This is a genomic window from Flavisolibacter ginsengiterrae DSM 18136, assembly GCF_059568575.1.
Genome location: NZ_JCANTR010000003.1, coordinates 288,357 through 346,027 on the forward strand (window position 1 = coordinate 288,357; position 57,671 = coordinate 346,027).

Sequence of the window (57,671 nt, forward strand, 5' to 3'; positions counted from 1 at the left end):
TGCGGACTTCTGGTCAGAATTAGTGCAGGACAGTATGAATGCGGATATTAAAAAAAAGGTTAAATACTTCATTTTATAATTTTTGCGTGGCAAAGTTAAATGGAAAATATGATCAGGGTTTCTCTTCCTTCAAATTATCCTGGGGTGTGCTGACCTTTGTTTTTTTAAACTCTGTTTTGTGAAGGTTTCCCTGTTGCACCAGTTCTTTATGAATATTGTCAAGAATGCCGTTTACAAACTGGCCGCTTTGCTGGGTGCTGTATTCTTTGGCAATGTCAATATATTCATTGATGGTAACCTTGGGGGGAATGGTTTCAAAATAAAGCAGTTCTGCCACTCCCATACGCATAATGATCATATCGAGGGCTGCAATTCTTTCAGCATCCCAGTTCTTTAATTTAGGAACGATCAGGGCTTCCAGGTGATCTTTTTTTTCAATGACGGTAGTGATAAGCGTTTTGGCAAAATTCCATTTATCAGCGCTTACCACTTCATTGAAATTAATAGCTGTTGGCTTTAATAATAATCCCTGCACCAGTTGAATGACCATATCGGCATCATCATCCCAGTTCATAAAATGTTCTTCCAGGTGACTGATGAATACTTCGTTGGGGATCAGCAGGTCGTTAAAAATGTATTCAAGGATCTCTCTTTCCTCTTTGGCATTGCGCTCGTTGGCACTGATATACTTTTTGTATTCAGGCGATTCAGCCAGTTCGAGGTATATTTTTTTAACCAGTTCCTTATCGATGCGGTGCTCGAATTTGGCCTTTCCCAGCTGTTGCTGGTAGCTGGCATCTTCCCTGATCTTCCAGAGTAATTCGTTGCCGGCAATCTTGGTATTCACATTCAGATCGGCGGTGGAAGGCAAATGCTTCCCGGAGCGTACATAAGAATCTTTCTCGGCGTATCCCGCAACTTCAGATAAAAAATATGTGAGGTATAAAAAAAGCTCCTTGGACTGGTCAAAATGACGTTGAAGTAACTGTACCGGCTCACCAGGCTTCAATCCCTGCTCAAGGGTATTTAAAGTGTATATGGTTTGCATCACTTTGACCCTTATATTCCTTCTGCTAATCATCGTTTAAGAACTATTTGAGCCGGCGAAGATAGGAACGATAGCGTAAATGAAGACAAGGATAAGCTTACCATAATCGTTAAAACATGGATTGGAGCCAAAAGAACCAGTCAATTATTCTTTTTCTTTCCTGCGTCCTGTAGTGGTGTCTTTTTTCAAAGCGGCATATTGGGATCCATTGCTGGGTGTAGCCACATGACCGGTTGGTGTTGCTCTCTGGCCATCCTTCCATGGATAGATCTTCCTGTTGCTCAGTTTAGCAGAATCTGAAGACCTGATAACCTGTTTAGAATGACTGAACCTTGATTTTTTTACCTGTATTTTCTTTTTATCCTGGGCAAAAGACGCTGCCGTAGCTATTATCAGGCTAACCAGGACCAGGCATATTTTCTTCATAACGATAGATTTTATGAAGTAGCTGCATCAAATGGATTGCCAATCTTGCATCGTTTTACCTGATCAGGGTTGCAGTTCCCCTCATAGTCCTTGTTTCCTTAGTATCCCTATCGGTATATTTCAGGAACCAGACATATACTCCCGAACCCTGTAGAGAGCCATTGATCTTACCATCCCAACCGGTTTTCCAGTTACTGGTCTTAAAAACAAGCTGTCCCCAACGATTGTATACACTGAATTCCAGCTTTTCCGTCTTTATAGCGTTTAAAACCTTCAACTGGTCATTTTTGCCGTCATTATTGGGTGTGAATGCATTGGGCACGGCCAGGTAACAACTGCTATATATAATAATAGGTTTTGAAGTTTTATTCTCGCACCCAAAGATATCCGTTACCGAATAATTCACGGTATAGGTAGTCGTATTATAGGGTTGTGTATAGCTGTGTTGCGGTGATTCAACTGAAGATTGACCACCATCTCCAAATGACCATTGGTGTTGAACGATATATCCCTGGGCATTGCTGGTGAACTGTACCGCCTCATTGGGACAATTATCTTCATAGGCAGTGAAATCAGCTTTTAAAAAATTATCCAGGAGCACAGACTGGTAACTGGAATCAGAGCAAAAGCCATTACTGACCGCAAGGCTAATATCCTTCTGATCAAATTTGGTGTACAGCGCAACAGGATTTTGCAATGTACTGGTTTTGTTATCATCCAATGTCCAGTGCCATTGATTGATTCCATTGTCACCCGGTTGGAAAAACTCAAGGGTATCTACCGTGCAGCCATATCCTTTTCTATAGGTGAAGTCTGCATTAACCGTATCCAATACATTAAAGCTTAAGCTTTGATTCGGGGGTGTGGCAATACCACATTCATCAATGATCGTACTACCATCATCACCTTGCTTTAAGGTGACAGTAAATTTTCCCTGCTGGAATAAAGGAGCTGTCAAATTAAGTACGATCTCTTTTGTTGTGCCGGCGTTACAATTGACAACAGCACCAGCTATTCCGGCAGCATAAGGACCAGATATGGAAAAATCACTCCCGTTGGCTGCAATGCTGGAGCACAGTATGGGTTTTTTAAAAACGAGTTTTACAGACTGTGGTTGACAATGAACCGGTGCCAGGCTATCCATGGGTGTGGGAAGCAGGGGAAGGACTGTAAAGTCAGCTTTGTCAGTTACAGGTACGGCATTGTCACAATAATCAAGCAAGGTATTCCCGTCACTGCCAGACTTTACACTAACAGTATAATTACCAGGAGAAAGAGAGGATGACAATTGTAATTCTATAGAATCCGTATCAAAACCTATATCGCAACCAAAGCCGGTGGCTTTGGTAATGACCGCTGTTCCAGGGCTGATCATAAAATCTGATCCTGTTGGTTCAAGGCTTGAACATTTTATTTTCTTCTTTAGTTTGACCCTGACAATAGTTGCCCCGCAATTGACATCTGCAGTTTGCACACGTGGGGTAGTGGTATCTGTAATGACAGCATTGCCACCCTTAAAGGAAAGGGAATAGCCAATTTGTGAATCGGTAAAATGACTTACTAATAATAAGTAGGTATGGCCAGCAGTGATCTCGGGCATTGCTGCAAAGGAGTTTTTATTTTCCGTCGGAATTGAAGCGCATTGAATAAAGCTTACACCGGAAGCAGAGGCCCCGGTATTGCCGAATGTTCCGGCCCAATTGCCGGTAATGACCAGGTTATTGTCAGTGAAGACATCGTCGGGGTTTCTTCCTGTAATATCATATAGTTGCCAGTCGTAATCATCCCCCTGGTTGGTTGGAGATATCAGGAAGCCCAATTTGCCGGATTGAAAGCAGGTGAACTTATACCAATAGGGGTTCTTGTCCTGGTAATCAGCACCGCCGGGTTCATTGCATCCGGGCACAATCAGGTTATGCGATGAACAAATCGGAACCGTTGTTTGCTGGAAAACACTTGTGCCACAAACAGGAAAGGCTGTGGAGGGTGTCTGACCCGGAGTGGTACAGTGTTGTGCTATACCAGCTCCCCAGATCATCAGAAATACAAGAATGGGCAAAAGTCGTTTCATAAACAGTTTCCTGGCTGGCTTAGATAGTTGAGCTTACAAATATCTAAAATGCTGCATAGTAAGCTAATAATTAATTGCTAAAGCTAGCAGCAGCCAGGAAAACTATTATTTAATCGGCTTTTTCTTCGCCTTTTTCTCCCCGTTTCACAATATCACCGGAAGTAAAAAGGATCTCTTTTAATGTAGTGCGCCATTTTTCTTTTTTGCGTAGCAAAAATTCCAGGTCCATTCCAAAATGTTTGAATTCTTCCTGTTGGGCATTTTCCATTATGGCTTTGGCAGCCGCGTCTTTTTCTACTGAAATGCGTTGTTCATACCAGTTAATGGCTTCAGCCTCTTCGGTCAGGGAAACCATCATCCTGGCAAATGTTCTTGTTTCTGCAGATAATTCTTCCGGTGGTTCGTGGTATTGATCGAAACCCATACTATTGATTTTTGAACAATGATGCAAAAGCTGAGCCATGACGTTTATTCCTGAATGTGAAAAAATGGCAAGTTCAAAAATGCAAACAGGTAATTAATCAGCTGCAATGAGTGCAGAACCTGAAATTTTTTCCGTTTCTGACCTACTGGCACACAATTCGCCTACCTTTGCCCGCCTGACAACCGTTAGGAATTCTGAATAATTTTCATTAAACCAAAAATTCATAGAAATGGCTAACAAAGTAAATGTTACCCCTTTACACGACAGAGTAATAGTGAAGCCGGCTGCAGCAGAAGAAAAAACTGCCGGTGGTATCATTATTCCAGACACAGCGAAAGAAAAACCACAACGTGGTACTGTGATCGCAGCTGGTCCCGGAAAGAAAGACGAACCTGTAACAGTAAAAGAAGGCGACACTGTTCTGTATGGTAAATATGCCGGAACTGAGATCTCTATCGAAGGACAGGACTACCTGATAATGAGAGAAAGTGACATACTGGCAATAGTTTAATCAAGCAAAGTATTGATCTGCTGATGTGCTAATGGTTGGCAGAGATGGTATTTCATTAGCGATTTTTAGAATTATCAAATTATCAAATTAAATATTATGGCTAAACAACTGTTTTTCGAAACTGATGCCCGCAATAAAATGAAAAAAGGCGTTGACACTTTGGCCAACGCAGTAAAGGTTACCCTCGGTCCAAAAGGCCGTAACGTGGTTATTGAAAAGAAGTTCGGATCTCCTTCCGTAACTAAAGATGGTGTTACTGTAGCCAAAGAAATTGAGCTGGAAGATGCAATTGAGAACATGGGTGCGCAAATGGTGAAAGAAGTAGCTTCCAAAACTGCTGACATTGCAGGTGATGGTACTACAACTGCAACTGTACTGGCCCAGGCTATCATTACTGAAGGTTTGAAGAACGTAGCTGCCGGTGCCAACCCAATGGACCTGAAGCGTGGTATTGAGAAAGCTGTAAAAGCTGTTATCGAGAACCTGCGTTCACAATCACAAACTGTTGGTAATGACAACCAGAAAATAGAGCAGGTTGCTACTATTTCTGCCAACAATGACAGCGAGATCGGTAAACTGATTGCCCAGGCAATGGAAAAAGTGTCTAAAGATGGTGTTATCACTATTGAAGAAGCTAAAGGCATTGAAACTACTGTTGATGTAGTAGAAGGTATGCAGTTTGATCGCGGCTACATCTCTCCTTACTTTGTTACCAACAGTGAGAAGATGCAGGCTGAACTGGAAAATCCTTACATCCTGATCTATGATAAAAAGATCAGCAGCATGAAAGATATTCTTCACATCCTCGAGAAAGTGGCTCAGCAAGGTGCTCCTTTACTGATCATCTCTGAAGACTTGGAAGGTGAAGCATTAGCTACCCTGGTAGTAAACAAATTACGTGGTACATTGAAAGTAGCTGCTGTTAAAGCTCCGGGCTTTGGCGACAGGAGAAAAGAAATGCTGCAGGACATCGCTATCCTTACAAAAGGTATCGTGATCTCTGAAGAGCAGGGTTATAAATTAGAGAATGCTGATCTTACCTATTTAGGAAAAGCTGAAAGGGTAGTGATCGACAAAGACAACACTACAGTTGTTGGTGGTAAAGGTGAAAAAGAAAACATTACCGGCCGTATCAACCAGATCAAATCACAGATCGAGAATACAACATCTGATTACGATCGTGAAAAACTGCAGGAGCGTTTGGCTAAATTAAGCGGTGGTGTTGCCGTATTGAATGTTGGCGCTGCTACTGAAGTTGAAATGAAAGAAAAGAAAGACCGTGTTGACGATGCGCTGCATGCAACAAGAGCTGCAGTAGAAGAAGGTATCGTTCCAGGTGGTGGTGTTGCCTATGTTCGTGCTATCGAAGCATTAACCAATATCGATACATTAAATTCTGATGAAGCTACCGGTGTTCAGATCGTTCGCCGTTCATTGGAAGAGCCCCTGCGCCAGATCGTTGAGAACTGCGGTATTGAAGGAAGCGTAGTGGTGAACAAAGTGAAAGAAGGAAAGGGTGACTATGGCTTTAACGCACGTACTGAAGTATACGAGAACCTGATCGCTGCTGGTGTTATCGACCCAACTAAGGTTAGCCGTATCGCTTTGGAAAATGCTGCATCTATCGCGGGTATGTTATTAACTACTGAGTGTGTAGTTGCTGACAAGCCAGAACCTAAGTCTGCTGCCGGTGCACCTGCAGGTATGCCAGGCATGGGTGGAATGGATTATTAATCCCACTGAATCCTGTTTCGGCAGGTTCAAAAAAAATAGAAAAGGCCCCACTGAAAATTGTGGGGCTTTTTTATTGCCCACATTGCTGTGGAGAAATGTTTCAATTAAGTAGCTTTGCGCGGTACCAGTTCATTGGTTAATTATAGCATATGAAACCTGTCTTTTGTTTTTTACTGAGCTCTTTCTTCTTCTTGCAGCGGGGCAATGCCCAGGACAACCAGGTGAACCTGGCGGGCGGAAAGGGCGTGTTGTATATGGGTTTTGGTACCAACCTTTCTTTCTATTCTAAAAGTGATCTCCATTTTGTATCACCCAATTTCGACTTTACCTTATTTAAGGTCAGGGGTAAGGATGACGGCGGGTTGAAATTTGATGGTGGGGGAGCCGCACAATATAGTTACCAGGTAGGGTATTATTTTACAAAAAAGAATTTTGGAATAGAATTCAACTTCGATCACATCAAATACTTTGTCCGCCAAAACCAGGTAGCACATTTGAAAGGTGTGATCAATGGCCAGGCATATGATACTGATACTACGTTGACCCCAAATTTTATACAGTTTGAACATAGCGATGGTGCCAATTATGCTTTATTCAATTTCGTCAAGTGGAAAAAGCTGGCTACAGGTAAGAATCCATCCAATGTGCTGGCCCTAGTGCTTAAAGCAGGAGCAGGCCCGGTGATCCCCAAAACCAATTCGACCATTGCCGCGGGGAATGAAGTAGGGAAGCACAGGGATGATACCTACAAGGTTTCCGGTTTCGTAGTAGCACTGGAGGGCGGCGTACGTTACACATTCGCAAAACATTTTTATATCATGCCCAGTGTGAAGGGCGCCTATGCAGATTATACCCATTTCGTTATTAAAGATGGCTACGGTAACCAGCATTGGTTTGCAGCTCATGTAAACCTCCTGGTTGGAGCACAGGTAAACCTTTAATTTTTATATTTTTTTTAGGGCAGCTCAAATATTTTTAAGCAAAAAGTTGTATCTTGAAGCTACCCACTACTTACTGCTTTCCTGAATGATATTCACTTTTGGCCCTGTTATTGCGACCTAATCCATCCCTCTGGACGTCTAACCATAATATTCACTCAAAAACCAGTGTTTATGTTTACGAAAATGTTCAATTGGATACGAAGCCGGTTCTCAGGTTCAAAAAAAGTAAAAAAAGCATTTGATAAGGATAACCCTTTTTTGATTCTATAATGCGCTTCACCAAGCCCGGTATTAGCAGATCTTTCCTGAGTTGAGTGCTTCCTTGCAGGAAGTACATACGATTGTATTGCCCTATATTTTATTTGTAGATAGTAAACCCGGATAGGTATTAACTTCCTGTTGCCTGATAGCATATGTTACTACTATAAGGGTATACCCGAATGTAAAGAATGCTCAATCCCCGGGCAAGGGTTATACATTTGCCTCATTGCTGCAATTTGCAGGTAAAAATATTATTGATACAAAATTCCCTGTTTCAATTACTGTTTTATATTTTCGCGTTAGTTTCTCACTGTTTATTTGACATCCGCTTTCCTACCTTTACCTGTTAGTCTTTCCGGAGAAGAACCATGGTATCCTGGCCGGTAAGTATGTTCACCAAGTGAATATTCAGGTTGAAGCCAACAGCTAGCGTAAAAAGTTTTTAAAACCTCATCATTGATGGGGTTTTTTCTTTACAAAAACAGCCGCATACTAATCATGAATTTGTACCACCATTTCAACAAAGCTTAAGAAGAAATACTTAGAGATTGAAAAATGCAACTGGTGATTTAAACCTTCAAGCTTTAAATACATCTGAACATGCTGAACATTGCAATGGCTGAACCAATAGAAAATTGAATGATGGCAAAGCTTTTGCAAATAGAAGAACAAAAAATTATAGACACTATGAAAATGAGAATCCTGGCCTTACTTGGCGCCACTGCTATTGCAACCACTTCACTACATGCACAAACCAATGCCCGCATCCAGGCAGGTATCAACCTTGCCAATATAACCGTTAATGAAAATGGACGTGTTGATGATGCCAATATGCTAAGCAGTTTTCAATTAGGTATTATTGGAGACGTTCACCTGGGGAGTATATTGTATTTACAACCTGGTGTATTGTTCACCGGCAAAGGATCGAAGGTGCAAAAAGGAACTGAAGGTTCCAATGGTTATTACAAGCAAACATTTAATCCTTATTATATCGAAGTGCCTGCCAATATTTTATTGAAGGCTCCTTTGGGTGCAACGGGAAGTTTCTTTGTCGGGGCCGGACCTTACCTGGGCATCGGTGTTGGCGGTAAAACCAAAACTGAAGGACAAACCTTACTGGGTGTAACTTATTCAAGCGACAATAAGATCAAATTTTCCAATGATGATCCTACTACCCTAAATGAGGAAGAAGGAGCAGGGTTTGGCATTGTGAAGCGATTTGATTATGGAATGAATGGCACTGTAGGCCTGGAAGGAAAGTCCATTGTGTTGGGTGTGAACTATGGTTACGGGCTTGCCAAGTTGCAATCAGGCAGCAACAATTCGAAGGACAATAATAACAAGAACAGGGTAGTAAGTATTACACTCGGGTTTAAATTATAAAACATCAAAACAACAGTAAAAGCCAGTTCCAGCGAACTGGCTTTTTTAATGCTGCTACCTGGTAAATTATGGAATTGTAAAGCCTTTAATTTCCCACTGGATTATCTTCGCCCCATGCAAATAATGAAATGGCTGTCTATAGCCACATTAGCTTTATTGATCTATAGTTGTTTTCTACCCTGGGTTAGTATTGAATCACAAAACATAATGATAACGGGTATGAAAGCCGAGGCTATCAACTTTGGAAAGCCCGGCCTTTTGCATATCGTATTATCTGTGCTCATGATATTGCTTCTACTGCTGAATAAAATGTGGAGTTTGAAAACGGCATTTTTTATTTCTGCATTTAACATTGCATGGAGCCTTCGGAATTTCATCTCCATATCTGCCTGCAGTGCCGGCATATGCCCAACCAAACATATGGCACTGTATATAATATTGATTGCCCCGGTAGCAGCAACTGTATTTTTATTATTGATCCATAAAGAAGCGCCTGTAAAAAAGAACGGGATGGCAAAGACAACGGAAGCTTAGTTTTTATTTTTAAAATCCCCGCGTTTCCAGGCCTGTATAAATTCAGACCATGCTGCCGGGTTGAAAATATTCATGGGAGGTATTTGACCGGTATACGTAGCCTTATTGGCAATATTTCTAAACTGCATACTTGAAGCTTCGGATCCATCACCTGGAAGCGTTTTCATTAATATTCTGCGCTTGGCCACATCATTGTTTTGCCTGGCGATCTCTATCTGGTCATCAGGCACTTTTGTTTTAACAAAATCTCTTTCGAATTGTTGTGGAGTAGGACGGGGACGTATGATAGTTACAGGAAGGTAGGTAGTATCCTCCACCATAAGTTGCACTATGCTTTGCTGGTTGCCTTCGAGGTTCTTTGGAATGATAACTGTTTTAGGCTTATAGCTTACATGGGTAAATTCAACAACATCGCCCTTTAAAACTACGATCGAAAAAACGCCCTGGTTATTGGTAATTGTTCCCCTGTGGGATCCTTTGATGGTAATACTTACAGCTGGAATGCCTACCAGGCTGTCTGCAGTCATGACAATACCATATAATTGAACAACCGAGTCTTTAACCGTTTCAAATTGCGCATTAGCGTGCTTTGTAAATGCAATGCTAAAAAGCAATAAAAGGGGTAAAAGTTTTTTCATCTATTCAAAATTAATGTCCAATGAGTTATATCAGGAAAAGGGATGTTTGTTTAAAGTAACTTTGCGAGTTCATTAACATTTACAGTATGACAAAAGATAATGTGTTGCAGGCGCTAAGTACAGTGCAGGAGCCTGATCTTGGGAAAGACCTTGTTACACTCAACATGGTACGGGATATCGAGATCGATGGCAATTATGTATCCTTTACTGTTGTTCTCACCACCCCGGCCTGTCCTTTAAAAGACCATATAAAAAACGCCTGCATCAATGCCTTAAAAGAGGTGCAACCTGATGCTGTCGTAAAAGTAAATTTCACTTCCAGTACCACAACTATAAGGGCTGATAAAAGTACCGTGTTACCCGGCGTCAGAAATATTATTGCTGTAGTAAGCGGTAAAGGCGGTGTTGGAAAAAGCACTGTTTCGGCTAACCTGGCGCTGGCCCTTGCCAAAGGAGGCGCTTCTGTGGGATTGCTCGATGCGGATATTTATGGACCCAGTGTACCTATTATGTTTGGCGTTCGTGGAGAAAGACCCATGATGACCGAGATCAACGGAAAAGGAATGATCGTTCCACTGGATCGCTATGGTATTAAATTACTAAGCATTGGATTATTGGTTGATGAGAAAAATGCAGTGGTCTGGAGAGGTCCCATGGCAAGTAATGCCATCCGCCAGTTCATTACGGATGTACAATGGGGAGAACTGGATTACCTGGTTATCGATATGCCACCGGGCACGGGTGATATACACCTTACCTTAATGCAGACAGCACCTGTTACAGGAGTAGTAGTCGTTACAACACCACAGGATGTTGCACTGGCTGATGCTAAAAAGGGCATAGCCATGTTTGGACAGGCGCAGATGAATGTGCCTATCATTGGGCTTGTAGAAAACATGAGTTATTTTACGCCGGCTGAACTGCCGGACCATAAGTATTATATTTTTGGTAAGGAAGGTGGCAAGCGCCTGGCCGAAGAATATGATCTGCCTTTCCTGGGACAGATTCCATTGGTGCAGAGCATAAGAGAAGGTGGTGATATTGGAGTGCCGGCCATGCTGAATGATGATGAGATCACCAGGAACGCATTCCTTGAATTTGCAGGTACGGTGGCAAGAAGTGTTTCCATGCGCAATGCGCATATGAAAAGTGAAGAAGTAGCTGAAGTGGTAGAAGAAAAATAAGAGCTTCCCTGATGTATAGTCTTCCTTATTTCAAAGAAAATGATCCGAAGGTGGTCATGGATTTTATTCATGACCATCCTTTCGCTTTTATAACAGGTTGTTCCACCGATGGAAAACCAGTGGCTACACAGATCCCTGTATTTATTGAAGAAAAGGAAGGCGGACTGTTTCTGACAGGACATATGATGAAACAAACGGATCATCATAAAGCGTTTGAAAAGAATGCTAATGTGTTGTGTGTATTTACAGGACATCATTGCTATGTCAGCGCCACCTTATACAGTGATCCTCACCAGGCTTCTACCTGGAATTATATGTCGGTACACGTAAGAGGACAACTACGGTTTTTAGATGATGCGGGATTGGTCAGTGTTTTACAAAAGACCAGTGCTCATTTTGAAAATTACAATGCTGCATCTTCAACTACGTTTGACAATTTACCTAAAGAGTACACTGAACGATTGATGAAAGCAATTGTGGCATTTGAAGTTCATGTAGAGTCAATAGAGAATGTTTTCAAATTAAGCCAGAACAGGGATAAGGAAAGCTATCAAAATATTATCTCTGAATTGAAACAGGGTACACCTGACGAACATACTATTGCAGACGAAATGCAAAAGAGACAAAACCAGTTGTTTTCTACATAAGGGTTTCAGCCTTCATGCCCAACCAGTCGATCGCGTTCTTATACAAAAGCTTATGATTCTCCACTGGTGATAAATGCAATGCTTCCACCAATTCCCCGGGACGGTGCTCACCAAGGGGAAAAGGATAATCGCTCCCCATACAGATCTTATCATCACCCACAGTTTGCCGTAAAAATGCAAAACTGAGTTTATCATGTACCAGGCTATCTACCCAGAACCTGCCTAAATAATCTGCCGGGTCAATTTTATTATCTGTTTGCGTTAGGTCAGGTCTTACTTCAAAGCCATGAGATATCCTGCCAATCGTATAAGGGAAGCTTCCTCCGCCATGGGCAAAAGCAATCCTCAGATATGGAAAGTTTTCAAATACACCACCAAAAACAAGGGAACAAATGGCACGTGTTGTTTCAGCAGGCATACCCACCAGCCATGGAAGCCAGTATTGCGGCATATCCTTTTCACCCATCATTTCCCAGGGATGAATGAACAGGGAACACCCAAGTTCTTCAGCCCTTTTATAAAATGGAAACAGCTCCTTTTCATTCAGGTTCTTTCCATTGATATTTGTGCCGATCTCCAGGCCCGGCATTTTTAATTCCTGTATGCAGCGCTCCATTTCCTTAATGGCGAGGTCAACATCCTGTAAAGGCACTGTACCGATACCAATAAATCTTTTACTATTCCTGTCAACTGTTTCGGCAATGTGATCATTTAAGAAACGGGATGTTTCATAACCATCCTGTGGACGCGCCCAGTAATTAAAAAGAACGGGAATGGTGGAAAGGACCTGCGTGGTCACACCGGTATCATCCATGTCCTTTAAACGTGCAGCGGCATCAAAACAATTTTCTTCCACCTCCCTGAAAACTTTGTCGCCTTTCATCATGCATGCCTTGCAGTTGCGGTGTTCCAAATGAATGAATTCACCATAACCAAACTTTTGCACCCAGTTTGGCATTTGAGAGGGCATTATATGGGTGTGTATATCAATTTTCATTTGACTGCAAAGGCTACAAAGAAAATGTAACCCCGGTGTAATCCCTAATTAATTCAAATTATTTACACAGCTTTTAGAGGAGGCTGCATGACCGTGCCACATTTACTGCAGGTGCGTAAAGCTTCATTTGAATAGAAGCGTTCCATAATTGGTGGTAGTTGTTTTACAATATCTTTTACAAATACTGATTCCTCATACAATTTGTTACCGCAATTTTCACAGAACCACATAAAGGCATCTTCCTCGTTCTCTTCTTCCTCCCTGATCTTTTCAATAACAAGTCCTACGGTATTGGCAGGTCTTTGTGGCGAATGAGGTGTTTGAGGTGGCAACAGGAAGATATCTCCTTCATTGATGGCTATATCCCTGGGCACGCCCTTGTCGATGATCTTTACAACTATATTACCTTCTACCTGGTAGTAAAGCTCTTCGCTTTCGTTGTAATGATAATCTTTCCTGGCATTGGGACCCCCGACAACCATAACAATAAAATTCTCGGCCTCCTTGTAAATACATTGATTTCCCACAGGTGGTTTTAAAAGGGAACGGTTTTCATCTATCCATTTTTTAAGATTAAACGGAGCAGCAATCATATAAAGGGTTTAAGCGTTTTTGTATCATTAGTTGTAACAGGTTTTTCCATAACCGTTATACCCTGTGAATTCAAATTAAAAATTACAACAAATCTGTTTAAGTTTGAAAGTATGAATTTATCATTGGAAGGCCGCAACGCTGTAATATGTGGTGCCAGCCAGGGAATAGGTTATGCTATTGCTGAGGAACTGGCACTGATGGGTGCCAATTGCATTTTACTGGCCAGGAATGAAGAAAACCTGAAGATAGCTGTCAGCCAGCTTGACACCACGCTAAGGCAATCTCATTCCTTTTATGTGATTGATTTCAACGAAACAGAAGCCGTAAAAGAATTGATCAAAAAGATTTGCACTGGTAAGTCTATCCATATCCTGGTAAATAACAGCGGGGGGCCTAAGGCAGGGCCTATTATTGATGCTACAGAAGACCAGTTCCTCCAGGCATTTACACAACATCTTATCATTAACCATATTCTTACTACCGCGGTGATACCAGGCATGAAGCAGGAACATTTTGGCAGGATCATAAATATAATTTCCACATCCGTCAGGATACCTTTAAAAAACCTGGGTGTTTCCAATACCATTCGCGGAAGTGTGGCCTCATGGGCAAAAACCATGTCGAATGAATTAGGTGAATTTGGTATAACGGTCAATAATATATTGCCGGGATTCACTAGGACCAGCAGGCTGGAATCGCTTGTGCAGACCACATCGAAACTCAAGGGAAAGAGTATTGAAATTGTGGAAAAGGAAATGATGGAAGAAGTGCCTGCCAAACGTTTTGGCGAGGCAACCGAGATTGCGGCTGTGGCAGCCTTTTTAGCTTCACCTGCCGCTGCTTATGTAAATGGAACCAGCATTCCTGTGGATGGTGGCAGAACAGGGAGCATTTAAAGTGCCCCGTAACTCATAAATAAGGAAACCAAACATGGATCTATCCATCCCGCTTTACCTGGAAAATTATATTGGTGGAAACTTCATTGCACCTTCATCAGGGAATTATATTGAAAATATTGATCCTGCTACAGGAGCACTATTTAACCATGTACCTGATAGTAATGACCAGGATATTCAAACAGCCGTTGCTGCTGCCAAAAAAGCTTTTGTACAATGGAGCAATACTTCCGCGGAAGAAAGGTTCACACTATTGAACCGTATAGCAACCCTTATAGATGCCAATGCAGATGAACTGGCGCAGGCCGAAACTACTGACAATGGCAAGCCCTTATGGTTAAGTAAAAAGGTAGATATACCCAGGGCTTCAGCTAACTTCAGGTTCTTTGCAACGGGTATTATGCATTTTGCGGCAGAGAGTCATTCCATGGAAGGTAAAGCCATCAATTATACACTGAGGCAACCGGTAGGTATTGTTGGCTGTATTTCTCCATGGAATCTGCCGCTATATCTCTTTACCTGGAAGATAGCACCTGCATTAGCTGCAGGAAATTGTGTAATAGCCAAGCCTTCAGAAGTGACACCTGTCAGTGCTTATTTACTTTCCAGGATTTGCAAGGAAGCCGGTCTTCCGGATGGTGTTTTAAATATAGTCCATGGAAAAGGTGAACATGCGGGTGAAGCTATCATCAGGCATCCTGCTATAAAAGCTATTTCTTTTACCGGTAGCACACGGGCCGGACAACGTATAGCTTCCATTGCCGCTCCTATGTTCAAAAAACTATCACTGGAACTGGGAGGGAAAAATCCCAACATCATTTTTGCGGATTGCGATTGGGATAAGATGATGAGAACAACCATCCAGTCATCTTTTTCCAACCAGGGACAGATCTGCCTTTGTGGTTCCAGGATCATTATAGAAGCATCCGTTTATGATCAGTTCAAAAAGGAATTCATTGAAAGGGTGCAGCAGTTGCGTGTAGGAGATCCACTACATCAGGATTCAAAACAGGGAGCTATTGTAAGCCGGCAACATTTTGAAAAAATAACAAGGGCTATTGAGCTGGCAAAAAAAGAAGGAGGTACCGTTGTATGTGGAGGCAATGTAATAAACCCCGGCGGTCGGTGTGATAAAGGCTTTTTTATCGAGCCTACCATAATAGAAGGATTAGGGCCTGATTGCGAAACGAATACAGAAGAAATATTCGGGCCAGTGGTAACCCTTCAAAAATTCAATACACAAGAAGAAGCCATTGTGCTTGCCAATGCCTGCAGCTATGGTTTGTCTGCTACCATATGGACACAGGATATATCAATAGCTAATAAAACAGCTATGCAGCTGGAGGCTGGCATCATATGGATCAATTGCTGGTTGCTGCGCGACCTTCGTACACCATTTGGTGGTGTAAAGAATAGTGGTGTGGGAAGAGAAGGTGGTTGGGAGGCTTTTCGTTTTTTTACAGAAGCAAAAAATGTCTGTGTTGAGTTATAAGAAAATGAATCAAAACCATGGATAAGATCATCAAAACGGATAAATCGGCAAAGCCATTGGGTGCCTATCCCCATGCAAGGAAAGTGGGCAATCTTTTATTCCTTTCCGGTATTGGTTCAAGGAATGCAGAGGACAATAGCATACCTGGTCTTGAATTGGACGGATCAGGACAAATCATTTCTTATGATATCGAAGCTGAGTGTCATGCCGTATTTAAAAATGTGAGATCAGTGCTGGAATCTGCTGGCAGCAGCTGGGAAAAGATCGTGGATGTAACCGTGTTTCTCACCAATATGGAAAAAGATTTTCCAACCTATAATAAGATCTATAATGATTACTTCAGGGATGTTCAGGCCTGCCGAACTACAGTTGAAGTAAAAAGTTTACCTACACCCATAGCTATAGAATTAAAAGTGATAGCAACAATTGATTAAGATGGAATACCAGGATAGCATTGCATTTGCAAGGGCATTAGATAATGAAGACCGGTTAAGGGATTTCAGGAAACAATTCTTTATACCACAGCACAATAACAAGGATGCTGTCTATTTTAATGGCAACTCGTTGGGGCTGCAACCCAAGGCAACCATTGACTACATCAACCAGGAACTGGAAGACTGGGCAGCGCTGGGGGTGATGGGACATATCAATGCCCGTAACCCGTGGGTAAACTATCATGAATGTTTTGCAGAGCCGCTTGCCAGGATCACCGGTGCTTTGCCTACGGAAGTGGTGGCTATGAACCAGTTGACGGTTAACCTGCATCTATTGCTTGCCACATTTTACAGGCCCACCAGGGAGCGGTTTAAGATCATTTGCGAGGCCAAGGCGTTTCCTTCTGATCAATATGCATTGGAAAGCCAGGTAAAGTTTCATGGATTTGATCCTGCCGAAGCTATTATCCAGATCCATCCAAAAGATGGAGAAAGCATTATACGAACCGAAGATATTCTTCATGTGATTGATCAACATGGAAGCAATACAGCGGTAGTGCTTTTCGGTGGGGTTAATTATTATACAGGACAGGTATTTGATATGGCTGCCATAACAAAGGCAGCACACCAACATGGAGCATATGCAGGATTTGACCTGGCGCATGCTGCAGGAAATATTCAACTGCGCCTACATGACTGGGACACAGACTTTGCCTGCTGGTGCAGTTATAAATATTTAAATTCTGGTCCCGGTGGTGTTGCCGGTGCTTATATACATGAGAAGCATGCGATGAATACTGATCTGCCAAGACTGGCAGGTTGGTGGGGTACCTCCAAGAAGAACCGTTTTCAAATGCATCCGAATTTTGATCCCATTCCTACAGCAGAGGGTTGGCAGGTAAGCAATGCACCTGTTCTTTCAATGGCTGCACATAAAGCTGCATTGGCCATTTTTGATAAAGCAGGTATGGAGTCGCTGGTTGTAAAAAGTAAACAGCTTACTCAATATTTATTGTATATACTCAGGGAGATCAATGAAAAGCATCACAAGAAAGTGATACAGCTTATCACACCGCAAGATGCACATGGCTGCCAGGTTTCTCTTTTGATGTTGGAGAAAGGAAGAGCCATTTTTGAAGCACTGATCGATCATGGGGTGATCTCTGACTGGAGAGAGCCCAATGTGATCCGGCTGGCGCCCGTACCATTATACAACAGCTTTGAAGATGTCTGGACATTTGGTAACATCATTCAAACCATATTAGACAAAGAATGAAAAAAGAAGTGGTCATCATAGGCGCCGGATTGGTAGGTTCATTGCTTTCCATATACATGGCAAAGAGGGGATATAGTTTAACGATATTTGAGCGGCGTAATGATATGCGCAGGGAAGCCGTGGAGGCCGGCCGTTCCATAAACCTGGCATTGAGCAACAGGGGTATTAAAGCGTTACAGGAAGTGGGAATAGCCGCCGGGATCCTGGACATCGCCATTCCTATGCATGGTCGCTTTATTCATACAACGGAAGGTGGCCAGGCCTTTCAACCCTATGGTAAGGCAGGAGAGTATATCAATTCTGTATCAAGAAGAGAACTGAATTGCAGGCTCATGGATCTTGCAGAACAGCATGGTGTTTCCATTTTGTTTGCGCACAAATGTGAAGATATTGACTGGCAGAAGAATGAGATCACATTCCGAACAGCAAATGATGCATTATCCACTATTTCTTTTTCAGTTTGTTTTGCTGCCGACGGTGCATTTTCTGCGGGCCGGCTGGCACATATGCTGCATCACAATAAATTTGATTATCACCAGTATTATATTGATTGCGGATATAAAGAACTGTCTATCCCTGCAGGTGATCATAATAGTTTTTTGTTGCAGAAAAATGCCCTGCATATCTGGCCGCGTAAGGACTACATGCTGATAGCGCTGCCTAATACTGATGGATCATTTACGGGTACCTTGTTCTTTCCCTTTGAAGGGCCAATGTCATTTGAAAAGCTCAACACAACAGAGGCGGTTGCCTCATTTTTTGCATCAACATTTCCGGATGTTGTGAAAATCATTCCTGACCTTACAGGACAATTCTTTCATAACCCAACCTCGTCGCTGGTCACGGTTAAGTGTTATCCATGGATACGCGGTAATAAATTTTGTTTGATTGGTGATGCTGCACATGCCATCGTTCCATTCTTTGGGCAGGGGATGAACGCAGGATTTGAAGACTGCAGCATTTTGAACCAGTTAATGGAATTGCATGGTGATGATTGGGAAACAATATTATCCAAATTCCAGGCTCAGCGAAAACCGGATGCAGATGCCATAGCCGACCTGGCAGTAAATAATTTTGTGGAAATGAGGGCCAAAACGGCTGACCCTAAGTTTTTGCTGCAGAAAAAAATAGAATCCAAACTTCATGAGCACTATCCTGATAAATGGATACCCGCTTATTCCCAGGTTACCTTCCGGCCTGAAATAAGATATAGTGAAGCACTGGCAAACAGTGAGAAACAAGAGTCGATTATGCAAACAATCATGTCCAGGCCAGACATAGAGGAGAAATGGAATTCAAAAGAAATTGAGGAGCAGGTACTGGCACAGTTAGATGCAGCAACTAACAAGCTACTGCAGGGTAGGGTATAATCCCTTCTGCTATATCTTCGCTGTATGACACGTAAGCAATTGGTTGGGGAGATCTTTTCAAAGCGAAGCTATCTTTGCGTTGGGTTGGATACAGACCCGTCAAAAATACCAGCTCAATTACATTCTTTAGAAGACCCCGTTTTTGAATTTAACAAGCAGATCATTGATGCCACTAAAGATCTGTGTATAGGCTATAAGATCAATACAGCTTTTTACGAGGCACAGGGATTGAAGGGATGGAGCGCCCTTGAAAAAACCGTAAAGTATATTCCTTCTTCCCATTTTACCATTGCTGATGCCAAACGTGGGGATATTGGAAATACATCTTCTCAATATGCTAAAGCATTCTTTGAAGCTTTACCTTTTGATTCTATTACAGTAGCTCCCTATATGGGGGAGGACAGTGTGAAACCCTTCCTGGAATACAGTGATAAATGGACAATCATTCTTGGATTAACATCAAATCATGGTTCCCGTGATTTCGAGTTACAAAAACTGGTTAAACATAAAGAGACACTGGATGAAGGCATTCATATTTCAAAAGATGAAACCCATTATCTCTATGAAACGGTACTTGCCACTTCTTCTCTCTGGGGTTCGGATGAGAATACCATGTATGTGATAGGCGCAACGCAGCCTGAGGAATTTGAATCCATCAGAAGGATCATTCCCAATCATTTCCTGCTCGTGCCCGGGGTTGGTGCACAAGGGGGTAGTTTGAAAGATATTTCTGAAAAAGCAATGATAGCTGATTGTGGATTGCTGGTGAATGCCAGTCGTGCCATTATATACGCTTCTCCCGGTGAGGACTTTGCGGAAGCTGCCAGGAAAGTAGCGCAGCAATACCAGCTGGAAATGAGGAGTTACCTGGAGCATAATTAGAGTGTTCCCGGAAAGGATTACCAGGTTTTAACCGTGTTTAAATTGATATAGTTAACCAACAAATCTTTAACTATTTACGGAGCAATTTTGGATGGCTGTTATCGTTAAGCTTTCATTATGAAGATAGCCTTTCCCATCGTTCTTATATTGACATGCTGCACTTCTATAACAGGGTTTTCTATGGATCATACATTTCCAGGACCTGGGCCTTCAATAGGTCTTAATAAATTGGTAATTATTAAACTCGTGAATGATGCCCGTAAAAAAGGGTGTAAATGTGGTGATACGTTTTATTATCCGGCACCGGCCTTAGTGTGGAATGAGCAGTTGGAGAAAGCGTCATTTGAACATTCCAATGATATGTACCAGAGGAATTATTTCAGTCATGTTTCCCCTGAAGGATTCAAAGCAGGTGACAGGATTGAAAAGACAGGTTACCATTGGATGATGTATGGTGAGAATATTGGAATGGGATATAAAAATGAAAAGGAAATGGTAGATGGCTGGCTTAAAAGTCCAGGGCATTGCAAAAACATTATGAATAAAGGCTACAAGGAAATGGGCGTTGCCAAAGTTGGGAGCTATTGGACGCAAACTTTCGGTGCCAGGTAATTGACACTCTGTGTAATTTTTACATGCTATATCTTTCACGGGAACTTCTCCAGCATATTGGACATCCATTTATAGGCGTTTCGCCCTCTATTACAACCAATTGACTTATCGACTATTTTTGCCGGCATGGCAACAGATCAATTTCAATCACCTGACTATTACCTTGTAGATGAACTTTTGACAGAGGAACATAAACTCATTAGGGACACTGTTCGGAATTATGTCAAAAAACACATCTCTCCAATAATAGAGGATTATGCTCAGAAGGCAGAGTTCCCGTTGCAGATCGTAAAGGAGTTGGGTGACCTGGGATGTTTTGGACCCACCATACCAGCTGAATATGGTGGCGGCGGACTGGATTATATCAGTTATGGTTTGATGATGCAGGAATTGGAAAGAGGCGATAGCGGTGTGCGGTCTACTGCATCCGTTCAGGGGTCATTGGTCATGTTTCCGATTGCTGCTTACGGAAGTGAAGAACAAAAAAGAAAATACCTGCCCAAACTGGCCAGTGGTGAATGGCTGGGTTGTTTTGGACTTACAGAGCCTGACCATGGGAGCAACCCTGCGGGAATGCTAAGCAATATCAAAGATGCCGGGGACCATTATGTATTAAATGGAAGTAAGATGTGGATCTCGAATGCTCCCTTTGCCCAGGTAGCCGTTGTGTGGGCCAAAGATGAAGCAGGAGATATCCGGGGATTGATACTGGAAAGAGGCATGGAAGGTTTTTCCACTCCGACCACTCATGGTAAATGGAGTCTCAGGGCTTCCGCCACGGGTGAGCTGGTATTTGATAATGTAAAAGTGCCCAAGGAAAATATATTCCCCGAAGTAAAGGGTTTGAAAGGTCCTTTAGGCTGCCTCACAAAAGCCAGGTATGGCATTGCCTGGGGTGCTTTAGGTGCAGCCATGGATTGTTATGACACAGCCTTACGCTATAGCAAGGAAAGGATACAGTTTGACAGGCCTATTGGCGGGTTCCAGTTGCAACAAAAAAAACTGGCTGAAATGATCACCGAGATCACCAAGGCGCAATTACTGGTATGGCGGCTTGGGACATTGATGAACGAAGGAAGGGCTACTCCCCAACAGGTTTCGATGGCTAAACGCAATTCATGCGAAATTGCTTCGAACATTGCCAGGGACGCAAGACAAATGTTGGGAGGAATGGGAATCACAGGTGAATACAGTATCATGCGTCATATGATGAACCTTGAAAGTGTCATTACCTACGAGGGCACACACGATGTGCACCTGTTGATAACGGGGATGGATGTTACAGGCTTAAATGCTTTTAAATAAGAAGCATTGTTGAAATAAATTATAGCGAAATAGTATATAGTCCTACCTTGGGCATTGCTCAATGAATATACATTGAGGAGGTAACCTGGTTTGATTTTCAGCAGTTTAATTGTAGGTGTAGATTTGCAGACGGGCATATTCATATGAAAATATTTCTCATTGGTTTTATGGGGTGTGGTAAAACGCACTGGGGGCAGGAATTAAGCCGTAAGCTTTCTATTCCTTTCTTTGACCTTGACGAAAAAATAACTGAACATGCCGGCAAAGAAATCCCCGAAATATTTTCTACACATGGTGAGGAACATTTCAGGCTGCTGGAGAAAGAGGTCCTATACATGCTAACCGAAAGTCATGAAACTTTTGTGATGGCCTGCGGTGGTGGAACGCCCTGTTATTATAATAATATAGATTATTTAAAAAAGAAGGGAACGGTGGTTTGGCTAAACTGTTCGGTTGATTGTTTGTATCATCGCCTGGTTAAGGAAAAAGATAAAAGGCCATTGATCAAAGAAGTGCCGGAAGAAAAGCTGAAAGCTTTTATCATTAAGAAATTTTCAAACAGGAAGATCTTTTACCAACAGGCGAATGTCATTATTAATGATGATGATGTAAACCTTGACAAATTAATTGAACGTATATTTCATGAACAATGAATCTATGCATAAAATATTCTTGATACTTGGCACCGTGTTAGGCGGTTTGGCCGTTGCTTTAGGCGCTTTTGGTGCTCATGGTTTAAAGAAACTGGTGCCACCTGAAACGGTTGCCACCTACCAGACAGGAGTTCAATACCAGATGTACCATGCCCTGGCGCTTATCCTGGTAGGTATTTTGACAGAAAGAACAGCCAATAGTTTTTTTAATTATTCAGGCTTGCTTTTCCTCGGGGGCGTAGTTTTTTTCTCCGGGTCGCTCTACCTGATCGTATCTATGCAGGCCATGAATAAAGCCATCCCAACCTATATTGGCATTATAACTCCGGTAGGTGGATTACTCTTTATCATTGGATGGATTTTACTGCTGCTCGGTATTATCAAAAAATAATGTTTATTTTGGATTAAACAGGCTGCTGGCCTGCATTTCATTGTTCATATTACTATCTTTGATTCTATGGCTAACAAGCTAAAGAAATCCACTACACCTAAAGCTGCTGCGGAAAAACCAGAAAAATCCGAAAAGGAAAAAGGCACCAAACCTGTTGCTGATAAATTCAAAACAGATAAAGAAGAAAAGGTAGACCTTAAAAAACTGGCCCGTGATGAACGCACCTGGAAAATCATAGGCACACTATCCCTGCTTACATCTATATTTCTTTTTATTGCTTTTGTATCTTATTTCTTTACCTGGAAAGAAGACCAGGATAAGGTGCTGAATAATGATTCCTCTTTTCTTACTGATAATGAGACAAGGGTGGCTAACCTGTTGGGCAGACTTGGAGCTTATATATCCCATTTTTTTATTTACAGGGGTTTTGGAATAGCTTCCATGCTTTTCTGCACTTTCTTTTTTGTTGTTGGTATCAATTTACTGGTAAACCGTAAGGTATTCTCCATCTGGAGAAACCTTAAATATGTCACCATTGGTTTATTGATCGTTTCGGTAACATTCGCCTTCATATTTTCCAGCGCAGATTTTCCATTTGGCGGCAGAGTGGGTGACATGATCAGCAACTGGCTGACCAATTTCCTTGGCAGCCTCGGTACAGCCGCTTTATTATTAGTGGTGGGTATTTCTTACCTGATCTGGCAATTCAACCCGACTTTTAATGTACCTGATTGGAAAAGGGCTACAAATTCTGACCAGGGCATCATAGAGGAAGAGGAGGAAACAGAGGAAGAAGGGCCTAAAGCACCGGCCATGAGATCCGCACTGACACCTGCCTCTATTAATGACCTGTATGCAGAAGATGGCGCAGGAGAAATCCCTGAAAAAGGAAATATTTTAAAAGGGGAAGGCGGCATGCTCATAAATGGTTCAGGAAACCTGGAAGATGAAGGAAATGGATTCCAGGTAATAGAAAAGGATGAAGATGAAAATGAGCTCACTATCAATGAACCGGTTTTTGAAAAGGAGATAGTTGATGATATTTTGCATAAACACGATGTATTTGAACCTGCGGAAGAACCGGAAGAGATCCCTGCGCCCAGGCCTTCTAAGAAAGATGTGGTAGAAGATCTACCCCTGGAAATAAAATCTCCTGAAGAGATATCACTGGACGAGGTTTCGGAAAAAAATTACAGTGACCTGCCGCCATATGAACCCACACTGGACCTACGTGATTATAAGTATCCAAAAGTGGATATGCTGGAGGCCCATGGAAGTGAAAAGATCGTTCAGGATCCGGCGGAACTGGAGGCTAATAAAAACCAGATCATCAATACGCTGAAAAATTATGACATTACGATCCAGAAAATAAGTGCCACCGTCGGACCTACGGTAACCTTATACGAGATAGTTCCTGCAGCAGGTGTTCGTATATCGCGGATCAAGAACCTGGAAGATGATATTGCATTGAGCCTGGCAGCCCTGGGAATTCGTATCATAGCACCCATACCTGGAAAAGGTACCATTGGTATTGAGGTTCCCAATTTCAAGAAGACGGTGGTTAGCATGAAAACCCTGTTAGCTTCAGAGAAATTTACGCATAACAACTTCAGCCTTCCCATTGCCATTGGTAAAAAGATCGATAATGAAAACTTCATTGTAGACCTGGCCAGCATGCCCCACCTGCTGATGGCGGGAGCTACAGGACAGGGTAAATCAGTGGGCTTAAATGCCATTCTTGTTTCACTGTTGTATAAGAAGCATCCATCCCAGTTGAAGTTTGTATTGATTGACCCCAAGAAGGTGGAGCTTAGTATCTACAGGCATATTGAAAAACATTTCCTTGCCAAATTGCCCGGAGAAGAAGATGCCATAATTACCGATACCAAGAAAGTGATCAATACCCTGAATGCGCTTTGTATTGAAATGGATAACCGCTATGACCTGTTAAAAGAAGCGGGAGCCAGGAATATCAAGGAGTACAATGAAAAATTCACCAAAAGGAGATTAAACCCGCAGAAAGGCCATCAATACCTGCCTTTTATTGTATTAGTGGTTGATGAGTTTGCCGATCTTATCATGACAGCCGGAAAAGAGGTGGAAATGCCTATTGCCCGCCTGGCGCAGCTGGCGAGAGCTGTAGGAATTCACCTCATTATTGCTACCCAACGACCTTCCGTAAATATCATTACCGGAACCATTAAGGCCAACTTCCCTGCACGTATTGCTTTTAAAGTGTCATCCAAGATCGATTCCCGCACCATCCTTGATGCCGGGGGAGCAGAGCAACTCATTGGAAAGGGAGATATGCTGATATCTTATAATGGAGAAATTGTCCGGTTGCAATGTGCTTTTGTTGATACGCCAGAAGTGGAAAGGGTAGTGGAGTTTATTGCTGATCAACGAGGATATCCACAGGCCTTCATGCTTCCTGAGTATGTTGATGAAAAAGAACTGGAAGGCAAGGATTTTGATGCTTCTGATAAAGACCCCTTATTTGAAGATGCTGCTAAGCTGATCGTTCAAAACCAGATAGGTTCTACATCCCTATTGCAGCGCCGCATGAAGCTTGGATATAACAGGGCGGGAAGGTTGATGGATCAGCTGGAGGCCGCAGGCGTAGTTGGTCCCAACCAGGGTAGCAAGGCACGTGAAGTATTAATAAAAACAGAATCCGAACTGCTCGAATACCTGGATAATTTAAGTTAGTGTTAAGATCAAAAGGATGGTTAAACACGGTATGCCAATTGCCTTCTAAGTACTTGTAAAGGCTATATTTGCCCCGATTTATAATCAAATCAGAATTTAATGAAGCAATTATTTACTCTGCTGAGCTTTTTCTTATTGACACTTGCAGTACAGGCGCAAACCGGAAAAAATCCAACCCAGAATGATCCGGATGCCAAAAAGATCCTGGATAAGGTAAGTTCCGGTTTCAAATCCTTAAATGCACCGCAGGCAACATTTACCTATAACGTAGAAAATGCGCAGGGGAAAGTGCTTTCCTCTAAAAAAGGTGTGGTGACCATGAAGGGCAACAGGTATAAAGTAAACCTTGATGGAATGGAGATTTATTCCGATGGAAAAACTACATGGAATTTTGATAAGAGTGCCAATGAAGTGACAGTAGATAATGTCAATGCGAATGGCAGTGCCATGACTCCCCAAAAGTTATTTACCAATTTTTATGACAGGGATTTCTATTATAAATTAAATGGAGCCAAAAAAGAAGGTGGCAAATCATTGCAGGAAATTGAATTAACGCCTACAGATAAAACAAGACCTTTTCATAAGATCTATGTTTTGATTGATAAGGCAACTAACAGGATATATAGTGCAAAATTCCTGGAAAAGACGGGTGAGCGTTATAGCTATGTAGTAAATTCCTTAAAGGCTTCTCCATCCATACCTGACTCTTACTTCATTTTTGATAAAGCAAAATACCCGGGGGTTGAAGTTGTGGACCTTAGGTAATAAATCCAAATAAACTAATAAGAACAGACTGCACAAAAGGCAGTCTTTTTTTATAGTACCTGTTTAATTGTTTTCAGTATTGCTATTACGAACATGATTATATGAAATAAGAAAGGTTGCCAAAAATCCTATGACAACCTCTAACGATATATGTATGTTGAATTACCTTCCTTCAAACATCTTGGCCACCATAAAGGCAGCAGCGGCGGCCATGGCACCGATAAGGGTAACACGTATAGCTCCCCACCAGGGATTGATCCCGGTGATCTTGCTTTTGAACCAGCCGAAGATGAAAAGACATAAAAGGGTTACCATCACGGAATATTTTAAACCATCGATGGGATGATCAACAAAGAAGTAGGGTGATAGTGGCACCAACCCGCCAACGATGTAAGAAACACCAATATTGAAGGCGGATTTACCGGCTCTTTTTGGATCGGGTTCTTCCAGGCCCAATTCGTATTTCATCATAAAGTCCACCCATTTGTCTTTATCCTTTGAAATTTCTATGGTAGCTTTTTCCTGGAGTTCTTCACTGAGACCAATATTGGCGAAGAATTCCTTGGTCTCTTCGATCTCAAGATGTTTTAAATGCTCTATCTCGTAATATTCTCTTTTTTTCTCACTGTTATAATGATCCTGCTCGGTTTTGCCTGCGAGGTATCCCCCCAGGCCCATGGCAATTGATCCTGCTGCTATTTCTGCAATGCCTGCAATGACTATGATGCTGGTGGTATCTACGGCACCGCTTAATCCAGCTGCAAGGGCAAAGGGAACAGTCAATCCATCCGCCATCCCGATTACAATATCCTTAATAAAATCGCTGCTTTCTAAATGCTCTTCAGTGTGATGTAAATGAATGTCCATTCCAATGATCAATTTTTCAGTTGGTAAAATTCCTGGTCAACGAGGATGGTTTATAAGGTTGGCTTCAGTTCAAGATTAATAAACTTTTCCGGATTATTTCCATACAATCATCAATTTGTTCATTGTTTATGGTCAACGGGGGTGCCATTCTTATTTTATCTCCATGGGTGGGCTTGGCCAGCAAGCCATTATTTTTCAATTCCAGGCACAGTTCCCAGGCAGCATCATTCCGATGGTGTTTTATGATTATGGCATTCAATAAACCTTTGCCCCTGATACAATCGATATGAGGACTATTCAACTCCTGCACCTGTTTCCTGAAGTAATCGCCCATAGCTGCTGCATTTTCTGAAAGATTTTCATTTTGTAATACTTCCAGTGCTGCAATGGCCACCTTGCAGGCAAGAGGATTTCCTCCATATGTAGAACCATGTTCACCAGGTTTGATTGTCAGCATGATCCCGTCATCTGCTAAAACAGCGCTTATGGGTAAACATCCGCCGCTAAGTGCCTTTCCCAGTATCAATATGTCTGGATGAACATTTTCATGGTCGCAGGCCAGCATTTTACCAGTGCGGGACAATCCGGTTTGAATTTCGTCAGCTATGAACAGAACATTTGACTTTTTGCATAGTTCCCAGGCAGTACTCAAATAGCCTTCAACAGGTACAACCACGCCTGCTTCTCCCTGAATAGGTTCCACCAAAAAACCAGCTACCGATTCATCTTCCAGGGCCTGTTCTAAAGCTTCCAGGTCATTAAAAGGAATTTGTATAAAGCCCGGCATGTAAGGTCCGAAATTATCGCGTGCAGATGGGTCTGTGCTAAAAGAAATGACGGCGGAAGTGCGTCCATGAAAATTTCCTTCACAAACAATGATCTTAGCCTGCTGATCTTTTATTCCTTTTACAAGGTAACCCCAATGTCTTGCCAGCTTAATAGCTGTTTCAACGGCTTCCACACCAGTGTTCATGGGCAACACCTTGTCGTAATTGAAAAGGCTTGTGAGGTATTTCGAATATTCACCCAACATGTCATTGTGAAAAGCCCTGCTTGTCAGGGTGAGGCGTTGAGCCTGTTCCACCAGCGTATTTATAATAGAGGGGTGGCAATGACCCTGGTTTACTGCGGAATAGCCGCTTAAAAAATCATAGTAACGATTGCCTTCAACATCCCATACAAAAACATCCTGGCCCCTGGATAATACCACGGGAAGGGGATGATAATTATGGGCACTGTACTTTTCTTCGAGGTCTAAATAATATTGTGTAGTATGTTCTGTAACATTGACTGTTTGCATGGTAATGAAGTTTATGAATTAACAGGAACGTGTAACCGTTAGAAACAGCACTAAGGTTAGTGATTGAGCAGGTCAAGGTTGGTGGATAAAAAAGAACCCTCGAATTTCATTACATGAATTGTTTTTCAAAAATAATGAAATATGTTATGATATTCAATATAAGCCTTGCTTCAGTATAAAAATCAGAAGTGCAGTAGAGGAGCGTAAGTTAATTACCTGTAAACAATTCAAAACAAATTTCCTGAAGTGAAATTGCATTATAACATCGGCATAGGTCTATTCGCCATAATATATAACTCCTGTAGTTGGAGTTTCATACAATTCGATCTTGTGCAAAAGCGGGAGCAATGGTTTGATCTGTTTCCATATCCAAGAAGTTATATTTTCAGCCGTAGGATTTTCCAGGCCTTTTATCTCATTGATCACCTGGTGGTCCAATTGGTCAATAACACCAGAAAGTGCGTCTTTTAATTCTTTGAAATCCATGATCCATCCTAATTGCGGATCAATAGGTCCTTTAATAAAAACGCGAAGCCTGTAAGTATGGCCATGCATGTTTTTACACTTGTGTCCATCAGGAACATTGGGAAGAAAATGAGCTGAATCAAAAGAAAACTCCTTATAAATTTCCATGCTATAAATTCTGGCGCAAAAGTAAGCGAAGCGTATAATATGATATTATATGGTTTTCATAAAATAATGAGGAGGAAGATCGAAATGCAGCATAGCTGACTTTTCAAACAGACCAAAAACAGTAGATCCGCTTCCTGTCATGGAGGCATAAACTGCACCTTTATCATAAAGCTGTGCCTTTATTTCTTTGATGACTGGAAACTGCTCAAATACTGGAATTTCAAAATCATTATAAAGAAGGTTTTTCCACTCCGAAACTGGCAACGCAATGATGTTCTTCAATTGATCATTCCGTGGGGCAGCCAGGATACGGGAGAAAGCCCAACCCGTACTTATATGAATGCCCGGGTTGATCAAAACAATTGTATAGTTAGATAAATCAAGCTTCACGGGTTCCATTCTTTCACCCCTTCCTGTTGCATACACCGGCTTATTTATAATAAAGAAAGGACAATCGCTGCCGAGTTGTAAGGCATACTCCATCAATTGCTGTTCATTTAGTCCCAGGTTGAATTTTTGGTTGATCAGCAATAAGGTAAATGCACCATCAGCGCTCCCGCCGCCTAAGCCTGCACCCGCAGGAATTACTTTATGAAGGTGCATTTTCAGAGAAGGGAGGGTATGATTAACCTTTTTTAATACATTATAAGCTTTAAAGCAAATATTATCTTCTTTGGAATTTTCTATATGAAGTCCCGATATGGAAAATTCTGTATGTGGATCCTGGTTGTGAATAACCTCTAATCCATCACAAAAAGGAATGGGGTAAAATACAGTTTCAAGATCATGGTAACCATCGTTACGTTTCCCGGTTATATGCAGGCCCAGGTTGATCTTGCAGTTTGGAAAAGTGATCACAGGGAAGCTGTTAAAGCATGTTAATCCTTCTTGCGGTTATTGATCTCATCCCTGATAGCGATTGCCCTGATGTAGTCTTCCTGCTCCAATACTTCATTAAGCAGGGTATTGAGGTCCTCCAGGCTCATGGACTTTAAATCACCTTTACTTCCGGCTTCTTCTTCGGGAGAGGAAATGGCAGGAGATTTTTTCTTTTTGCCGGTAGTGCCCGGATCTTCCATTAGTATGCCCGCACTTTCTAATATATGCTCGTAGGTATAGACAGGGCAACCAAAACGTACCGCTAAGGCCAGTGCGTCAGAGGTCCTTGAGTCTATCTCAATTGTGTCATTATCGGAAGAGCAAACCAGTTTTGAATAAAATATGCCTTCCTGCAGGTCAGAGATGATTATTTCGTGAAGTTCAATATTAAATGCCGTCATGAAGTTTTTCATCAGGTCATGTGTAAGGGGACGACTAGGTTGCATTTTTTCCAAAGCAACGGCTATAGCCTGTGCCTCAAAACCACCAATTACTATTGGCAACCTGCGCAAACCATTTACCTCTCCCAGCACTACAGCATAAGAATGTGTCTGAGTTATACTGTGTGATAGTGCCACAATTTCCAATTCTATTTTCTTCATAACTATAAATAAAACAACGCTTTTGCTAAGGTTTGCAAACCTACAGATTTTAAGCCAAAACCTGAAAACTCAGGGTAAACAAGCTATAGTGACCTGGAAGGCTTTATTTCATTACAAAAATATAGCCTTTACTTCCACGTTATAACCCTGTTGACGCCAATTCAATAAACCAACTTCTTATATTAATGACAGAACTCAGGACTGCCCTTTCATTTTTTTAATAGCACTTGTCAATTTAGGCACTATTTCAAAAGCATCTCCTACCACACCATAATCAGCGGCTTTGAAGAAAGGAGCTTCAGGGTCTTTATTGATCACAACTATCACCTTACTTCGGTTTACACCTGCTAAATGTTGAATAGCACCACTGATACCGACTGCTACATATAAATTGGGAGCGATAGCTATACCTGTCTGCCCAACATGTTCATTGTGTGGACGCCAGTGTGCGTCAGCCACGGGTCGGCTACAGGCCAGGGCTGCGCCCAGGGTATCTGCCAGTTCTTCTACCATGCCCCAGTTTTCAGGACCTTTTAGTCCTCTTCCAGCGCTTACTACCACATCCGCTTCTGTCAGGCTAACCTTACCTGAAGTTTTGGTAGTGTCAACAGTTTTTAATTTTGGTGATTCGATGGAGGCCTCAAATGGAACGATTTCCGCTTTGCCTTCGGTGGTTGTGATTGTAAAAGCATTTACATTTAAAGAGATCACCTTTACATCGGTATTGATGGCTACCTGGGCAAATGCTTTTCCTGAAAAAACATTTTTGCGTACTTTAAATCCATTTGTGGTATCAGGCAAAGCATTCACGCCTGCAGCCAGGCCTGCTTTCAGACGAACAGCCACCCTCGGAGCCAATGCCTTTCCACTGCTGTTATTGGAAAATATGATCACTTTGGCGCCAGATTTTTCGGCCACTTGTGCTATCACCTTAGTATAAACCTGCGAGTCAAATTGCTGTAATTGGTCATTTTGTACCTGGTAAACCTTTTTTACTCCATGTTCACCCAAGGTCCCCAGGTCCTCATTAACAGATCCCAGGATAACTGCTTCGGCTGTTGTGCCGGTCTGTTCTGCTATTTTAGCGCCGTAGCTTAATGCTTCATGGGAAGCCTTTTTAATGTGCCCATCTATGTGATCAACAAATATTAAAACACTCATGTTGCTTATTTATAGTTTTACCCTCTAACTGGGTATCAATAGATTAATAAATCAATTAAAGAATTAAATAGCGCGTGCTTCCTCATGAAGTAACCGAACCAATTCATCTATATTGTCTGGTGAAACCAGTTTTACACCTGCTTTAGCCGGGGGTAACTGAAATTCAGTGAAAGCAGTCATAGGTTCCACTGTTGCAGGTTCAACTACTTTTAATGGCCTGGTACGAGCCGCCATAATACCCCGCATATTGGGGATCCTGGCCTCTGCCATTCCTTTTTGACAACTCAATACAAGAGGGAAGGAGCATTCAATGGTCTCTTCACCACCTTCGATTTCTCTTTTTACTGTGGCAGTTGAACCATTTACCTGCAGGTTGGTTGCATTGGCAATATAAGGAAGGTCCAATAGTTCTGCCAGCAAACCACCAACAGCTCCGCCATTATAATCAATCGTTTCCTTACCGGTTAGTATCAGATCATAATTACCATTCCTGGCTATTTCCGCAATTTGATAGGCTACCTGGTAGCTTTCCAATGGCTCCGCATTGATACGTATGGCTTCATCACCACCCAATGCCAGTGCTTTCCTGATAATAGGTTCAGCATCTGCACCACCAACCGTAATAAGGTTGATAATAGTTGATGCATCTTTTTCCTTTAATTCAATGGCTCTCACCAGTGAATACCATTCGTCATAGGGATTGATGATCCATTGCACACCGTTTTCGGAGAATTTCGTGTTGTTATCCGTGAAAGCTATTTTTGCCGTGGTGTCAGGCGTCTTACTGATACAGACGAGAATTTTCATATAGCTAAATTATAGAAAAGTTTGATTTAGTTGCTTATGCAACTAATACTTTTGCAAATATAGTGCGCAAAGATACCTGAACAAGAATTTGCCATCAGCATGAATAGAGTAGAAAAATTAAAAGCTTTTTTGAACGAAAATCCCAATGATAGTTTTGTTCAACATGCACTGGCATTGGAATATGTGAAAGCAGGAGATGATGCGGAAGCCCGCCGGTTATTTGAAAGACTCCTGGAAAGAGATGAAAACTACATTGGCAGCTATTATCATCTGGCAAGGCTCCTGGAGAGAAATGATGCTAAAGACAGCGCCATAAGCTGCTATGAAAAAGGCATGTTGAAAGCAAAAGAAGCGAATGACCATCATGCCTATAATGAATTACGGGCTGCCTATGAAGATCTTGTTTATTAACACAAATGAACCCTGTTTTGTTACAGCATTTCAATCAATATTTCCGGGAAAAAGCTATCGATCCTAAGGCCAGCCGATTTATTGTTGCCATAAGTGGCGGCGTGGATTCCGTAGTGCTGGCAGATCTTTGCAAAAGATCAGGCTTTCAATTCAGTTTGGCGCATTGCAACTTTCGTCTCAGGAACGAAGAAAGTGAAAGGGATGAAGCTTTTGTCAGGTCTTTCGCTCAAAAACTGGAAGTGCCTCTAAAGGTCATACATTTTGATACCAGCCAGTTTGCACAGGAAAATAAGTTGTCGGTACAGGAAGCAGCGCGGGCTCTGCGCTATCAATGGTTTGATGAATTGAAAAACACTGGGGGCTTTGACTTTATATTATTGGCGCACCATGCCGATGATAATATCGAAACCGTTTTAATGAATTTTTTCAGGGGAACAGGTTTGAAAGGTTTGACGGCTATTCCCGGGGGAAGTAAAGAAGAAAAACGTTTATTGAGGCCGTTGCTTGGTGTTCGAAGAAAAGATATCATTGAATATGCGTATAAGCAGGGCTTGACCTGGGTTGAGGATTCTTCTAACAGCTCCGTGAAGTACACGCGCAATTATTTCAGGCATGAACTGATACCCTCTGTTCAAAAAGTATTTCCCCAGGTAGAAGAAAATCTATTAGATAACATTGAGAGATTCACTAAAATACATAACCTGTACCAGCAAATGATTGCAGGTTTAAAAGATAAGATCTGTGAAAAAGGAGTAAATGAGATCCGTATTCCTATCAAAAAGCTGGAGAAATACCTTGACACATCTTTGATATATGATATCATAAAAGATTATGGTTTTGGAGAGAAGCAGGTGCCCGAGGTTCAAAAGCTTTTGAATGCAGCTTCAGGAAGGTTTGTTGAAAATGAAAACTTCCAGGTGATCAGGCACAGGAACTGGCTCATTATAGCCCCCAAGACTTCAGTTACAGACATTATTGCCATCGACAGGGAACAGCAACTGGTTCGTTTTCCCGGGGGCATGCTGGAATTCAATCTATTGTCCGCAGGAAAATTAAAACTGGAAGGGGAAGCTAATACTGCCTTGCTGGATGCGAAACATATAGAGTACCCGCTTGTACTTAGAAAATGGAAAACAGGGGATTATTTTTATCCACTGGGTATGACCAAAAAGAAAAAGCTTTCCCGTTTCTTTATTGATCAAAAGCTTTCCCGTAACCTAAAAGAAAATATGTGGATCCTTGAATCAGGAAAGAGGATCATTTGGGTAGTAGGAATGCGCATAGATGACAGATTCAAAATAATACCTTCAACAAGGGAAGTGGTCAGGGTCAGCTTGACCAACCCTTAGACCTGAGGTAATATTTTACACCATCAATAAATTCCTGGATGGCATTGAAACCTGCAAGCTTACCAACAACAATGATAAATAATACCCCATATATAGCCCCCCAGATATGGGCGCTATGATTGATGTTATCACCACCACGTTTGTCCAGTAAAGCGGAAATCAGCAAGTATAGAGGACCGAAAATAAATCCGGGAATAATGGGAGGAATGATAAAAAAGCCTACTTCCACATAAGGAGCGATCATCAAACCTGCAAAAACTACGGCACTGACTGCACCAGAAGCGCCCAGGCTCCTGTAGGAATAATCATTTTGGTGTTTGAAATACGTGGGAAGTATGGAAATAAGAAGTGAGGAAATGTACATGGCCAGGTAAAACCATTTTCCATTGGCTTCAAATATTTCAACAAACTTTTGTTCCACAAACCTTCCAAACAGATACAGCGAAAGCATGTTAAATATCAGGTGTCCAAAATCTGCATGAATGAGTCCACAGGTAAAGAAGCGGTACCATTGCTTTCTTTGTGTAACAGCAGGAGGATAAAAAATCAGGTCGTCAATGATCTTCTGGTTACTGAAGCCTCCAAAAGAAATTAAAGATGTGACAATAATAATGATGACCGTTATTGAAAGCTCCATGATAAATCTGTATTGATGAATGAATCAAACGGGTGCTAAACTAATGCACACCTTAGCAATCACCAAATATGTGACAATTACTTATGGTGGTATTTTTCATTTCTTAATATGGTACAGGCGCGGTAAACCTGCTCGGCAAGAATAAGCCGAACCAACTGGTGTGGGAAGGTCAGTTGAGAAAGTGACCATTTCAGGTTAGCCCTTTTTATTACTGATTCATCAATGCCAAATGCACCACCAATGAGGAATACAATGTTTTTAGTGCTTTCTGTTGCCCTTTGCTGGATAAAATTGGCCAGGCCTTCTGAAGTCATTTCTTTACCTTTTTCATCCAGGGCTACAAGGAAATCTGCAGGACTGATCCATTGAAGAATGATCTCAGCTTCTTTTTTCTTCAAATCCATTTCTGACAGCATGCCGGCATTCTTAGGGACAGGAATGATGGTCCATTCAACAGGAAAATATTTAGATATGCGTTTGGTGAATTCAGAAATTCCTTCTTTCACATAAGTATCATTGGACTTACCTATCGACCAAAGAGAAATCTTCATGGTGCTGGTTTATTGGCAAAGAACGGAAAACAGCAGGAATAGAGTAGGACGACTTGAAAACATTTCAGGTCAATCGTGTATCAGGGTGCAGCACTCAAACCATTTTTGGGAAGGCAGTTACTGTAATTAATATCCTCAATTACCTGGTCTATCAGGTCCCTGCTTAAAGTGCCTTCCACTTTCCAACTACCGGAAGATTGACTGGCAGATAATCTTGGAGGAATAATTTCACGGCTTGGATTTTCAGCAGGATTTAATATCAATTGGTCATTTTCTTCAAATACCTGGTAGCCAACCGGGTTTCCATCTACAAATAAAACAGTTGAGAAAAGTAACATAAGGGTGTTTTCAATTGGCATGTTATAAACGAATATTGTACCCAAGCAGTTATAAAATAGATTTAGGCAGATAAAAGGAAAGAATTAAGTGTTTTGACGTAAGAAGTTGTACAACAATTAACTAAAAACAAACAAGCAACAAGAAAATGAAAAAGGTTGGTAATAAGGATGGGATTATTTTTCTACAAATATTAGTAGGCCTATTTAATCCTTGTTTAATTTAATTAAAAAATTAACCGGTCATCGATAGACAACCGGTTGCACGCATCAATATATAGATTCTTCCAGGGTACTCTTCGCCTGTAAGTGTTTTTTGGATCTTCTAATCAGGGAAGCCACATGAGCAGCAAACAAGCTATTCGGATCATATTCATTGAATTCCTTATTAAGCTGGCTGACATTGTTTGCATAAACAGGGTTCTCAAATATTTCTTCAACTGCCTTCTGCAATTGTGCTGCAGTTGGTTTTTCTGTCTTCAGGTTCACCCCTAATTTAAAAAAACCTACCCGGGCATTGATCTCATTCTTCCCTTCATGTACTCCGGCTACCACCAATGGCAATTCATTTTGAATCGAAAGTAATACACCTCCATAGCCGCCATTGGTAATGTACACATCCGCATAAGGCATCACATCTTCAAAAGGAATAAAATCTTCTATTATTATGTTAGGCTCAGGGTAACTTTTTTTTATTTTTTCGGTATGCGCACCTCCTGTAGTTGCTATCACCAGCACATCAGTGTTCTTAAATGCTTCAAGCGTCGGTACAAGGATTTTTTCTACATCTGTTTCTACAGTTCCCTGTGTCACCAGGACCACCCGACTGTATTGATTTAGTTTTTCATCAAACCAGGTCTGCCTTTCTTTTTTTGGATGGTAAGGAAGTAACGGCCCGATAAAATGAATATGTTTGCTTAAATCACTTCGTTTATATTCAAAACCAGGAGTTCCGCTTTGCACAACGATTGTTGATTTTTTGATCAGGATATCAAATAAGTTAGAACCTCCTGTAGCAATACCATATTTACCAAGAATTTCTGTCATTACACGGGTGGGTTGTGCAAATAAGATCTTATCGGCAATGAACCGGAGTACATCCTGTTTTCTTTTACCAAAAAAACCAGTAGATGGAGTCAAGCCCAACCCGGCTGGAGGCAGATCCCTTGAAGTTTCTTTCAAAGGTATAATGTCAACCCCAATGACAGGTATGCCCATCCTCTCCCTCACAAAAGGAATTCCACCAAAAGTTATATCGGCCACCATGACATCAAACTCAAATTCTTCATAGATGTCCAATATGTCTTCATAATATTCCGGACTTCTGAGAATGAAGACATTGATCATATCATGCTTAAGCTTGGCAACCTGTCCTTTATATTTTTTCCTATCAGGGAATACAGCATCAATATCGGGCATTGAAGCAAAGTCCAATGCTTTTTTCAAGCCATAAAATGGTATGCCCAATTTGTTTATTTTCTGTTCATATTTTTTTGAGGTGTACCAGCGTACATCACAACCCAGGGTTTTTAAATGCATGGCCAGACCTGTTAAAGGATTAAAATGACCGTCGCCAGGAAAATTGGCAAACAATATTTTGCTGCCGGGAAGTATGGAATGAATGTTCATGATCAGGTTCTTTAAAAATTATTAGATGTTTTTAAAATGATACATCGAAGCTATATGCGGCTGGAAGCAAATTCAACCCTGTATTGTATGAATTGTTGCATGCGGTTCATGAAATGCGTTTCTATTTTTTACATACAATTCATAACAGAAATTAAGCAGTTCACGCACCTTCCAAATGCAACCTGTTATTGATGGTCATAGCTTGTGACAAATTTGAAAAAGGGGAGAAGGATAATTCAGTAAACCATTCGTCATGCACACCAGATTGCTTATAACCCCATCACTGATTTTGACATTGCTACTCTGCGTTGTGCTACTACATGCCGGCACCAGTAAGAACATTTATTGTACTAACAATAATGTTAAGCTGCGGGAAACGCAGGTGGTTATAGCAACTGCGGATTTTAAAGCCAACAGCTTCCTCCCATCCTTATTGGTTTTCTAGAAATGTACATGTCCGACCAGGTTGGTTTCTCTGCTATAAATACTTGCTATAAACTCATTTATTAAGCACTTCGGATATATTCATAATACGCTTTCCTATCATCTTCAGGTTTGTGGTAAATCAACCGGTTTAATATTAAATACAGTAAATAAGTAAGAGAGGTTTCTATTCATCATTCTTGAGAGATCATATGTCAATTGGTATATGATAACTTCAACCTGTAATCGAAAAGTATCCATATCATTAAAAACCCCTCTGTTGATACAGGAGGGGTTAACACATGAAAATTGCCCGTATTTATCTAGTTCAGTTTAGCTATTTGGTCGGGTGCTATTGGGCCGGGCACCCTGTTTTGCACTGGCGGCGTTGACTTTAAATAGGCGAAAATGGCCTTCAGGTCTTCATCTGTTGCATTTTTATACATGGCCCATGGCATTGGAGGCAAAAGTGGTCGTGAGTTTTCAAGACCTTTATATTTTCCATGCCTGATAGCATTGATAAATTGTCCCTCGGTCCAGTTACCTATACCGGTTGCATCTGAGGTCAGGTTAGCAGCAAAAGATACTCCCCAGGGTCCAACAAAGGTGGTAAGGTTATGACTAAACAGTACCCAGTTTTGCAATTCAGCCGCATTGATCCTGGGCACAGGAACAGTCGCAGGATGACCGGAAAGCATTCTGGCGCTATCGATCTCCGGTCCATGAGCCGTCATGACCTTTGGTGAATGACAATCATTACATCCCATTATTGTCACCAGGTATTGCCCGCGTCTGACCATGTTTTCTTTACTGTCTGCTTCTGTAATTCCTTTCACTTCCACTACGCCTTCATTATTGGTGGAAGGAGTTTTATCACTATTGCAGGCAATAATGGCTGTTACAGCAAGCAAAGTGATGGTACACAGGACTATCGATATTTTTTTCATATTGATTGATTGTATTAATTTAAAACAACGTTTTCCTGTAATGATTCTACCAGGTGCTGGAAGCGTTTTTTTGAGTATTCCTGCCTGGCCTTATTGAACAGCGTTTGATAAACAATTGAAGGAGCTATGCGTTGAACTGCCATGAGCCAGGCAGCCGCCTCTGTATTATTTATACCACGAAGCATCCATTTTGAGAAAAAATCCTGGTGCCAGGGCTCTGTTGATTCAACGATCCTGTTTTGTATTTGGAGTATTTCACCATCAGTGTAATACCTCCAAAGTATGTTATTGATAACATCTTCTTCCTTAGCCATATGTTTCAGGTTGAAGGCAACAAATTCTACGAATATTACATTGAGTTTTCTGCCTGCGGCCTCCCTGTCAGCGGCCTTTAATAAACTGTCAAGCTGTTTTACCGCATCTGATAATTGTCTTGCCAATGCAAGGTCAGCCACATGCTCCTGTTCAAAAGCATCTACTACTGATGGCTCGTATTGTAATATGGCGGGAAGAACAAATGTATCTTCCTTGTGGGCATGTTCGTCAAATAACATCACCACTTCCCTTACTTTTTCCAGGGCTGATTCTGATTCAGAGGCTGAGGTGAAATCGGCCTGCTGTAATTGAAGTGCAGTGTCATATAATGCTGCACGAAGCCCTTTGTGTATCTGGTTGAAAATATTAAATCTTTCCATGGTTAATTTATTTATGGTTGAGTAATAATTTATACTGCCTATCATGAAGCCTGGCGGAACACAAAACCTTCAAGGGAAATATTGGTGGTGCCAGCTTCTTTGTTAATAGTCATTTTGGTAGGATAGTATCCTGCAACTTTAAATTTTGAAGGTTGGGGAATGGTGCGTTGGAAAGAAGTAGTTGCCTTTAAGAAGTCAAGGGTGATCATGGGTTCATAAAAAACAACCTGGCCATCATAGGAGCCGTACAGGAATGTTTGAGTAAAGGGAACACCATGAAGTTCAGGTGATGTTACATCTATCCAATGCTTCCCCATCATAGGAACACCAGGTCCTGCAATGTGGTTGGCGGGAACGTAATCAGTGGAAGGCAGATTTTCCATCTTTGCCATATCTACATAATTCATTACATCACCGGGCGCCGATAAATAAAAATGCATATCGAAATGGGCGGTATCATAAACCCCTGCCGGCTCATGTCCCATAGGATTCCAGTTCAGCATAATGAATTGAAACGGCGTTACTTCCAGCGCTTTTCCCGGTAAGGAGATCAGGATATTGTTCTCATGGGTATGACCTTCTGTCGATCCACCTTCACCTACTTGTACGGTAGCCAATGTAGCAGCATCAAGAGACAAGGTTAACTTTTCAGGAATTCCAGAGCTATTAAGTTTTAATGAGCTCCAGGCTTTACCATGGTAAACTTCAGATTCAGGTCCTTTGAAGACATTATTATTATCCTTATCTTTTTTGCAGGACGCCAGGGCAGCAACAATGGTAAATAGTGCAATAACTTTTTTCATAAAATCAGTTCTTTGGTTTGTTTTTATTGTGGTTAATGATTTGTTTGATGTAAAATTCAGTCATGCACCATGCAAGGAGAAGCGGTTTATGCATGAATTGGATATATGCGGGAATGAGTTGAAACTGGGTTGAATGCACTCAATTCCTTTAATAAAAAGATGAATTGAGTGATTACTGTAATCAATTGCAATTATGTGGTGATGAAATATTCCCGTATAATAGTTCTGCGCATTAAATTTGAAAGTATAATACTGGCTGCTTTGGTACGATTTGTCAATTCTGTTATCCTGCTTTTGTTCTTAACTGTAACTGCCTATTCCCAGCATGCCAGGCAGTATTCCTTTAAGCATTTTTCAGTTTCCAATGGTTTGGCCTCCAATACAGTAAGCGCCACCGTGCAGGACGACCAGGGTTATATGTGGTTTGCCACAGTCAATGGCCTTCAACGTTATGATGGTAATGGCTTTATTACTTTTAAATCAAATGACAAGGATCCCAATGCAATTCCAAGTACTCATATTATAACCCTGTTCCTTGATAATAAAAACCGCCTGTGGCTGTATGGGGATAATCAAAAGGTGGGCATATTTGATACACGCAAATTTATTTTTAAAGAAGTGCCTGTACAGGAAAAAAAGCCTTTCTATGATCCTGTATCTTTCAGGCAGTTGCCTACAGGGGAATTAATTTTAAAAGCCTATGGACTCTTGTATGAGTTCAGGGAAAAGGAAAATGTTTTTGCTCCGGCCAGGTCCATTGCAAAAATGCCGCACAACTGGGTGCTCAATGATATTCATTGGGACACTGCCAGGAGAAGATACTGGATCAGTTGCGATTCAGGCCTGGTTCAATATGATCCTCAATCTAAACATGTAAATTACCGTGGACATAATGTAGATAAAGATCCGGTAATAGAGGCTTTTAAAGACCAGGACAGACCTTTTGGCGCATTTACTGACGCGCATTCCAACCTGGTATTTGTTTACTGGCCACCAACCCAGGGAGCACCCGAGATCAAACGCTATAACCAACAAACAAAAAAAACGGAGAGCTTTAAATTATGGCCACAATTGGGTTACCACGAGATCAATGGTTTCCTGCTACAACGAAATGGAAGGTTATGGGCATATGGAATGCCATTTTTTATGGAGTGGACAGAAGAAAAGCAACCTTTTATTCTTTTATCAGGTGAGAACCTCGATGAGCCCAAAATCAAATATGACTACGCTTACCAGGCATTTGAAGACAGGGAAAGCAATATCTGGATATCTACTGATAATGGAATTTTCCTGTTTAACCCCGATGCGCAAATATTTAACACCTATGGATTGGTACGCCCGGGAGACAAGGCAACTAAAGAGAGGCCTGTACAGGCAGTGATCCAGTTAAAGGATGACCGGATCTTTGTTGGCACCTGGGGCTCAAGTGGAATATATTGTTTCGATAAAAATTTTAATCCCATTCCCCTGCCTTCTTCCATGAAGGAAAAAGGTAAATATTATACGGTATGGGATATGGCCGTAAATAAAAAAACAGGCGAACTATGGATCACCTTACAGGCGGGGGGGCTGGTGATTTACAATCCTAAAACCAATAAGCTCTTTGAGTCTTACCCGGAGATATTTGGCAAATCGACCATCAGGCAGATAGATGAAGACACCTCTGGTAATATGTGGTTTGGCACACAAAACGGGAAAGTTATAAAATGGGATATAGACAAAGCTGGTGGCGATCCCTCCAAAGGATATGAGTTAGTTTGCCAGACTACCATGGTGTATAAAGTGCATTTCGATTACCAGGGTTTCATCTGGGTGGGCACCTTCGGAGATGGTCTTTTAAAGATTGATACCAGGACAAAAAGAATTGTCAAAAGGTTTACCAAAGAAAGTGTTGAGGGAGAAAGAATATTTAACAACTACCCCTCTGACATGACCTACTATAATGACACTACACTGATAGTAACAGCCGGTGCTATTAATATTGTCAATACCCGCACCAATAAAATTAGTTTTATTGGTGATGCTGACGGACTTCCTTCCAATACCGCAGAATCGATCGAAAATGACGACAATGGAATTCTTTGGGTGGGTATGACCAATGGAATTTGCAGGGTAAATCTTTCCAAAAAATTGATTAGCTATTATGACAGGCGGGATGGTATAGCCTATGATAAATTTGCAAAAACGGGGGTGCAGGAGTTAAATGACGGGCGTTTGGTATTTTTTACCGATCATAATTTCCTGGTGTTTAACCCTTCCATTTTTACGCAGCGAAATAAACCTTATAAACCCTATCTCACGTCATTTATGTTGGGAGGAAAAGCGCTGTCCATGGATTCACTTTCCAAAGCCGGCAAAGTGATCCTGAGTTATGATAATACTTCCATAGGGATCAATTTCAGCGCTTTAAGCTATTTACAACAAACGAAACTTCATTATTATTACAGGCTGGAGGGTGCTGATAAGGATTGGATACATGCTGATAAGCCTTCGGAAGCATTGTATAATTACCTGGCCCCGGGAAGTTACACTTTCCAGGTAAAAACAGAAAATACGGACGGTATTACAAGCAGCGAGATCGCTTCCTTTTTAATTATCGTAAGGCCGCCATTCTGGAGTACCTGGTGGTTTTATGGTTTGGTTATCTTATTGGTCATTACCATCCTCTATGTTGTTGATAAGGAAAGGATCAATAAAAGAGCTTCGTTAAGGCAAATGCGGAGGCAAATTGCTGGAAACCTTCACCAGGAAATCAGCCGTACACTGAATAATATCAATGTATTGAGTGAGATTGCCAAGATCAAAGCCGATAAGAATATAGAGCAATCCAAAGAATTCATCACACAGATAAGTTCGAAGAGCAGGTACATGATGGAAGCTATGGACGATATGCTGTGGAGCATAGATCCCCAGAATGACAGCATGAAGAAAACAATCCTGCGGATAAAGGAGCTGACCGAAGGACTTCGGTCTTCGTATGATGTTGATATTGACCTGATCGTAGATCATAAGGTACAGCTACTGGAATTGGACATGAAACTGCGGCATGATATATTCTTCTTCTATAAAGAAGCCCTGACCTACATGCTGGAGAATATTTGTTGCAACCAGATTTTTGTGAACATCAACCAGGTAAAGTCCAAAATGATGGTAGAAATTCTTTCAGAATGTGATGAAACAACAGCTGATTTTAAAAGCAGGTTTCAAAAAGCCATGCATAAACGATCAGAGGATCTTTCAGCAAATATGGAAGTCACTACGGATAATAAAAGTATTTCAGTGGTTTTGCTGGTTAATTTAAAAAGCTGAGGCTTTTGTTTGCCCCGGCTTTTAAACAATTTATTGCGCTACTATTTACCCAGCCAGTTTTTAAACTCTGTCACCTTCTCCCGGCTAACAATGGCTTCCTTATCTGTTTCAGGTTTTAATTGCAGCATAAGACGGTTTCCAAAATAATCATGGATCTGTGCTACACTATTTACCGAAATAAAAAATGAACGGCTGATGCGGAAATATTTATCGGGATCCAGCATTTCATTTAATTCATCCATGGTATAATCCACTACAAACTTTTTATTATCCAGTGTTTTAAAGAAATTCAACCTGCCATCACTGAAGAAATAAGCTATATCGTCTACTTCCACCGATACCAGTTTTTGGCCATGTTTCACCAAAAATCTTTTGCGGAATTCTTTAGTCTGTAATTTTTGCTGCAACTCCTTTACAAGATCTTCAATCAATACTTTAGGCGTAGACACATCTGAAGTATACATTTTTTTCATTTCCCTGTATTTCTCCAGTGCAGCCTGCAGGTCTTCTTTTTGAACAGGTTTCAATAGATAGTCAACGCTGTTCACCTTAAAGGCTTTTAAAGCATATTCATCATAAGAAGTAATAAATATCACGGGGCTTTTTACCTGGACATGATTGAATATTTCAAAACTCTGACCATCAGCCAACTCAATATCCATCAGTATCAGGTCAGGGGAAGGGTTGTTTTGCAGCCAGGTTACCGTGCTTTTGATACTGTCTGCTTCACCTACCACATTCGCCGATTCATCAACAGTTGATAATGTCTTTTTGAGCTTTTTTACTGCCAGTTCTTCGTCTTCTACTATAAGAATATTCATTTCCAAGGTTTTATTATGAATTCATTAGATACTAATTTCTGTTGGGTGATCTTATTCCATATGAGTGGAAGCACCACGCTAAAACTTGTTTTGTCCTCCAGCACCTGGAATCCAGGCTGGCTTATAAGTTCATACTTATTCCTGATATTTTCCAGCCCTATTTTGTTGGAAGGCCCTTTTATAGAACGTGTCTGAAGCGTGTTACTTACCACAAGTTTATTTCCTGTGGTCGTAAATATATCTATGACAAGGGGTTTGTTTTTTGAAAGTACATTGTGTTTGACTGCATTTTCCAGCAGTAATTGTAAGGAAAGGGATGGCAAAAGATACTGATCGTATTTTTTATCAATCTCTATCTCGAGTTGAACCGCATCTCCATGCCTTGTCTTCAACAATTGGTAATACGATTCAATAAAACGGATCTCGGTCTGCAAAGTGCTCAAGCCATCTTCATTGTTCCTAAGCAAATAGCGGTATACTTTGCTCAGTTCATTTAAAAAGACTTCCGCCTTTTTCCTGTCTTCAGAAATGAGCGATGATAATGTATTAAAGCAATTGAACAGGAAATGGGGATTGACCTGGCTTTTCAGTGTTTCGAATTCCTGCAGGATGGTAAGCTGTTCCAACTTTTCCTTTTCTACCACCAATAATTTCCATTGGCTGAAGGTGTAATTAGCCTCCCACATGGAGGTAGACATAAGCGTAAGCCCCAGGCTACAATACACTGCAAAACCCAATTTCTGAAGGTTCAATACATACCCAAGGAAATGCAGTGAATCAAAAAAAGTAAAAATAAAAATAAAGGCTACCGTTCTGATTAAAAAATGGGATAGGCCTAATATGGCCAGGCGTCGTGGCGTTTGCCTGATATCTGAGAACTCCTCTCTCAGGCGGTTCATTAATGCTATTTGAAGATACCAGGAAACGCAACCAATGAAATAGATCAATGGAAATGAAAAGAGCCAGACTTTCACATCTGTAAATGACCTGGAACCGAACAACAGGTTATTAATTAGAAGACATATAAAGGGCATCATTACAAAAAATGATGTCCATTCAGTCCTGGTTGGTTTTATCCATTTGATCATGCTTCGGTTAGTTCTTTAGTTTTCAATAAAGGCAATTGAATGGTTCTATGGGTTGGGGTTTCTATAATTTCCACTTCCTTTTGGCAAAGCAGTTTGAACTTATTGGAAATGTTCTCTATGCCTTCATCAAAACAATCACTGCAATTTAATTTTAGCTGCACCGTGTTTTTGATCACCAGTTCATCCTTACCCTTGCTACTAATCTCAACTAGCAGGGGATTGGATTTGCTTGCCTCATTGAATGTTAGAATATTTTCAAAAAGCATTTGCAAAGTAAGAGGTGGCAAAAATTGTTCATAATGCTCCTTATCTATAGAAATTGCCAGCTGCAAACCATCGGCATACCTTGCCTTTAATAAAAAATAATAGGACCTGATAAAGTTGATCTCTGTTTGCAGGCTCACTAATTGTTCTTCATTATTACGAAGCAAATAGCGGTAAACCTTACTCATATGATCAAGGAAATCTTCTGCTTTGTCTGCATCTTCATGGATAAGGCTGGACAAAGTGTTTAGGCCATTAAAAAGGAAATGCGGATTCATCTGGCTTTTTAATCCCAACAACTGGCTTTGCATGTATTCTTTTTTGAGCTGCTCCGTTTCATATAAGGTCACCCTGTAACTTTCATATCGCGAAACACCTTCGTTCAAAAAAGTGAGGAATACATTCATAACGGCAAACGTCAAAAAACATTTACCGAAGTTTGATTCATCATAGGAATAACCCATAAAATGAAACAGGTCATAGGCACGGCATAGTATAGAAAGGTAAACACCTGTTAGTAATACAAACACAGTTATGGTTAAAAATAATCTCCTGTAAACTTCGTGTGCATGTGGGAAGCGGTTGCGCAGGGATACTGCTATTTGTCCATATATAAAAAAAGCCAGGCACAATACTAGGAAAGTGACAAGTGTGGCCCAGGCAAAAACCCGTAATTCTTTGAAATAAACCGAGCCAAACAAAAAATAATTCATAAGTACGGCCATAGGAAACATGGTGAGCACCATGATAGGAAATTCCTTGCTATTATATTTTTCAAATTTTATATAACCAGCCATCATTTTAAAGTTAAGGCCTTTAATTGCTCAGTTCAGTGAGCAGAAGGTTATTTGAAATTTACCGGGTATGAATTGAGTAAAACCCTGTATGAATTGCATAAATATAATTCATAATAACAGGCTTTTGGCAGGTATACGGAATTGAAAGTTTATTGCAGTTAAACTTTCCCGTTACAAACACAATCAATCATTTAGCCGGGAAGTAGTTTTAGTGTCCTGCATTGTCAGGTATACTATCAATGAAACCAGGATGCAAAAAGATACATACCAATAGAAATAAGATTCATTTCCACGGTTTTTAAACCAAAGCGCTATGTATTCTGCAGTGCCGCCAAATATGGCCGTAGTAACTGCATAGGGCAGACCCACTCCAAGCGTCCTGATGGCAGAAGGATATAATTCAGCTTTTACTATGGCGTTGATGGAAGTATAGCCGCTTACAATCAACAGCCCCGCCATAATGAATATAAATGCACCGGTAGCTGAAGTAGTCATGCTCAATCCGGATAACAGGGGAACAGTCAGTATAGAACCCAGGATACCAAATCCTATCAGTAAAGGTTTGCGTCCCACATGGTCTGATAAAAGGCCAAATAAAGGTTGCACCAGGGCAAATACAAATAAGCTACCGAACGACACCAGTGTAGATTGTGATTTGGTTAAATGAACGGTATTGACAAGGAATTTTTGCATGTAAATGGAATAGGTATAAAAAGCCACTGTGCCACCTAAAGTCAATCCAATAACAGTCAGTATGGCCTTTGGATGCAGTAACAGCATTTTTATAGTACCCCGGTCTTTTTCATGAATGTTGATCTTTTTAAAATGATCAGTTTCTTCCAGGTTATTCCTGATATAAAAAGCAACTACAGAAAGTATGGCGCCAATAAAAAACGGGATGCGCCATCCCCATTGCAACAGCTGTGATTCCGTAAGTATAAATTGTTGCAATATCAATTGAATGCCCAGCGCTATTAATTGACCACCGATTAGTGTTACATATTGAAAGCTGGAATAAAATCCCCTCCTGTGAGATTGGGCCATTTCACTCAGGTAAGTAGCAGAACTTCCGTATTCACCTCCCAGGCTTAAGCCTTGTACCATCCTGGCCACAACCAATAAAACCGGGGCCGCCATTCCGATGGCATCATAACCAGGAATACAGGCAATAATCAATGAACCGAATGACATCAATAATACAGAAATTGTCATTGAGGTCTTACGTCCTTTTTGATCACCTATGGTTCCAAACAACCATCCCCCAACCGGTCTCATAAAAAAACCAACCGCAAAAATGCCGGCTGAATTCAATAATTGTGCGGTAGCGCTGGAATGAGGGAAAAAATAGGGAGCGAAATAAATGGAAAATGCTGCATAGGTATACCAATCATACCATTCTACAAGATTTCCAACAGAGCCTCCAATAATTGACTTTAGCCTATTTGATGATACAGGTTCCATTCAGTACTTAAACTTTGCCAAAATAAGGTTTATCCGGTTGAAACAAGGAAAGGCTGTTAGGAAATTGAAAAGCCTAAGCTCCTGTTAGCATTTACCTGATGAATATAAAAAGAGAATATTTATATAATATTAAAGAAGCAGTTGTAGGTAGCTTAAGGTAAACTTTTACTTTTACAGCTCTATTCATTTACCTATGCGCAAAAAATTATTGACCGTACTTCTTTTTACCAGCCTGTTTAGTTATCTCCCTTTTCAATCCATGGCCTGGGGCATGTTAGGTCACAGGATCGTTGGAGGCATTGCTGAAAATTACCTGACAGCTAAAACAAGGCTGGCCATTCGCAATATATTGGGACATGAATCTATCGCCATGGCCAGTAACTGGGCTGACTTTATAAAATCTGATACCAGTTACCGCTATATCAGTCCCTGGCACTATGTGAATTTTGAAAAAGATCTTAGTTATGCTCAAATGCAGGACTACCTGAAAAAGGATACAGCCACTGATGCCTATACAAAATTGAATTTCCTGGTGAAGGAATTACAAAAAAAGAACCTTCAGAAAGACAAAAAGGTCATGTACCTGAAGTTGCTCATACATATTGCAGAAGACATGAGCCAGCCCTTGCATGTGAGCCCTGTTGGGACAACGGGTGGCAATGATATTAAATTGAATTGGTTCAATACACCATCCAACCTGCACAGGGTCTGGGACGAACACCTTATAGAATACCAGCAATTAAGTTATACCGAGTATATAAAAGCTATAAATTTTCCAACGGCTACCCAATTGAAAACCTGGAAAAAGCAACCGCTTGCTGAATGGTTGTATGATTCTTACAGCCAGGCTCAAAAAATTCAAGCGGAAATTTCAGGCACTAATCCAAGGTTGTCTTATGAATACAACTACAATCATGTGCAGCAACTTAATGAACAATTACTGAAGGGTGGTATTCGCCTTGCTGGTTTGCTGAACCGCATTTTCGATAAATAAAATGCTACCATGAAAGTGTTGAGTTTTTTGCAACCCTGGGCCAGCTTAACGGTCATGGGCTTAAAAAAACTGGAAACAAGGTCCTGGTCTACAAAGCACCGGGGGGACCTGTTGATTCATGCAAGCATGGGCCAGTCTGGAGCAATGTTAGCGCTGGAACCTCCATTTTCAAAATACATTACTGATTTTTCAAAATTGCCATTTGGAGCTATTATTGGAAAAGTACAACTCACCGACGTTATAAAAGTGGAATCATTGCATATGTCCGATGCCGTTATCAACCAATTAACAATGGAAGAAAGGGCGTTTGGAGATTATAGCAATGGAAGATATGTATGGGTATTGGAAGAACCATCGCTCTTCAGGAAACCAATTTATATGAAAGGAACCTTAGGATTGTGGAATTATGAACTGGAGATATAGCCGCTTTTTTGACAGAATTGATGGAGATGAATGTCAAATAATGTCAATGGTATTAAAATTGCTGAATCAATAAAAAGAATCAAATAATTATGAATAAAGCCATTATGTTTTTAGTAGCCAGCCTGGTTTCAGTAGCAGGAATTGCACAGCGGGGAAATGTTGAGGTGGGAATAAAAGGTGGTGTAAATCTTGCCGGCTATAATGGCAATATTAATAGCAACAGCTCAAGAACCGGCTTTCATATAGGGGGGCTTGTACATATTCACACCTTAAATCCAAGGCTGGCCATTCAACCTGAAATAGTTTTTTCCACCCAGGGAGCAAGCTTTAACAATGGAACTGACAAAATAGATTATATCAATATTCCATTCCTGCTTCAGTATTTAGGCAGAGGTGGATTAAGACTGGAAACGGGACCACAGGTAGGGGCACTGGTATCGGCCAAGTTTGAAGATAACGATGGGATAGAATATGATATCAAGAACCAGATCAAGCAAAGCGATCTTAGTTGGGCTTTTGGATTAGGGTTTTTATCGCATACCGGCCTGGGTATCGACGCAAGGTATAACCTGGGGTTAAGTGATATAACGAAGGGCAGGGGAGATGTAAAAAATTCAGTATGGCAATTTGGACTGTTCTACCAGTTTCGCTGATAAAGAAAACAAAGGAAAAAGCACCCGGATAAAGAAGCAATAGCAGAACAACAGCGTAAAGAAACATTGACTGAAAGAGATTAAAAGTAGGGTACAGCAATAAACCAATTACAAACCCTGGTAGCCTCCACCGTTATCATCAAAAGAAAATCTTCTGCCTATTCTCTGGCTGAGCTCGTTAAATTTCATTGCAGTAAACTCCATGATCCTGAAGTTATTTATGCTGTTATCCATTTCAGGATAACTGGCATGCAAAAATTCAGAAATAGTTAATGCCCTGGCGGGTAACACTGTTGGTTGCTGGCTGTTTATATTTTTCATAATAATTAAATTCAGGTTGGAGAAACAGTCGAAGACTCAGTGAGCTATTAAAATATCCGCGCTGCAGGTGTAATTATTTCCGACGTAAAAATAATAAGGAGCCCGATGTCCTTACAGCCAGATCTTATTACTCTTTACAATACCGAAGCTTGCATTCAACGCATGGAACCCTTATTGGTAAAGGATCTTAGGCCATTTTCCTACGATGTCCAATCTTTTTTAGTAAAGGTTTTTCAATAAGGGTTTTAACATAATTTAAATATACTTGCATCGTACAGGTAATTGCCAGGCATATAAAAGCAAAAAAAACCCACTGTAGAAACAGCGGGCGCTAACGATTGCTTGCTATATGAATAGAGAAACTTTAGATCAAATTTGGAAAGGTTGATTCTAAGTTTATTGAAAATTCAACCTTTTTATTATTTCTGATGGTGTAAAAATAGATTAGCAGCAGTGTTAGCGCTGGTCAAATTATGGAAGGAAATACAATGTTGAAGTGGCAGGTCAAAATTTAAAACCATTGCCCGTACTGCATTCCATGGAAAACAAGTTACGATGCCCAACCACATGTATATATAAATAATAACTTCATTGCATCAAATGCGGCCTAAGCATTTTTAAAAGATGCTTTCGCAGATAAATGACTGATATATACTCATTACAACTTAAAAACAAGCAATGACTCCCATTAGAACTGCTATACTTTCCTATGGCATGAGTGGAAAGCTCTTCCATGCACCATTTTTACATGTCCATAAGGGCTTTGAATTATATGGAATCTGGGAAAGAACTAAAAATGAAGCCATTGAAAAATACCCGGAAATCAAAACTTTCCGCGTATTGGAAGAACTTCTTTCCGACACCTCAATAGAATTGGTTATTGTCAATACACCCAACATTACTCATTTTGAATATGCCAGGCAGGCACTTCTGGCAGGTAAACATGTAATAGTAGAAAAGCCATTTACAGTTACAGTTGATGAAGCCAAACAGTTAATCATGCTGGCAAATGAAAAGAAAAAGCTACTGTCGGTTTACCACAACCGGAGATTTGACAGCGATTTTAAAACGATCAAAAGAGTACTTAACGATGAGATACTTGGCCATATCAATGAGGCAGAATTTCATTTTGACAGGTTTAGAAATGAATTAAGCCCCAAAACCCATAAAGAGGTTGCTGTAAAAGGTACGGGGGCATTGTATGATCTTGGATCTCACCTCATAGACCAGGCACTGCAGTTATTTGGTTTCCCGGAAGCAGTATTTGCCGATATTAGGATGATCAGAACCAATTCGCAGGTAGATGATTATTTCGAATTGCTATTGTACTACAATAATAAAAGAGTGCGGCTAAAAGCTAATTACCTAGTCAGGGAGCTCTTACCCGGTTATATCATCCATGGATCAAAAGGAAGCTTTATAAAGCAAAGAACGGATGTGCAGGAAAATGCGCTATTACAGAATATATTACCGGGAAGCCCCGGCTGGGGAGTTGAACCTGGAACCGAGAAAGGTTTACTGCATACAGAAATTAATGGTAAGGTTGTACGGGAACAGGTGTCCTCACTTACAGGAAACTACATGGAATATTATAATAGCATCTATGAAGCTGTAAGAAACAATAAGGATGCACCGGTTGCTCCCCTGGACGGTTTACAAGTGATCCGGATCATTGAGGCTGCATTTGAAAGCAATGCAAAAAGAACTGTTGTACCATTAACATAGCATTCTGTATCCGTTAAACTCTTTGTCAGGTTAATTCCGCCAATTTAAATGTTGGCTCCATGGTGCCTTACATTTGCAGGCTTATATGAGAAAAGACACACTCAGGCCATGGCAGGTATTATTCATGGCCTTATGCACGGGATTGATCGTTGCTAATATATATTATTGCCAGCCCCTGGTAGTTTTAATTAGCAAGGAATTTCGAGTGGCTGAAAGCAAGGCCGGCACCATTACATTTTTTACCCAGATCGGTTATGCCCTTGGCTTGTTATTATTTGTGCCCCTTGGCGACATGCTGGAAAAAAGAAAGCAGATCATTTTTACAACCTCTCTCGCAGTTGCCGCATTGATCATGGCAGCATTGTCCACTTCATTGCTGATGCTGAATATTGCCGCTGTTCTCATAGGGTGCACTTCCATTGTACCACAATTGATCCTGCCACTTGCCGCCCACCTTTCACCCGTTCACAAAAGGGGAAAGATCATAGGAACTGTTATGAGCGGGTTATTGATCGGCATCCTATTGTCCAGGTCATTTAGCGGGTTCATTGGTGCCTGGCTGGGCTGGAGGGCTATGTTCTGGATAGCGGCTGCCATTACATCCGTATTACTGGTGGCTATGAGTCTTATATTTCCGAAGGCTGAACCACAGTTTTCCGGGACATATGGTTCACTGATGAAGTCTCTTGTCAGGTTAGTTAAAAGAGAGCCCATACTTAGGGAAGCATCGCTTATCAATGCACTTACCTTTTCATCCTTTGGCATATTCTGGACAACGATGGTTCTATACCTTTCCAATGCACCTTTTCATTTCCAGTCAGACCAGATAGGATTGTTTGGCCTGGCCGCAGTGGCCGGAGCAATGATCGCGCCGCTAATAGGAGGGACTGCAGATACGGGAAACCCGAGGGTGACCATTGGCTATGGTCTTTTGATAATTGGTGGTGCTTTTATTTGTTTTTATACTTTAGGCACCACCGTTACCGGGATGGTGGTGGGAATTATTTTACTGGACCTGGGACAGCAATCCGTGCATGTATCTAACCAGGCGAGGGTATATGCCCTGGAGCCTGCTGCCCGAAACCGCCTGAATACCGTATTCATGACTGTTAGCTTCATCGGCACTTCCCTTGGATCGGCCATAGGTTTGTGGGTCTGGGACAGGGCACAATGGAATGGAATATGTGCTGCAGGAGCAATATCGGTTACACTTGCATTAATAGTTTATAGTGTAACGTATAAGGGCAAACGCATAGTTATTGCCGGCACTTCCAAATAATAACCGGGTCATTATTGTTCAACAGGGGCGCCTGCATCTTTCCATGCTCTCCAGCCCCCGGCCATGGAAAATACATTGGTATAGCCCATCTTCTTGAGATTATAGGCAGAAAGCACACTGCGGAATCCACCGCCGCAATACAGTATAAGCTCCGCGTTTTTATTGGGGACCTTTTCTATGATATCTCTTTCAATTATGCCCCTGCCAAGGTGAATGGCATTGGTAGCATGACCCGCTTCCCATTCATTATCCTCTCTTACATCTATCAGCAAAGCTCCGCCATGTTGTTGCTGCCGTGCTTCTTCCACAGATACTTCTTTTACCTGGTCTTTTACTTCATCTACTAATTGCAGGAATTCCGGTGAGTGTTTCATTCGAACAAAGGTTTTAACTGTTACAGATCCTTGATAGAAAAGTTTCCCAAAGGTAACATTTGGGGTGATGATAATTTTGGCTGAACCTTACGTTTATCCCTGGTACATAACCGGGAATGGTCTGTAAAGCACCTTTCATCCATCTTATCTTCATTATAATCGAAAAAGGAATAACTTAATGTTACCACCACTACTTTTCCTCCTGGGAATAATTCATAAAACGCCTGCTAATGCGAATAATACTATTATTCCTGGTATTTCCTTTAATGGTACATGCCCAGGTAAACCGCTCTGCCAGCCAGCTGGCACATGAAAATATCCAGGACTACCTGAGAGCTAAGCTCTTCAAAGACCAGCCTTATTTTCCCGAAAGTTTTGGTGACCTTAAACCCCTAAAGGAAGATCACTCAGAAACTTCATGGATCATGGAACATAAATTCCAGGTGGCTGAAAAAGTTAGTAAGGGAAGTCTCAAGCCTGTTTCCCAGGATAATCATCCCTATTGGTTCTTTTTTTTCCTGGACAAAAAAATGCGAGTAATCAAAGCTGAGAGCATTCAACAATAACCTCCTCACACAACGCGCACAACAAATAGGGTAGAACCCCTTTTGAACAGGTAATTGCCTAATCATATTTTATTGCCGGGTAACCCAGGAGTCTGCGCCACAATGCCAGCTGACCGATCATATTGGCTTCCCTGTAAATGGTGAAACTGATCAAATCATAATAGGTCATTTTCATTCCACCCATATCCACCTCGCTATCCAGCTTTTGATCATCAATGCTCACCAGTGCATGGCATGCTTCTGGTGTAATACGTTCCCAGTCCTTAAGGTATGCTGCATTGGATGGATATTGCACTCCTGGCTGTATACCCTTATTATTTTTAAACAGGTCTTCGCCGGTTTGTTTCTGGCCGGTTCCTGTTTCTGAAGCCATTAAAAAACGCTGTTGCACCAATGCACCTGCCAGCCATGCGGGGTGATTAGCCTGTGTATTTAACCTGTTATGCATATCTTCTGCAGATATACCATCCAATGCCCTGGTAAAAAAGCGCGTATGATAATCAAACAGGGTAACAAAGCCCTGCATCCTGGTACTGGCAGTATTTGTTTCCATTTTAAAAAATTTATGTTCTATAAAATTACTAAGCCTGGAAGAATTAATAGAGCAGTTTAGACCAATGAAGAGGTGCTATTACATACTTATCTATCAGCACTTTCAATGATAACCGTCATTGTCCTCAGTAAAATATATTATTACATTCATTTTAAAGTTGAAGAACATTATGAAGAAATCTTCTATTCTTCTGCTTCTGCTTATAATAGCACTCCAGGCCTGCCGAAAACAGGATGAACCACTTTCTGTTATATCTGAACCCGATTTTAATATTGTTTATAGCAACTCTGTCTCAAGCCAGGTTTATGCAGCTGCCAGGACTATGGAGGGAGGATATGTGCTTGCAGGAATCGGTAAAAGTTTAACCGGAGATCCTGGCAATTCGGATGCGTGGGTACTCCAGTTAGATATGCAGGGAAAAGTGAAGTGGCAAAAAACATTTGGTGGATCTGCCTTGGACGGTGCTGATGCTATTGCATCCACCAGGGAGGGAGGATTTGCAATTGCAGGATATACCTACAGTACTGATGGCGACATTACAGGTAATCACGGTAACAGTGATGCCTGGGTGGTAAATATTGACCCAAATGGAAATAAAGTATGGCAACATGCATTAGGTGGGTCAGCTAACGATATGGCGGCTTCCATTATAGAAACCTCCGATGGAGGCTTTATACTTGCAGGTCAAACCAGCAGTACTAATGGAGACGTTATTAATAATCATGGAAGCACTGATGCCTTGGTGATAAAGCTTGATAGAAACGGAAATAAACTTTGGCAAAAAACTTTGGGTGGAACCGGTAGTGAAGGAGCATTATCAATTATTGAAAGTTCCGAAGGAGGCTACCTCATGGCCGGCTGGACAAACAGCCAGGATGGGGATGTTAGCGGTTACCACCCAGGCTGGGGAATGAACGTCGGTAGTTTGGATGGATGGGTAGTAAGAATGGATAAAGATGGGAACCTGTTGTGGACCAAAGCATTTGGAGGTAGCCGAAGTGAAATGATATATTCCATCACCACAGGCATGGATCATAGTTATATAATAACCGGTGATACCAAAAGTAACAATGATGGCGATGTGGGTGTTAATCACGGTAATTTCGACACCTGGGTGGTCAATATTGATAAAGAAGGAAAGTTATTATGGCAAAAGTCTCTTGGTGGATCTGATAATGATATATCCTATTTCATTTTACCCACCCAGGATGGTGGTTATATGCTGGCGGGATTAACTTCCAGTAATGATGGTGATGTAAGCGGTAATCATGGTGGGGAAGATGCCTGGTTGGTAAAGTTGGACAAGGTTGGTAACAAGCAATGGCAACGCGCACTTGGTGGATCGGGTGGTGAGGTAGCCCGTGTTGTTTTTCAGCGTGCCAATGGAAGTTACGTGGTGGTGGGAGCTGCCGGCAGTACAGATGGCGACCTTGCCGGCCAGCAAAATGCAGGTGGTCCCTGGATAATTACAATGAAAGCTCAATAAGAATTCTTAAAAAAAATTTTGCCTAATTTAAAATAAGCTCAAGCAATAATTGAAGATTACATTTTCAGCATTATAATAAGTAACAAGCATAAAAAAAGGCTCTACTTTTTGTAGAACCTTTTTTAGTGACCCCGCCAGGATTCAAACCTGGAACCTTTTGATCCGTAGTCAAATACTCTATTCAGTTGAGCTACGGGGCCATTTATTTCGGGTGGCAAATATAGGGGAAAAAATAAAAGGAAACAGTTCGATCAGGATCTTATTGATAAATTTTTGCAGAAGCTTTCTCAATTGTTTTTTTAGGTAACAGCCAGGCCAGTGCCGCGCCTACCTTATTTAAAAATCCTGTAATAACTTCTGTCTTTCCTTTAAACATAGCATTAACAGCAATTTTGGCTACTTCAGCAGGCTTCATATTGAATTTTCCAGCCAGTTCAAGGCCTTTGGCTCCTATGTTGGCACGGTCAACAAAGGAAGTATCTGTAGCCCCCGGGCTAACACAGGTAACCGATACAGTCGTGCCTTTGAGCTCAAGGTGCAAGCCCCTGGAGAACTGCAATACAAACGATTTGGAAGCTGCATAGGCACTTAGAAAGGGAACAGCCTGGTAAGCAGCAGATGAAGCTATATTCAATATATAGGCTCGTGGATGTTTTTTTAAATCTGGCAGGAAATGATATGTCATTTCAACCACCACATTCATATTCAGCTGCATCATATTCAGGTGATCTTCCAGAGAATATTTGTCAAAGGCACCGCTCAAACCATACCCTGCGTTATTTACCAATATATTGACATCATATCCATTTGACCGGCACCAGTTATAAACCTGTTGAGGGGCGTGGGGGGCTGAAAGGTCCAATGAAAGGTAATGGCAGTTCACGCCATATTCATTCCGGATTTTTTCAGAAAGGGAGCGGAGAAGTTCTTCATTCCGTGCCACCAATAAAAGATCCGTTTTTCTTGAGGCTAATTCAAGGGCAATAGATTTCCCTATGCCTTTACTGGCACCTGTGACTAAAGCAAATGACATGTTATAGGATTAATTCTGAACAGTTGACGCAAATCTATGGTAGAATGGTGTCTTGCTGTTTTTATCTTTTGGCATATACTTACCGGTAACAACAGGAACATACATAACACGGCGGCGGCTCTTTTCACCAAAATAAGGTGATTGCTGCACGCGATGCCATAAACGTCCATCATGCACGGTAAGATCGCCAGCCTCTATGTCAAGACCTACTTCACGTGGATCAGGCTTATGGTCGATAAAGTATTTTTTACCAAACAATAAACGAAGCATTCCCTGCTTATGTGTACCAGGAAGCACTCTTAAACCTCCATTCTCAA

Annotated in this window: 60 protein-coding genes and 1 tRNA gene (2 of these 61 cut by a window edge); 29 read left to right on the forward strand and 32 right to left on the reverse strand. The window is 41.3% G+C overall.

All coding sequences use genetic code 11. The annotated features are described in order from the left end of the window. The 5 genes from BP74_RS05040 to BP74_RS05060 all read right to left on the reverse strand — a co-directional run. A protein-coding gene (locus BP74_RS05040) for a DUF1573 domain-containing protein (RefSeq protein ID WP_496371697.1) crosses the window boundary here: on the reverse strand, positions 1-72 show its beginning. It extends 372 nt beyond the left edge of the window; the window shows 72 of its 444 coding nt (coding positions 1-72); its start codon is at positions 70-72; its stop codon lies off the left edge, out of view. A 40-nt stretch (positions 73-112) separates the two neighbouring features. Further along, complete coding sequence (nusB, locus tag BP74_RS05045; protein WP_496371699.1) at positions 113-1,081, reverse strand: transcription antitermination factor NusB; 969 nt, start codon at positions 1,079-1,081, stop codon at positions 113-115. Positions 1,082-1,192: 111 nt separating this feature from the next. Further along, entirely contained in the window at positions 1,193-1,474 is a 282-nt protein-coding gene (locus BP74_RS05050) for a hypothetical protein (RefSeq protein WP_496371701.1), read from the reverse strand. A gap of 55 nt (positions 1,475-1,529) precedes the next feature. Then, positions 1,530-3,545, reverse strand: a complete 2,016-nt coding sequence (locus tag BP74_RS05055; RefSeq protein ID WP_496371703.1) for a T9SS type B sorting domain-containing protein — start codon at positions 3,543-3,545, stop codon at positions 1,530-1,532. A 109-nt stretch (positions 3,546-3,654) separates the two neighbouring features. Then, on the reverse strand, positions 3,655-3,969 hold the full coding sequence (locus tag BP74_RS05060) for a ferritin family protein (protein WP_496371705.1): 315 nt from the start codon (positions 3,967-3,969) through the stop codon (positions 3,655-3,657). 229 nt (positions 3,970-4,198) lie between these two features. Between BP74_RS05060 and BP74_RS05065 the strand changes: the two genes are divergently transcribed. The 5 genes from BP74_RS05065 (at position 4,199) to BP74_RS05085 (ending at position 9,333) form a co-directional block, all read left to right on the forward strand. Next, complete coding sequence (locus tag BP74_RS05065) at positions 4,199-4,480, forward strand: co-chaperone GroES (RefSeq protein WP_072835869.1); 282 nt, start codon at positions 4,199-4,201, stop codon at positions 4,478-4,480. 96 nt (positions 4,481-4,576) lie between these two features. Beyond that, positions 4,577-6,214 carry a chaperonin GroEL gene (gene groL / locus BP74_RS05070; protein WP_496371708.1) on the forward strand — a complete coding sequence of 546 codons (1,638 nt, stop codon included), beginning with the start codon at positions 4,577-4,579 and terminating at the stop codon, positions 6,212-6,214. Positions 6,215-6,363: 149 nt separating this feature from the next. After that, positions 6,364-7,155: a hypothetical protein gene (locus tag BP74_RS05075; RefSeq protein WP_496371710.1), complete on the forward strand. Its 792-nt coding sequence runs from the start codon at positions 6,364-6,366 to the stop codon at positions 7,153-7,155. Positions 7,156-8,103: 948 nt separating this feature from the next. After that, positions 8,104-8,799 carry an outer membrane beta-barrel protein gene (locus BP74_RS05080; protein ID WP_496371712.1) on the forward strand — a complete coding sequence of 232 codons (696 nt, stop codon included), beginning with the start codon at positions 8,104-8,106 and terminating at the stop codon, positions 8,797-8,799. 114 nt (positions 8,800-8,913) lie between these two features. Then, positions 8,914-9,333: a hypothetical protein gene (locus BP74_RS05085; protein WP_496371714.1), complete on the forward strand. Its 420-nt coding sequence runs from the start codon at positions 8,914-8,916 to the stop codon at positions 9,331-9,333. On the opposite strand, the gene BP74_RS05090 is transcribed toward BP74_RS05085, so the two are convergent. Beyond that, complete coding sequence (locus BP74_RS05090) at positions 9,330-9,971, reverse strand: carboxypeptidase-like regulatory domain-containing protein (RefSeq protein WP_496371716.1); 642 nt, start codon at positions 9,969-9,971, stop codon at positions 9,330-9,332. The genes BP74_RS05085 and BP74_RS05090 overlap by 4 nt on opposite strands. A gap of 86 nt (positions 9,972-10,057) precedes the next feature. Between BP74_RS05090 and BP74_RS05095 the strand changes: the two genes are divergently transcribed. Together BP74_RS05095 and BP74_RS05100 are read left to right on the forward strand one after the other, a co-directional pair. After that, a complete protein-coding gene (locus tag BP74_RS05095; RefSeq protein ID WP_496371718.1) occupies positions 10,058-11,155 on the forward strand; it encodes an Mrp/NBP35 family ATP-binding protein in 1,098 nt (365 codons plus the stop codon). A gap of 11 nt (positions 11,156-11,166) precedes the next feature. Continuing rightward, positions 11,167-11,802, forward strand: coding sequence for an FMN-binding negative transcriptional regulator (locus tag BP74_RS05100; RefSeq protein WP_496371720.1), 636 nt, complete (start codon positions 11,167-11,169; stop codon positions 11,800-11,802). Here the strand turns inward: BP74_RS05100 and BP74_RS05105 are convergent. Continuing rightward, positions 11,795-12,799: an amidohydrolase family protein gene (locus tag BP74_RS05105; RefSeq protein WP_496371722.1), complete on the reverse strand. Its 1,005-nt coding sequence runs from the start codon at positions 12,797-12,799 to the stop codon at positions 11,795-11,797. The genes BP74_RS05100 and BP74_RS05105 overlap by 8 nt on opposite strands. A 62-nt stretch (positions 12,800-12,861) precedes the next feature. Further along, positions 12,862-13,392, reverse strand: coding sequence for a 3-hydroxyanthranilate 3,4-dioxygenase (locus BP74_RS05110; RefSeq protein WP_496371724.1), 531 nt, complete (start codon positions 13,390-13,392; stop codon positions 12,862-12,864). 111 nt (positions 13,393-13,503) lie between these two features. On the opposite strand from BP74_RS05110, the gene BP74_RS05115 reads away from it, so the two are divergent. The 12 genes from BP74_RS05115 (at position 13,504) to lolA1 (ending at position 26,178) form a co-directional block, all read left to right on the forward strand. Beyond that, positions 13,504-14,289 carry an SDR family oxidoreductase gene (locus BP74_RS05115; RefSeq protein WP_496371726.1) on the forward strand — a complete coding sequence of 262 codons (786 nt, stop codon included), beginning with the start codon at positions 13,504-13,506 and terminating at the stop codon, positions 14,287-14,289. Positions 14,290-14,323: 34 nt separating this feature from the next. Beyond that, positions 14,324-15,781 (forward strand): aldehyde dehydrogenase, encoded by a 1,458-nt coding sequence (locus BP74_RS05120; RefSeq protein WP_496371728.1) that lies wholly within the window; start codon positions 14,324-14,326, stop codon positions 15,779-15,781. A gap of 17 nt (positions 15,782-15,798) precedes the next feature. After that, entirely contained in the window at positions 15,799-16,215 is a 417-nt protein-coding gene (locus BP74_RS05125) for a RidA family protein (RefSeq protein WP_496371730.1), read from the forward strand. Between the two features lies 1 nt (position 16,216). Then, a complete protein-coding gene (gene kynU, locus BP74_RS05130) occupies positions 16,217-17,491 on the forward strand; it encodes a kynureninase (RefSeq protein ID WP_496371732.1) in 1,275 nt (424 codons plus the stop codon). Next, the gene (locus BP74_RS05135; RefSeq protein WP_496371734.1) at positions 17,488-18,861 is read left to right on the forward strand and encodes an FAD-dependent oxidoreductase; all 1,374 of its coding nucleotides are present in this window, start codon (positions 17,488-17,490) and stop codon (positions 18,859-18,861) included. The genes kynU and BP74_RS05135 overlap by 4 nt, the downstream gene beginning before the upstream one ends. Positions 18,862-18,885: 24 nt before the next feature. Continuing rightward, positions 18,886-19,743 (forward strand): orotidine-5'-phosphate decarboxylase, encoded by an 858-nt coding sequence (gene pyrF, locus BP74_RS05140; RefSeq protein WP_496371736.1) that lies wholly within the window; start codon positions 18,886-18,888, stop codon positions 19,741-19,743. Between the two features lie 117 nt (positions 19,744-19,860). After that, on the forward strand, positions 19,861-20,355 hold the full coding sequence (locus BP74_RS05145) for a CAP domain-containing protein (RefSeq protein ID WP_496371738.1): 495 nt from the start codon (positions 19,861-19,863) through the stop codon (positions 20,353-20,355). A gap of 126 nt (positions 20,356-20,481) precedes the next feature. Beyond that, positions 20,482-21,660 (forward strand): acyl-CoA dehydrogenase family protein, encoded by a 1,179-nt coding sequence (locus BP74_RS05150; RefSeq protein WP_496371740.1) that lies wholly within the window; start codon positions 20,482-20,484, stop codon positions 21,658-21,660. 143 nt (positions 21,661-21,803) lie between these two features. After that, positions 21,804-22,313 carry a shikimate kinase gene (locus tag BP74_RS05155; protein WP_496371742.1) on the forward strand — a complete coding sequence of 170 codons (510 nt, stop codon included), beginning with the start codon at positions 21,804-21,806 and terminating at the stop codon, positions 22,311-22,313. A 4-nt stretch (positions 22,314-22,317) separates the two neighbouring features. Further along, positions 22,318-22,704 (forward strand): DUF423 domain-containing protein, encoded by a 387-nt coding sequence (locus BP74_RS05160; RefSeq protein ID WP_496371744.1) that lies wholly within the window; start codon positions 22,318-22,320, stop codon positions 22,702-22,704. 66 nt (positions 22,705-22,770) lie between these two features. Continuing rightward, positions 22,771-25,413: a DNA translocase FtsK gene (locus BP74_RS05165; RefSeq protein ID WP_496371746.1), complete on the forward strand. Its 2,643-nt coding sequence runs from the start codon at positions 22,771-22,773 to the stop codon at positions 25,411-25,413. A gap of 99 nt (positions 25,414-25,512) precedes the next feature. Next, the gene (gene lolA1 / locus BP74_RS05170) at positions 25,513-26,178 is read left to right on the forward strand and encodes an outer membrane lipoprotein periplasmic chaperone LolA1 (RefSeq protein ID WP_496371748.1); all 666 of its coding nucleotides are present in this window, start codon (positions 25,513-25,515) and stop codon (positions 26,176-26,178) included. A gap of 162 nt (positions 26,179-26,340) precedes the next feature. Here lolA1 and BP74_RS05175 read toward each other — a convergent pair whose 3' ends face one another. From BP74_RS05175 to BP74_RS05205, 7 genes are all read right to left on the reverse strand, one after another. After that, positions 26,341-27,045 (reverse strand): VIT1/CCC1 transporter family protein, encoded by a 705-nt coding sequence (locus BP74_RS05175; protein ID WP_496371750.1) that lies wholly within the window; start codon positions 27,043-27,045, stop codon positions 26,341-26,343. A 64-nt stretch (positions 27,046-27,109) separates the two neighbouring features. Beyond that, the gene (rocD, locus tag BP74_RS05180; protein ID WP_496371752.1) at positions 27,110-28,345 is read right to left on the reverse strand and encodes an ornithine--oxo-acid transaminase; all 1,236 of its coding nucleotides are present in this window, start codon (positions 28,343-28,345) and stop codon (positions 27,110-27,112) included. Between the two features lie 276 nt (positions 28,346-28,621). Next, positions 28,622-28,978 (reverse strand): 6-carboxytetrahydropterin synthase QueD, encoded by a 357-nt coding sequence (gene queD, locus BP74_RS05185; RefSeq protein ID WP_496371754.1) that lies wholly within the window; start codon positions 28,976-28,978, stop codon positions 28,622-28,624. A gap of 45 nt (positions 28,979-29,023) precedes the next feature. After that, positions 29,024-29,836 carry a 4-(cytidine 5'-diphospho)-2-C-methyl-D-erythritol kinase gene (gene ispE / locus BP74_RS05190; RefSeq protein ID WP_496371756.1) on the reverse strand — a complete coding sequence of 271 codons (813 nt, stop codon included), beginning with the start codon at positions 29,834-29,836 and terminating at the stop codon, positions 29,024-29,026. A gap of 20 nt (positions 29,837-29,856) precedes the next feature. Then, positions 29,857-30,459: a bifunctional nuclease family protein gene (locus tag BP74_RS05195; RefSeq protein ID WP_496371758.1), complete on the reverse strand. Its 603-nt coding sequence runs from the start codon at positions 30,457-30,459 to the stop codon at positions 29,857-29,859. Between the two features lie 195 nt (positions 30,460-30,654). Further along, positions 30,655-31,620, reverse strand: a complete 966-nt coding sequence (locus BP74_RS05200) for an electron transfer flavoprotein subunit alpha/FixB family protein (RefSeq protein WP_496371760.1) — start codon at positions 31,618-31,620, stop codon at positions 30,655-30,657. Positions 31,621-31,683: 63 nt separating this feature from the next. Beyond that, positions 31,684-32,427, reverse strand: a complete 744-nt coding sequence (locus BP74_RS05205) for an electron transfer flavoprotein subunit beta/FixA family protein (RefSeq protein WP_496371762.1) — start codon at positions 32,425-32,427, stop codon at positions 31,684-31,686. Positions 32,428-32,526: 99 nt separating this feature from the next. Between BP74_RS05205 and BP74_RS05210 the strand changes: the two genes are divergently transcribed. After that, complete coding sequence (locus BP74_RS05210; protein WP_496371764.1) at positions 32,527-32,838, forward strand: tetratricopeptide repeat protein; 312 nt, start codon at positions 32,527-32,529, stop codon at positions 32,836-32,838. A gap of 5 nt (positions 32,839-32,843) precedes the next feature. Further along, complete coding sequence (gene tilS, locus BP74_RS05215; protein ID WP_496371766.1) at positions 32,844-34,187, forward strand: tRNA lysidine(34) synthetase TilS; 1,344 nt, start codon at positions 32,844-32,846, stop codon at positions 34,185-34,187. Here tilS and BP74_RS05220 read toward each other — a convergent pair. From BP74_RS05220 to BP74_RS05250, 7 genes are all read right to left on the reverse strand, one after another. After that, a complete protein-coding gene (locus BP74_RS05220; protein ID WP_496371768.1) occupies positions 34,168-34,824 on the reverse strand; it encodes a rhomboid family intramembrane serine protease in 657 nt (218 codons plus the stop codon). The two genes, tilS and BP74_RS05220, sit on opposite strands and share 20 nt — an antisense overlap. A 77-nt stretch (positions 34,825-34,901) precedes the next feature. Continuing rightward, positions 34,902-35,375, reverse strand: a complete 474-nt coding sequence (locus BP74_RS05225; protein WP_496371770.1) for a 23S rRNA (pseudouridine(1915)-N(3))-methyltransferase RlmH — start codon at positions 35,373-35,375, stop codon at positions 34,902-34,904. Between the two features lie 80 nt (positions 35,376-35,455). Then, the gene (locus BP74_RS05230; protein ID WP_496371772.1) at positions 35,456-35,713 is read right to left on the reverse strand and encodes a hypothetical protein; all 258 of its coding nucleotides are present in this window, start codon (positions 35,711-35,713) and stop codon (positions 35,456-35,458) included. A 267-nt stretch (positions 35,714-35,980) separates the two neighbouring features. After that, positions 35,981-37,339: a glycosyltransferase gene (locus tag BP74_RS05235; protein WP_496371774.1), complete on the reverse strand. Its 1,359-nt coding sequence runs from the start codon at positions 37,337-37,339 to the stop codon at positions 35,981-35,983. 746 nt (positions 37,340-38,085) lie between these two features. Continuing rightward, positions 38,086-38,709 carry a c-type cytochrome gene (locus BP74_RS05240; protein WP_496371776.1) on the reverse strand — a complete coding sequence of 208 codons (624 nt, stop codon included), beginning with the start codon at positions 38,707-38,709 and terminating at the stop codon, positions 38,086-38,088. A gap of 14 nt (positions 38,710-38,723) precedes the next feature. Beyond that, complete coding sequence (locus tag BP74_RS05245) at positions 38,724-39,404, reverse strand: hemerythrin domain-containing protein (protein ID WP_496371778.1); 681 nt, start codon at positions 39,402-39,404, stop codon at positions 38,724-38,726. Positions 39,405-39,445: 41 nt separating this feature from the next. Further along, positions 39,446-40,207: a hypothetical protein gene (locus BP74_RS05250; RefSeq protein ID WP_496371780.1), complete on the reverse strand. Its 762-nt coding sequence runs from the start codon at positions 40,205-40,207 to the stop codon at positions 39,446-39,448. A 168-nt stretch (positions 40,208-40,375) separates the two neighbouring features. Here BP74_RS05250 and BP74_RS05255 point away from each other — a divergent pair, with 168 nt between their 5' ends. Continuing rightward, entirely contained in the window at positions 40,376-43,516 is a 3,141-nt protein-coding gene (locus BP74_RS05255) for a ligand-binding sensor domain-containing protein (protein WP_496371782.1), read from the forward strand. A gap of 41 nt (positions 43,517-43,557) precedes the next feature. Here the strand turns inward: BP74_RS05255 and BP74_RS05260 are convergent, their stop codons facing one another. The 4 genes from BP74_RS05260 to BP74_RS05275 all read right to left on the reverse strand — a co-directional run bounded on the left by BP74_RS05260 (position 43,558) and on the right by BP74_RS05275 (position 47,947). Further along, positions 43,558-44,337: a LytR/AlgR family response regulator transcription factor gene (locus BP74_RS05260; protein ID WP_496371784.1), complete on the reverse strand. Its 780-nt coding sequence runs from the start codon at positions 44,335-44,337 to the stop codon at positions 43,558-43,560. Next, positions 44,334-45,425, reverse strand: coding sequence for a sensor histidine kinase (locus BP74_RS05265; RefSeq protein ID WP_496371786.1), 1,092 nt, complete (start codon positions 45,423-45,425; stop codon positions 44,334-44,336). Before BP74_RS05265 ends, BP74_RS05260 begins: the two co-directional genes overlap by 4 nt. Further along, entirely contained in the window at positions 45,422-46,486 is a 1,065-nt protein-coding gene (locus BP74_RS05270) for a sensor histidine kinase (protein WP_496371788.1), read from the reverse strand. The genes BP74_RS05265 and BP74_RS05270 overlap by 4 nt, the downstream gene beginning before the upstream one ends. A 183-nt stretch (positions 46,487-46,669) precedes the next feature. Then, positions 46,670-47,947, reverse strand: coding sequence for an MFS transporter (locus BP74_RS05275; RefSeq protein WP_496371790.1), 1,278 nt, complete (start codon positions 47,945-47,947; stop codon positions 46,670-46,672). A gap of 193 nt (positions 47,948-48,140) precedes the next feature. Here BP74_RS05275 and BP74_RS05280 point away from each other — a divergent pair, with 193 nt between their 5' ends. From BP74_RS05280 to BP74_RS05290, 3 genes are all read left to right on the forward strand, one after another. Continuing rightward, positions 48,141-48,941 carry a S1/P1 nuclease gene (locus BP74_RS05280; RefSeq protein WP_496371792.1) on the forward strand — a complete coding sequence of 267 codons (801 nt, stop codon included), beginning with the start codon at positions 48,141-48,143 and terminating at the stop codon, positions 48,939-48,941. Positions 48,942-48,950: 9 nt separating this feature from the next. Next, positions 48,951-49,364 (forward strand): ASCH domain-containing protein, encoded by a 414-nt coding sequence (locus tag BP74_RS05285; RefSeq protein WP_496371794.1) that lies wholly within the window; start codon positions 48,951-48,953, stop codon positions 49,362-49,364. Positions 49,365-49,453: 89 nt separating this feature from the next. Next, complete coding sequence (locus tag BP74_RS05290; protein ID WP_496371796.1) at positions 49,454-50,017, forward strand: porin family protein; 564 nt, start codon at positions 49,454-49,456, stop codon at positions 50,015-50,017. A 108-nt stretch (positions 50,018-50,125) separates the two neighbouring features. On the opposite strand, the gene BP74_RS05295 is transcribed toward BP74_RS05290, so the two are convergent. Beyond that, entirely contained in the window at positions 50,126-50,338 is a 213-nt protein-coding gene (locus tag BP74_RS05295) for a hypothetical protein (protein ID WP_496371798.1), read from the reverse strand. A gap of 678 nt (positions 50,339-51,016) precedes the next feature. On the opposite strand from BP74_RS05295, the gene BP74_RS05300 reads away from it, so the two are divergent. Next, positions 51,017-52,063, forward strand: coding sequence for a Gfo/Idh/MocA family oxidoreductase (locus tag BP74_RS05300; protein ID WP_496371800.1), 1,047 nt, complete (start codon positions 51,017-51,019; stop codon positions 52,061-52,063). A gap of 85 nt (positions 52,064-52,148) precedes the next feature. Continuing rightward, a complete protein-coding gene (locus BP74_RS05305; protein ID WP_496371802.1) occupies positions 52,149-53,342 on the forward strand; it encodes an MFS transporter in 1,194 nt (397 codons plus the stop codon). Between the two features lie 11 nt (positions 53,343-53,353). Here BP74_RS05305 and BP74_RS05310 read toward each other — a convergent pair whose 3' ends face one another. Beyond that, entirely contained in the window at positions 53,354-53,716 is a 363-nt protein-coding gene (locus BP74_RS05310; protein ID WP_496371804.1) for a rhodanese-like domain-containing protein, read from the reverse strand. A 230-nt stretch (positions 53,717-53,946) separates the two neighbouring features. On the opposite strand from BP74_RS05310, the gene BP74_RS05315 reads away from it, so the two are divergent. Further along, complete coding sequence (locus BP74_RS05315) at positions 53,947-54,282, forward strand: hypothetical protein (protein WP_496371806.1); 336 nt, start codon at positions 53,947-53,949, stop codon at positions 54,280-54,282. Positions 54,283-54,340: 58 nt separating this feature from the next. Here BP74_RS05315 and BP74_RS05320 read toward each other — a convergent pair whose 3' ends face one another. After that, a complete protein-coding gene (locus BP74_RS05320) occupies positions 54,341-54,835 on the reverse strand; it encodes a DinB family protein (protein WP_496371808.1) in 495 nt (164 codons plus the stop codon). A gap of 169 nt (positions 54,836-55,004) precedes the next feature. Here BP74_RS05320 and BP74_RS05325 point away from each other — a divergent pair, with 169 nt between their 5' ends. After that, positions 55,005-56,321, forward strand: a complete 1,317-nt coding sequence (locus tag BP74_RS05325; RefSeq protein ID WP_496371810.1) for a hypothetical protein — start codon at positions 55,005-55,007, stop codon at positions 56,319-56,321. A gap of 126 nt (positions 56,322-56,447) precedes the next feature. On the opposite strand, the gene BP74_RS05330 is transcribed toward BP74_RS05325, so the two are convergent. The 3 genes from BP74_RS05330 to BP74_RS05340 form a co-directional block, all read right to left on the reverse strand. Then, a tRNA-Arg gene (locus BP74_RS05330) sits at positions 56,448-56,521 on the reverse strand. A gap of 59 nt (positions 56,522-56,580) precedes the next feature. Continuing rightward, positions 56,581-57,354, reverse strand: a complete 774-nt coding sequence (locus tag BP74_RS05335) for an SDR family NAD(P)-dependent oxidoreductase (RefSeq protein WP_496371812.1) — start codon at positions 57,352-57,354, stop codon at positions 56,581-56,583. Positions 57,355-57,363: 9 nt separating this feature from the next. Then, positions 57,364-57,671, reverse strand: the 3' portion of a protein-coding gene (locus BP74_RS05340; protein ID WP_496371814.1) for a phytanoyl-CoA dioxygenase family protein. The gene runs 508 nt beyond the window's last position; the window shows 308 of its 816 coding nt (coding positions 509-816); the start codon falls outside the window, past its right edge; the stop codon is at positions 57,364-57,366.

Bases quoted from the DNA above. Each gene is read 5' to 3' on its own strand.
- nusB (WP_496371699.1), bottom strand. From the start codon at position 1,081: ATGATTAGCAGAAGGAATATAAGGGTCAAAGTGATGCAAACCATATAC.
- BP74_RS05050 (WP_496371701.1), bottom strand. From the start codon at position 1,474: ATGAAGAAAATATGCCTGGTCCTGGTTAGCCTGATAATAGCTACGGCA.
- BP74_RS05055 (WP_496371703.1), bottom strand. From the start codon at position 3,545: ATGAAACGACTTTTGCCCATTCTTGTATTTCTGATGATCTGGGGAGCT.
- BP74_RS05060 (WP_496371705.1), bottom strand. From the start codon at position 3,969: ATGGGTTTCGATCAATACCACGAACCACCGGAAGAATTATCTGCAGAA.
- BP74_RS05065 (WP_072835869.1), top strand. From the start codon at position 4,199: ATGGCTAACAAAGTAAATGTTACCCCTTTACACGACAGAGTAATAGTG.
- groL (WP_496371708.1), top strand. From the start codon at position 4,577: ATGGCTAAACAACTGTTTTTCGAAACTGATGCCCGCAATAAAATGAAA.
- BP74_RS05075 (WP_496371710.1), top strand. From the start codon at position 6,364: ATGAAACCTGTCTTTTGTTTTTTACTGAGCTCTTTCTTCTTCTTGCAG.
- BP74_RS05080 (WP_496371712.1), top strand. From the start codon at position 8,104: ATGAAAATGAGAATCCTGGCCTTACTTGGCGCCACTGCTATTGCAACC.
- BP74_RS05085 (WP_496371714.1), top strand. From the start codon at position 8,914: ATGCAAATAATGAAATGGCTGTCTATAGCCACATTAGCTTTATTGATC.
- BP74_RS05090 (WP_496371716.1), bottom strand. From the start codon at position 9,971: ATGAAAAAACTTTTACCCCTTTTATTGCTTTTTAGCATTGCATTTACA.
- BP74_RS05095 (WP_496371718.1), top strand. From the start codon at position 10,058: ATGACAAAAGATAATGTGTTGCAGGCGCTAAGTACAGTGCAGGAGCCT.
- BP74_RS05100 (WP_496371720.1), top strand. From the start codon at position 11,167: ATGTATAGTCTTCCTTATTTCAAAGAAAATGATCCGAAGGTGGTCATG.
- BP74_RS05105 (WP_496371722.1), bottom strand. From the start codon at position 12,799: ATGAAAATTGATATACACACCCATATAATGCCCTCTCAAATGCCAAAC.
- BP74_RS05110 (WP_496371724.1), bottom strand. From the start codon at position 13,392: ATGATTGCTGCTCCGTTTAATCTTAAAAAATGGATAGATGAAAACCGT.
- BP74_RS05115 (WP_496371726.1), top strand. From the start codon at position 13,504: ATGAATTTATCATTGGAAGGCCGCAACGCTGTAATATGTGGTGCCAGC.
- BP74_RS05120 (WP_496371728.1), top strand. From the start codon at position 14,324: ATGGATCTATCCATCCCGCTTTACCTGGAAAATTATATTGGTGGAAAC.
- BP74_RS05125 (WP_496371730.1), top strand. From the start codon at position 15,799: ATGGATAAGATCATCAAAACGGATAAATCGGCAAAGCCATTGGGTGCC.
- kynU (WP_496371732.1), top strand. From the start codon at position 16,217: ATGGAATACCAGGATAGCATTGCATTTGCAAGGGCATTAGATAATGAA.
- BP74_RS05135 (WP_496371734.1), top strand. From the start codon at position 17,488: ATGAAAAAAGAAGTGGTCATCATAGGCGCCGGATTGGTAGGTTCATTG.
- pyrF (WP_496371736.1), top strand. From the start codon at position 18,886: ATGACACGTAAGCAATTGGTTGGGGAGATCTTTTCAAAGCGAAGCTAT.
- BP74_RS05145 (WP_496371738.1), top strand. From the start codon at position 19,861: ATGAAGATAGCCTTTCCCATCGTTCTTATATTGACATGCTGCACTTCT.
- BP74_RS05150 (WP_496371740.1), top strand. From the start codon at position 20,482: ATGGCAACAGATCAATTTCAATCACCTGACTATTACCTTGTAGATGAA.
- BP74_RS05155 (WP_496371742.1), top strand. From the start codon at position 21,804: ATGAAAATATTTCTCATTGGTTTTATGGGGTGTGGTAAAACGCACTGG.
- BP74_RS05160 (WP_496371744.1), top strand. From the start codon at position 22,318: ATGCATAAAATATTCTTGATACTTGGCACCGTGTTAGGCGGTTTGGCC.
- BP74_RS05165 (WP_496371746.1), top strand. From the start codon at position 22,771: ATGGCTAACAAGCTAAAGAAATCCACTACACCTAAAGCTGCTGCGGAA.
- lolA1 (WP_496371748.1), top strand. From the start codon at position 25,513: ATGAAGCAATTATTTACTCTGCTGAGCTTTTTCTTATTGACACTTGCA.
- BP74_RS05175 (WP_496371750.1), bottom strand. From the start codon at position 27,045: ATGGACATTCATTTACATCACACTGAAGAGCATTTAGAAAGCAGCGAT.
- rocD (WP_496371752.1), bottom strand. From the start codon at position 28,345: ATGCAAACAGTCAATGTTACAGAACATACTACACAATATTATTTAGAC.
- queD (WP_496371754.1), bottom strand. From the start codon at position 28,978: ATGGAAATTTATAAGGAGTTTTCTTTTGATTCAGCTCATTTTCTTCCC.
- BP74_RS05195 (WP_496371758.1), bottom strand. From the start codon at position 30,459: ATGAAGAAAATAGAATTGGAAATTGTGGCACTATCACACAGTATAACT.
- BP74_RS05200 (WP_496371760.1), bottom strand. From the start codon at position 31,620: ATGAGTGTTTTAATATTTGTTGATCACATAGATGGGCACATTAAAAAG.
- BP74_RS05205 (WP_496371762.1), bottom strand. From the start codon at position 32,427: ATGAAAATTCTCGTCTGTATCAGTAAGACGCCTGACACCACGGCAAAA.
- BP74_RS05210 (WP_496371764.1), top strand. From the start codon at position 32,527: ATGAATAGAGTAGAAAAATTAAAAGCTTTTTTGAACGAAAATCCCAAT.
- tilS (WP_496371766.1), top strand. From the start codon at position 32,844: ATGAACCCTGTTTTGTTACAGCATTTCAATCAATATTTCCGGGAAAAA.
- BP74_RS05220 (WP_496371768.1), bottom strand. From the start codon at position 34,824: ATGGAGCTTTCAATAACGGTCATCATTATTATTGTCACATCTTTAATT.
- BP74_RS05225 (WP_496371770.1), bottom strand. From the start codon at position 35,375: ATGAAGATTTCTCTTTGGTCGATAGGTAAGTCCAATGATACTTATGTG.
- BP74_RS05230 (WP_496371772.1), bottom strand. From the start codon at position 35,713: ATGTTACTTTTCTCAACTGTTTTATTTGTAGATGGAAACCCGGTTGGC.
- BP74_RS05235 (WP_496371774.1), bottom strand. From the start codon at position 37,339: ATGAACATTCATTCCATACTTCCCGGCAGCAAAATATTGTTTGCCAAT.
- BP74_RS05240 (WP_496371776.1), bottom strand. From the start codon at position 38,709: ATGAAAAAAATATCGATAGTCCTGTGTACCATCACTTTGCTTGCTGTA.
- BP74_RS05245 (WP_496371778.1), bottom strand. From the start codon at position 39,404: ATGGAAAGATTTAATATTTTCAACCAGATACACAAAGGGCTTCGTGCA.
- BP74_RS05250 (WP_496371780.1), bottom strand. From the start codon at position 40,207: ATGAAAAAAGTTATTGCACTATTTACCATTGTTGCTGCCCTGGCGTCC.
- BP74_RS05260 (WP_496371784.1), bottom strand. From the start codon at position 44,337: ATGAATATTCTTATAGTAGAAGACGAAGAACTGGCAGTAAAAAAGCTC.
- BP74_RS05265 (WP_496371786.1), bottom strand. From the start codon at position 45,425: ATGATCAAATGGATAAAACCAACCAGGACTGAATGGACATCATTTTTT.
- BP74_RS05270 (WP_496371788.1), bottom strand. From the start codon at position 46,486: ATGGCTGGTTATATAAAATTTGAAAAATATAATAGCAAGGAATTTCCT.
- BP74_RS05275 (WP_496371790.1), bottom strand. From the start codon at position 47,947: ATGGAACCTGTATCATCAAATAGGCTAAAGTCAATTATTGGAGGCTCT.
- BP74_RS05280 (WP_496371792.1), top strand. From the start codon at position 48,141: ATGCGCAAAAAATTATTGACCGTACTTCTTTTTACCAGCCTGTTTAGT.
- BP74_RS05285 (WP_496371794.1), top strand. From the start codon at position 48,951: ATGAAAGTGTTGAGTTTTTTGCAACCCTGGGCCAGCTTAACGGTCATG.
- BP74_RS05290 (WP_496371796.1), top strand. From the start codon at position 49,454: ATGAATAAAGCCATTATGTTTTTAGTAGCCAGCCTGGTTTCAGTAGCA.
- BP74_RS05295 (WP_496371798.1), bottom strand. From the start codon at position 50,338: ATGAAAAATATAAACAGCCAGCAACCAACAGTGTTACCCGCCAGGGCA.
- BP74_RS05300 (WP_496371800.1), top strand. From the start codon at position 51,017: ATGACTCCCATTAGAACTGCTATACTTTCCTATGGCATGAGTGGAAAG.
- BP74_RS05305 (WP_496371802.1), top strand. From the start codon at position 52,149: ATGAGAAAAGACACACTCAGGCCATGGCAGGTATTATTCATGGCCTTA.
- BP74_RS05310 (WP_496371804.1), bottom strand. From the start codon at position 53,716: ATGAAACACTCACCGGAATTCCTGCAATTAGTAGATGAAGTAAAAGAC.
- BP74_RS05315 (WP_496371806.1), top strand. From the start codon at position 53,947: ATGCGAATAATACTATTATTCCTGGTATTTCCTTTAATGGTACATGCC.
- BP74_RS05320 (WP_496371808.1), bottom strand. From the start codon at position 54,835: ATGGAAACAAATACTGCCAGTACCAGGATGCAGGGCTTTGTTACCCTG.
- BP74_RS05325 (WP_496371810.1), top strand. From the start codon at position 55,005: ATGAAGAAATCTTCTATTCTTCTGCTTCTGCTTATAATAGCACTCCAG.
- BP74_RS05335 (WP_496371812.1), bottom strand. From the start codon at position 57,354: ATGTCATTTGCTTTAGTCACAGGTGCCAGTAAAGGCATAGGGAAATCT.